At 63.2% G+C, this 56255-nt stretch carries 51 protein-coding genes, 1 tRNA gene and 4 pseudogenes (1 of these 56 running past the window's edge); 35 read left to right on the top strand and 21 right to left on the bottom strand.

Annotated features, from left to right (window positions below; translation table 11 throughout):
* Positions 1-462: pseudogene (locus I6F38_RS24320) on the top strand (cobalamin-dependent protein); it begins 668 nt to the left of the window's first position.
* 492 nt (positions 463-954) lie between these two features.
* Here the strand turns inward: I6F38_RS24320 and I6F38_RS24315 are convergent.
* Positions 955-1359: pseudogene (locus tag I6F38_RS24315) on the bottom strand (magnesium-protoporphyrin IX monomethyl ester cyclase); the annotation flags it as partial.
* Between the two features lie 23 nt (positions 1360-1382).
* Here I6F38_RS24315 and I6F38_RS24310 point away from each other — a divergent pair.
* Positions 1383-1538: a response regulator gene (locus tag I6F38_RS24310; protein WP_225162097.1), complete on the top strand. Its 156-nt coding sequence runs from the start codon at positions 1383-1385 to the stop codon at positions 1536-1538.
* Positions 1539-1856: 318 nt separating this feature from the next.
* Positions 1857-3080 (top strand): threonine ammonia-lyase, encoded by a 1224-nt coding sequence (locus I6F38_RS24305; protein ID WP_225162096.1) that lies wholly within the window; start codon positions 1857-1859, stop codon positions 3078-3080.
* A 162-nt stretch (positions 3081-3242) separates the two neighbouring features.
* Here I6F38_RS24305 and I6F38_RS24300 read toward each other — a convergent pair whose 3' ends face one another.
* The 3 genes from I6F38_RS24300 to I6F38_RS24290 all read right to left on the bottom strand — a co-directional run bounded on the left by I6F38_RS24300 (position 3243) and on the right by I6F38_RS24290 (position 5339).
* Positions 3243-3764, bottom strand: coding sequence for a DUF1697 domain-containing protein (locus I6F38_RS24300; RefSeq protein WP_225162095.1), 522 nt, complete (start codon positions 3762-3764; stop codon positions 3243-3245).
* Positions 3765-3767: 3 nt separating this feature from the next.
* Positions 3768-4073 (bottom strand): hypothetical protein, encoded by a 306-nt coding sequence (locus I6F38_RS24295; protein WP_225162094.1) that lies wholly within the window; start codon positions 4071-4073, stop codon positions 3768-3770.
* A gap of 153 nt (positions 4074-4226) precedes the next feature.
* On the bottom strand, positions 4227-5339 hold the full coding sequence (locus I6F38_RS24290; protein WP_225162093.1) for a helix-turn-helix transcriptional regulator: 1113 nt from the start codon (positions 5337-5339) through the stop codon (positions 4227-4229).
* A 668-nt stretch (positions 5340-6007) separates the two neighbouring features.
* On the opposite strand from I6F38_RS24290, the gene I6F38_RS24285 reads away from it, so the two are divergent.
* From I6F38_RS24285 to greA, 4 genes are all read left to right on the top strand, one after another.
* A complete protein-coding gene (locus I6F38_RS24285; protein ID WP_225162092.1) occupies positions 6008-7144 on the top strand; it encodes a hypothetical protein in 1137 nt (378 codons plus the stop codon).
* 329 nt (positions 7145-7473) lie between these two features.
* The gene (locus tag I6F38_RS24280; RefSeq protein WP_225162091.1) at positions 7474-8691 is read left to right on the top strand and encodes an efflux RND transporter periplasmic adaptor subunit; all 1218 of its coding nucleotides are present in this window, start codon (positions 7474-7476) and stop codon (positions 8689-8691) included.
* Positions 8688-11834, top strand: coding sequence for a multidrug efflux RND transporter permease subunit (locus I6F38_RS24275; protein ID WP_225162090.1), 3147 nt, complete (start codon positions 8688-8690; stop codon positions 11832-11834). Before I6F38_RS24280 ends, I6F38_RS24275 begins: the two co-directional genes overlap by 4 nt.
* Before the next feature lie 79 nt (positions 11835-11913).
* Complete coding sequence (greA, locus tag I6F38_RS24270; RefSeq protein WP_225162089.1) at positions 11914-12396, top strand: transcription elongation factor GreA; 483 nt, start codon at positions 11914-11916, stop codon at positions 12394-12396.
* Between the two features lie 213 nt (positions 12397-12609).
* Here the strand turns inward: greA and I6F38_RS24265 are convergent, their stop codons facing one another.
* Positions 12610-13248 carry a GntR family transcriptional regulator gene (locus I6F38_RS24265; protein WP_225162088.1) on the bottom strand — a complete coding sequence of 213 codons (639 nt, stop codon included), beginning with the start codon at positions 13246-13248 and terminating at the stop codon, positions 12610-12612.
* Positions 13249-13372: 124 nt separating this feature from the next.
* Between I6F38_RS24265 and bioB the strand changes: the two genes are divergently transcribed.
* From bioB to I6F38_RS24245, 4 genes are all read left to right on the top strand, one after another.
* Positions 13373-14368, top strand: a complete 996-nt coding sequence (gene bioB, locus I6F38_RS24260; RefSeq protein ID WP_225162087.1) for a biotin synthase BioB — start codon at positions 13373-13375, stop codon at positions 14366-14368.
* A gap of 65 nt (positions 14369-14433) precedes the next feature.
* Positions 14434-15588: an 8-amino-7-oxononanoate synthase gene (locus I6F38_RS24255; protein WP_225162086.1), complete on the top strand. Its 1155-nt coding sequence runs from the start codon at positions 14434-14436 to the stop codon at positions 15586-15588.
* Positions 15585-16211, top strand: a complete 627-nt coding sequence (gene bioD, locus I6F38_RS24250; protein ID WP_225162085.1) for a dethiobiotin synthase — start codon at positions 15585-15587, stop codon at positions 16209-16211. The genes I6F38_RS24255 and bioD overlap by 4 nt, the downstream gene beginning before the upstream one ends.
* Positions 16208-17470 carry an adenosylmethionine--8-amino-7-oxononanoate transaminase gene (locus I6F38_RS24245; protein ID WP_225162084.1) on the top strand — a complete coding sequence of 421 codons (1263 nt, stop codon included), beginning with the start codon at positions 16208-16210 and terminating at the stop codon, positions 17468-17470. The genes bioD and I6F38_RS24245 overlap by 4 nt, the downstream gene beginning before the upstream one ends.
* A 115-nt stretch (positions 17471-17585) precedes the next feature.
* On the opposite strand, the gene I6F38_RS24240 is transcribed toward I6F38_RS24245, so the two are convergent.
* A complete protein-coding gene (locus I6F38_RS24240) occupies positions 17586-18755 on the bottom strand; it encodes a hypothetical protein (protein WP_225162083.1) in 1170 nt (389 codons plus the stop codon).
* A gap of 298 nt (positions 18756-19053) precedes the next feature.
* Between I6F38_RS24240 and I6F38_RS24235 the strand changes: the two genes are divergently transcribed.
* Entirely contained in the window at positions 19054-20463 is a 1410-nt protein-coding gene (locus tag I6F38_RS24235) for an MFS transporter (protein ID WP_225162082.1), read from the top strand.
* On the opposite strand, the gene I6F38_RS24230 is transcribed toward I6F38_RS24235, so the two are convergent.
* Positions 20460-21362: a LysR family transcriptional regulator gene (locus I6F38_RS24230; protein WP_225162081.1), complete on the bottom strand. Its 903-nt coding sequence runs from the start codon at positions 21360-21362 to the stop codon at positions 20460-20462. The genes I6F38_RS24235 and I6F38_RS24230 overlap by 4 nt on opposite strands.
* A gap of 94 nt (positions 21363-21456) precedes the next feature.
* Here I6F38_RS24230 and I6F38_RS24225 point away from each other — a divergent pair, with 94 nt between their 5' ends.
* The 7 genes from I6F38_RS24225 (at position 21457) to I6F38_RS24195 (ending at position 28501) form a co-directional block, all read left to right on the top strand.
* Positions 21457-22158: a haloacid dehalogenase type II gene (locus I6F38_RS24225; protein WP_225162080.1), complete on the top strand. Its 702-nt coding sequence runs from the start codon at positions 21457-21459 to the stop codon at positions 22156-22158.
* Positions 22145-23383: a CoA transferase gene (locus I6F38_RS24220; protein ID WP_225162079.1), complete on the top strand. Its 1239-nt coding sequence runs from the start codon at positions 22145-22147 to the stop codon at positions 23381-23383. Before I6F38_RS24225 ends, I6F38_RS24220 begins: the two co-directional genes overlap by 14 nt.
* A gap of 171 nt (positions 23384-23554) precedes the next feature.
* A complete protein-coding gene (locus I6F38_RS24215) occupies positions 23555-25390 on the top strand; it encodes a DUF1963 domain-containing protein (protein WP_225162078.1) in 1836 nt (611 codons plus the stop codon).
* A gap of 189 nt (positions 25391-25579) precedes the next feature.
* Positions 25580-26137, top strand: coding sequence for a hypothetical protein (locus I6F38_RS24210; protein WP_225162077.1), 558 nt, complete (start codon positions 25580-25582; stop codon positions 26135-26137).
* Between the two features lie 289 nt (positions 26138-26426).
* Positions 26427-27239, top strand: a complete 813-nt coding sequence (locus I6F38_RS24205; RefSeq protein ID WP_225162076.1) for a pentapeptide repeat-containing protein — start codon at positions 26427-26429, stop codon at positions 27237-27239.
* A 120-nt stretch (positions 27240-27359) separates the two neighbouring features.
* Positions 27360-27830 carry a YbaK/EbsC family protein gene (locus I6F38_RS24200; RefSeq protein ID WP_176937234.1) on the top strand — a complete coding sequence of 157 codons (471 nt, stop codon included), beginning with the start codon at positions 27360-27362 and terminating at the stop codon, positions 27828-27830.
* A 251-nt stretch (positions 27831-28081) separates the two neighbouring features.
* Positions 28082-28501: a CBS domain-containing protein gene (locus I6F38_RS24195; protein WP_225162075.1), complete on the top strand. Its 420-nt coding sequence runs from the start codon at positions 28082-28084 to the stop codon at positions 28499-28501.
* 191 nt (positions 28502-28692) lie between these two features.
* Here the strand turns inward: I6F38_RS24195 and I6F38_RS24190 are convergent, their stop codons facing one another.
* The gene (locus tag I6F38_RS24190) at positions 28693-30501 is read right to left on the bottom strand and encodes an NAD(P)/FAD-dependent oxidoreductase (RefSeq protein ID WP_225162074.1); all 1809 of its coding nucleotides are present in this window, start codon (positions 30499-30501) and stop codon (positions 28693-28695) included.
* A gap of 284 nt (positions 30502-30785) precedes the next feature.
* Here I6F38_RS24190 and I6F38_RS24185 point away from each other — a divergent pair, with 284 nt between their 5' ends.
* The 3 genes from I6F38_RS24185 to I6F38_RS24175 all read left to right on the top strand — a co-directional run bounded on the left by I6F38_RS24185 (position 30786) and on the right by I6F38_RS24175 (position 38272).
* Complete coding sequence (locus I6F38_RS24185; protein ID WP_225162073.1) at positions 30786-32729, top strand: sigma-54-dependent Fis family transcriptional regulator; 1944 nt, start codon at positions 30786-30788, stop codon at positions 32727-32729.
* 327 nt (positions 32730-33056) lie between these two features.
* On the top strand, positions 33057-37880 hold the full coding sequence (locus I6F38_RS24180) for an NAD-glutamate dehydrogenase (RefSeq protein ID WP_225162072.1): 4824 nt from the start codon (positions 33057-33059) through the stop codon (positions 37878-37880).
* A 71-nt stretch (positions 37881-37951) separates the two neighbouring features.
* Positions 37952-38272, top strand: a complete 321-nt coding sequence (locus I6F38_RS24175) for a hypothetical protein (protein ID WP_016843580.1) — start codon at positions 37952-37954, stop codon at positions 38270-38272.
* A 452-nt stretch (positions 38273-38724) separates the two neighbouring features.
* Here I6F38_RS24175 and I6F38_RS44055 read toward each other — a convergent pair whose 3' ends face one another.
* From I6F38_RS44055 to I6F38_RS24160, 4 genes are all read right to left on the bottom strand, one after another.
* On the bottom strand, positions 38725-38859 hold the full coding sequence (locus tag I6F38_RS44055) for a hypothetical protein (RefSeq protein ID WP_276573509.1): 135 nt from the start codon (positions 38857-38859) through the stop codon (positions 38725-38727).
* 940 nt (positions 38860-39799) lie between these two features.
* Positions 39800-40024: a hypothetical protein gene (locus I6F38_RS24170; RefSeq protein WP_225162071.1), complete on the bottom strand. Its 225-nt coding sequence runs from the start codon at positions 40022-40024 to the stop codon at positions 39800-39802.
* A gap of 57 nt (positions 40025-40081) precedes the next feature.
* Positions 40082-40321 carry a transcriptional regulator gene (locus I6F38_RS24165; protein ID WP_225162070.1) on the bottom strand — a complete coding sequence of 80 codons (240 nt, stop codon included), beginning with the start codon at positions 40319-40321 and terminating at the stop codon, positions 40082-40084.
* A 96-nt stretch (positions 40322-40417) separates the two neighbouring features.
* Entirely contained in the window at positions 40418-40627 is a 210-nt protein-coding gene (locus tag I6F38_RS24160) for a cold-shock protein (protein WP_225162069.1), read from the bottom strand.
* Positions 40628-41047: 420 nt separating this feature from the next.
* Between I6F38_RS24160 and rpsU the strand changes: the two genes are divergently transcribed.
* Positions 41048-41338, top strand: a complete 291-nt coding sequence (gene rpsU, locus I6F38_RS24155; protein WP_069275991.1) for a 30S ribosomal protein S21 — start codon at positions 41048-41050, stop codon at positions 41336-41338.
* Between the two features lie 467 nt (positions 41339-41805).
* On the top strand, positions 41806-42042 hold the full coding sequence (locus I6F38_RS24150) for a hypothetical protein (protein ID WP_225162068.1): 237 nt from the start codon (positions 41806-41808) through the stop codon (positions 42040-42042).
* Positions 42043-42097: 55 nt separating this feature from the next.
* Here the strand turns inward: I6F38_RS24150 and I6F38_RS24145 are convergent, their stop codons facing one another.
* From I6F38_RS24145 to I6F38_RS24125, 5 genes are all read right to left on the bottom strand, one after another.
* Entirely contained in the window at positions 42098-42325 is a 228-nt protein-coding gene (locus I6F38_RS24145) for a hypothetical protein (protein ID WP_225162067.1), read from the bottom strand.
* A gap of 374 nt (positions 42326-42699) precedes the next feature.
* The gene (locus I6F38_RS24140; RefSeq protein WP_069275856.1) at positions 42700-42900 is read right to left on the bottom strand and encodes a hypothetical protein; all 201 of its coding nucleotides are present in this window, start codon (positions 42898-42900) and stop codon (positions 42700-42702) included.
* A 43-nt stretch (positions 42901-42943) separates the two neighbouring features.
* Positions 42944-43225, bottom strand: coding sequence for a DUF1488 family protein (locus tag I6F38_RS24135; RefSeq protein WP_225162116.1), 282 nt, complete (start codon positions 43223-43225; stop codon positions 42944-42946).
* Positions 43226-43265: 40 nt separating this feature from the next.
* Positions 43266-43541: a hypothetical protein gene (locus I6F38_RS24130; RefSeq protein ID WP_225162115.1), complete on the bottom strand. Its 276-nt coding sequence runs from the start codon at positions 43539-43541 to the stop codon at positions 43266-43268.
* Between the two features lie 13 nt (positions 43542-43554).
* Positions 43555-43821 carry a hypothetical protein gene (locus I6F38_RS24125; protein ID WP_018273180.1) on the bottom strand — a complete coding sequence of 89 codons (267 nt, stop codon included), beginning with the start codon at positions 43819-43821 and terminating at the stop codon, positions 43555-43557.
* Between the two features lie 711 nt (positions 43822-44532).
* Between I6F38_RS24125 and I6F38_RS24120 the strand changes: the two genes are divergently transcribed.
* The 3 genes from I6F38_RS24120 to I6F38_RS24110 all read left to right on the top strand — a co-directional run bounded on the left by I6F38_RS24120 (position 44533) and on the right by I6F38_RS24110 (position 46273).
* Positions 44533-44727: a hypothetical protein gene (locus tag I6F38_RS24120; protein ID WP_225162066.1), complete on the top strand. Its 195-nt coding sequence runs from the start codon at positions 44533-44535 to the stop codon at positions 44725-44727.
* 830 nt (positions 44728-45557) lie between these two features.
* Positions 45558-45929 carry a hypothetical protein gene (locus tag I6F38_RS24115; protein WP_225162065.1) on the top strand — a complete coding sequence of 124 codons (372 nt, stop codon included), beginning with the start codon at positions 45558-45560 and terminating at the stop codon, positions 45927-45929.
* 89 nt (positions 45930-46018) lie between these two features.
* The gene (locus tag I6F38_RS24110; RefSeq protein ID WP_225162064.1) at positions 46019-46273 is read left to right on the top strand and encodes a hypothetical protein; all 255 of its coding nucleotides are present in this window, start codon (positions 46019-46021) and stop codon (positions 46271-46273) included.
* A 696-nt stretch (positions 46274-46969) separates the two neighbouring features.
* Here I6F38_RS24110 and I6F38_RS24105 read toward each other — a convergent pair.
* A pseudogene (locus I6F38_RS24105) lies at positions 46970-47281 on the bottom strand (aquaporin family protein); the annotation flags it as partial.
* 12 nt (positions 47282-47293) lie between these two features.
* Positions 47294-47515 (bottom strand): annotated as a pseudogene (locus I6F38_RS24100) (metalloregulator ArsR/SmtB family transcription factor); the annotation flags it as partial.
* Positions 47516-47630: 115 nt separating this feature from the next.
* On the opposite strand from I6F38_RS24100, the gene I6F38_RS24095 reads away from it, so the two are divergent.
* Genes I6F38_RS24095 through I6F38_RS24080 form a run of 4 tightly spaced genes read left to right on the top strand, consistent with a single transcriptional unit; the run spans position 47631 to position 51741 of the window.
* Positions 47631-47948, top strand: coding sequence for a metalloregulator ArsR/SmtB family transcription factor (locus I6F38_RS24095; RefSeq protein ID WP_028341441.1), 318 nt, complete (start codon positions 47631-47633; stop codon positions 47946-47948).
* A gap of 50 nt (positions 47949-47998) precedes the next feature.
* Positions 47999-49360 carry an NAD(P)-binding domain-containing protein gene (locus I6F38_RS24090; RefSeq protein WP_225162063.1) on the top strand — a complete coding sequence of 454 codons (1362 nt, stop codon included), beginning with the start codon at positions 47999-48001 and terminating at the stop codon, positions 49358-49360.
* A 51-nt stretch (positions 49361-49411) separates the two neighbouring features.
* Entirely contained in the window at positions 49412-50581 is a 1170-nt protein-coding gene (locus tag I6F38_RS24085) for an MFS transporter (RefSeq protein ID WP_225162114.1), read from the top strand.
* Positions 50578-51741 (top strand): MFS transporter, encoded by a 1164-nt coding sequence (locus I6F38_RS24080; protein ID WP_225162062.1) that lies wholly within the window; start codon positions 50578-50580, stop codon positions 51739-51741. Before I6F38_RS24085 ends, I6F38_RS24080 begins: the two co-directional genes overlap by 4 nt.
* A 164-nt stretch (positions 51742-51905) precedes the next feature.
* Here the strand turns inward: I6F38_RS24080 and I6F38_RS24075 are convergent.
* A tRNA-Arg gene (locus tag I6F38_RS24075) sits at positions 51906-51982 on the bottom strand.
* A gap of 130 nt (positions 51983-52112) precedes the next feature.
* Here I6F38_RS24075 and I6F38_RS24070 point away from each other — a divergent pair.
* From I6F38_RS24070 to I6F38_RS24060, 3 genes are all read left to right on the top strand, one after another.
* Positions 52113-53192, top strand: coding sequence for an LLM class flavin-dependent oxidoreductase (locus I6F38_RS24070; RefSeq protein ID WP_225162061.1), 1080 nt, complete (start codon positions 52113-52115; stop codon positions 53190-53192).
* Positions 53193-53287: 95 nt separating this feature from the next.
* Positions 53288-54328, top strand: a complete 1041-nt coding sequence (locus I6F38_RS24065) for an alpha/beta hydrolase (RefSeq protein WP_225162060.1) — start codon at positions 53288-53290, stop codon at positions 54326-54328.
* Positions 54329-54437: 109 nt separating this feature from the next.
* Entirely contained in the window at positions 54438-54695 is a 258-nt protein-coding gene (locus I6F38_RS24060) for a hypothetical protein (RefSeq protein ID WP_156436045.1), read from the top strand.
* Positions 54696-54877: 182 nt separating this feature from the next.
* Here the strand turns inward: I6F38_RS24060 and I6F38_RS24055 are convergent, their stop codons facing one another.
* The gene (locus I6F38_RS24055) at positions 54878-55282 is read right to left on the bottom strand and encodes a YccF domain-containing protein (protein WP_225162059.1); all 405 of its coding nucleotides are present in this window, start codon (positions 55280-55282) and stop codon (positions 54878-54880) included.
* A 258-nt stretch (positions 55283-55540) separates the two neighbouring features.
* Here I6F38_RS24055 and I6F38_RS24050 point away from each other — a divergent pair, with 258 nt between their 5' ends.
* Positions 55541-56131: a carboxymuconolactone decarboxylase gene (locus tag I6F38_RS24050; protein WP_225162113.1), complete on the top strand. Its 591-nt coding sequence runs from the start codon at positions 55541-55543 to the stop codon at positions 56129-56131.
* Positions 56132-56255 lie beyond the last annotated feature (124 nt).

Here is a 56255-nt window from a genome sequence, read left to right as displayed (position 1 = left end):
CGTGCGGTTTGCGAAGGAGTTGGCGCGGCTCCATCGTGAGCACGGCGTCAAAGTGATCAATTTCGCCGACGAGAATCCGACCGTCTCGAAGAAGGCGTGGCGGGCCTTTCTCGAGGCCTTGATCGCGGAGGATGTCGATCTGATCCTGGTCGGCTCGACCCGCGCCGACGACATCGTGCGCGACGCCGATATCCTGCATCTCTACAAGAAAGCGGGGTGGCAGCGCTTCCTGCTCGGCACGTGCTGCTTCACCGCGACGCCGGGCTTCGTCACGCGATGCGCTGGTACACGCAGATGGGCCGCCGGGTCTGGCCGCACGAAATCCTCGGCTTCCTGCGCGACAAGAGGTTGAAGAACGGGCCCACCGTGCAGGAATTTTGGGGCGCGCCGCTGGATATGGAGGAGGAATCGATGTCGTCGCACCGGCCCGAGCGCCGCGTCGGCGCATCACGCGCGGCGTAAGTCGATACCGTCTTGTCGGATTCTGGATAACTGGCGCTGATGACTGGACGCCTGAGTCATCAGCGCGATAATTTCCAGGTCGGCTGCGCAGAACAAAAAGAACCGTGGCGGTCGAGGCGTCGAGTTGAGCATACAGGTTGCGATCTTAAAAATATTGGCCAGTCATTTCGGCGGCAGAGCCACCCTCGATTCACTCAAGCACGACATAGCAATCCTCTCATCGAGCGGCGACGATTGGCATGCGCGGATCAAACGTCTGGCGTCGCGGGTCCCCGAACTCGACATCTTTAGCCATGGCTATGTGCTCCGTGACGTCGAAGGCTGGGAGATCACATCGGCCGGTCGCGAGTTCCTGTGTGCACTGGAAGCGGTCACGCAAGACAATCTGCCGTCCGCGCCATCGGCCGATACCGTAATCCGCGCCGAGGGCAGGCTGATCGTGGTCGGTCACCGCTTCAAGAATCGGGTGCGGGCACCGAGTGATCCCGAACAGAGCACGCGAAGCAGCGCCTTCGGGCGGCATTGCAGCACCATCTCGGTGAACTTGAACCAGAGCAGCACGCGCCATGGCGGCATGTGCCTGGTCGCCAGCACCTGATGCTTGTAGTCCCAGAGCCTGCGATCGGTCTGGATGACGCGCCGCTCCGCCGCGAGACGGAAATACGGCGTCCAGCGATGCGGCGTGACGTACAGCATCTGGATCTGGTCGGGATCATAGGACAACAGCTGCCTGAGACCGCGCCAATGATCGCGATCGGTCTCCTCCTCGAAGCCGACCACCCAGGTCGCCATCGACAGGATGCCGTGCTGGCGCATCAAACGGATGGCCTCGCGATCGATCGTGGTGGTCGCGCCCTTGCGGATCAGCTCCAGCGTCTTCTCGTCGGTGTTCTCCATGGACGTGGCTCCGGAGGTCGCAAATGACTGCTTTGGCTCAATCGATCGCACGCGCGTTTCCGGCCAATTCGCTTCGGAGCAGCATCGCCCGGCATGTCCTGCTGCTTGCCTCCGCGGTCCTGTTCGTTGCGGCGCTCAGGGCAAGCTACGGCCTCGATCTCAGCGCTGGTCTCTTTTAGCCGCGCGACAAATTATCCGGCCTCAAGTCATATTGGGTTAACCGGACTGAGGTAGCCGGGCGCACGCTTTCCTTGCATCTCTAACCCGGGCCGGTCTTCCATGGATAAGCCGATGCGCTGCCGGTGCGGCAGGACGCGAACCATTGTGCTCGACAAGCATTTCCGCACCGCGCTGGTATGCCCGAAATGTGATGAGGTTCAACTGACCGGGCCGGCGAGGCCGGAGGAACGGGTGTTGACCGCACGCTAAAGCGCGGTCGTGTTCGGCGCCGAAACCCGCTAGGTTCCGTCTGACGAAACGGACCAAAGCGAAACCCGATGCCACAGCCTGCCCATACCGCCGCCATCACCCTTGCCGACATACGCCGTGCCGCGGATGTGATCCGGGATGCGGTCATGGTCACGGCCTGCAACGAGAGCCGGACGCTGGGCGAGATCTGCGGCTGCCGCCTGTTCCTCAAATTCGAGAACCTGCAGTTCACTGCGACGTTCAAGGAGCGCGGCGCGCTGAATCGCCTGCAGGCGCTGTCGCCCGGGGAGCGCAAGCGCGGCGTGATCGCGATGTCTGCCGGCAATCACGCCCAGGGCGTGGCCTATCACGCCAAGCGGCTCGGCATCCCCGCCACCATCGTGATGCCGATCGGCACGCCCATGGTGAAGATCGAGAACACCAGGCGGCACGGCGCCGAGGTGATCATCACCGGGCAGACGCTGGAAGAATGCTTCGCGTTCGTTGGCTCGCATGCTGTGCAGAAGGGCCTGATCCTGATCCATCCCTATGACGACCCGCTGATCATTGCAGGGCAAGGCACGATCGGACTTGAAATGCTCGCGACGGTGCCGGAGCTCGATATCCTGGTGGTACCGATCGGCGGCGGCGGGCTGATCTCGGGCATCGCCACGGCCGCAAAGGCGCTGAAGCCGTCGATCCAGGTCGTCGGCGTGCAGGCCCAGCTCTATCCGTCAATGTACAATGCGGTCAAAGGCGAGCAGCTGCCGATGCGTGGCGACACCCTCGCCGAGGGCATTGCGGTCAAGGCGCCCGGGCAGATCACCACGAAAATCGTCCGCGAGCTCGTCGACGACATCATCCTGGTCAGCGAGGACCAGATCGAGCGCGCGGTCGCGACCCTGATCTCGATCGAGAAGACGGTGGTCGAAGGCGCCGGCGCCGCCGGCCTCGCCGCCGTGCTCGCGGCACCGGCGCGCTTTGCCGGCCGCAATGTCGGCCTGGTGCTGACTGGCGGCAATATCGACACCAGGCTGATCGCTTCGGTCCTGACCCGCGAGCTCGCGCGCGAGGGACGGCTGACGCAGCTGGCGCTCGACATCGTCGACCGGCCCGGACAGCTCGCGGCGGTGTCGATCCTGCTTGCCGACGCCGGCGCCAACATCATCGAGGTCTCGCATCAGCGCACCTTCTCCGATCTTCCGGCGAAGGCGACGCTGCTCGAGCTCGTGATCGAAACCCGCGACCGCGCCCATCTGGAAGAGGTGCTGGCAAGGCTCGGCGCCGAAGGATTCGCGGTGCGGGAGACCTAGCAACTTTGCGCTATCTGCCGCGAACTGAAGTCCTGACCCGTCATCCTGAGGAGGCCGCAACGCGGCCGTCTCGAAGGATGAATCGGCCACCGGCCGGGCCGCGCATCCTTCGAGACGCGCGCAAGTGCGCGCTCCTCAGGATGACGGATTTCAATAGGCGAACTAACCCTCGTTGTCCCCCGCCGCGAGCTCGGCGAGCTTCGCGATGGTGTTGATGTTGCGCGCGGTGCCCTTGGCGGCGGCGGGGATCTTCAGCTTCGAGCGGCCCATGCCGCTGCCATAGGCGACATAGATCTCGCGCTTGCCGAGCCGCACCTCTTCGTCCTGCTGGCCCTTGATGTCCTTCAAGGCGTCCTTCGGCGGCGGCTCGTCGAGGAAGATCGCGACAGTATAGTTCGGCGGTGCTTTCGGAAACGGATTGGCCTTCAGCACCGCGGCGATCTCGTCCGCGTTGCGGACGACGACGCCGACCGGCTTGCCGGCATAGGCCCGCAGCCGCCGCTCCAGCGCAGCCTTGACCTTGGCCGCGCCGAGCTTCGAGGAGAACACGACATTGCCGCTGGCGATATAGGTCTGCGCGTCGGCAAATCCCTCGTCGACGCACATCGCCTTCAACTCGGTCATAGGCAGCTTGCCGGTGCCGCCGACATTGACCGCGCGCAGCAGGGCGACGTAACGCGGCATCGACTAGCCGTCGGCCTTCTTCTTCGCAGGCTTCTTGGCCGGCGGCGGCTCTTCCATCGCCTTCTTCATGGCGCGCGCATAGGCGTCGGCGGCGTTCTCGGCCGAATTCTGCAACCGCTTGGCGGTCGCGGTTGCGTTCATCATCGTGCTCTTGGCCAGGAAGCGGAAGCGCGCCTTGGTCTCCTTGTCCTTGGCCTTGGCCGCGCGCGCGACCCAGACGGCCTGGCGCTTCTTGGCAGCCGCCATCACGGCCTTGGTCTGCGCTTTTGCGGTTTGCCGGATGACGGCGTCGAGGTCGGCTTCGGCCATTCAGATGCACTCATTGACTGGACATGCGCCGGGAGGGCGCACGGAGGGACGGGAGCTACCCCTAGCGTAACCGGTGCCGTTTGAACATGCGATCGTTTTGCGAATTCCCGGAGGATCGCATCGACCCCTGTACCGAGGCTTGCGCGGCGTGCGCTAGTCTCCTGACGACCCCGGCGGCACCTTCGCGCCGGCGAGCAGTCTGGCCAGCTCGACCTGCCGGCCCAGTCCGGTCTTGGCCAACACCGCCTTGAGCTGGTTGCGAACCGTTTCGCGGGAAATGCCGAATGCGCCGGCGATTGCCTCGACGGTGCGTCCTTCGCCAATGCCGCGCGCGACGCGCGCCTCCGCCGGCGTCAGGTCGAACAGGCCCTGCAGCACCTCCGCGGTCGGCACCTCGGCCGGCACCACCGGCGTCACGATCACGATCGCCGCCGCGCGATCGAACAGGTCACGCGCTGCGCCGTGGATCGGGACCAGATGCACGATCAGCGGCGGCCGATCCTCCTGTGCCGCGATCGGCACCGAGCGTACCTCCACGCCGATCAGTCCCTGATCAAGTGCGGCCAGCGCCTGGGCGAACAGCGCGTCGGCAGTGGTCGCCGCCAGCGTCAGGCGCTCGCCGCGATCCTGCATCACGTCGGGCACCAGGCGGTCGAACAGCGCGTTGGCCGCCATCAGGCGGCCGCCGCGCCGCAGCACTGCCGCGGGCAGGCCGAGCATCGCCAGCGATTCGGTTGCCGCCCTGGCGCGCTCCATCCCGAGCCGTGCCGACAGCAGCGCGGCACGCGCCAGATGCGGCCGCAGCGCGTCGAGCTGCTCGATTGCTTCCCGCTCGATCGGTCCGTGCTGGTATTCGCGCTCGACGCTGTAGATCAGCACGTCGCCGCTCGGCACCGGGATCGCAGTACCGGCGCCCCATCCGAGCCCGCGCGGGCGGAAGAATTCGCGGATCTGGAAATCCTGCTGCACCTCCTCGGGCGTATCGAACACGTCGATGTCGCGCAGGAAGCCGGCATGGTTGGCCGCGAGCAGGCGCGGCAATCGCCCGTTGCGCTCGTGCCAGCCGCCTTCGACATAGGCCACCGTGTCGTCGTGCATGTCGGGGGACGCGACCCAGCGGACGTCGTGCGGGGCCGCCGTCAGCAGCACAATACCGCGCGCACGCGCGATTGCACCGACCTGATGCAGGACATTCGGCCACAATTCGGGGACGACCGCGGCCTCATAGGCCAGTTCAATCAGATGCTCGTGCAGGTCGTTCGCCATCGGTCATCCCAAAAACCGTTGTTGCCCAATAGATAAACCCGGCGACCCCGGAAATATTGCGTAAAGCAATTCAGCCCGAGCCACGAGTCCGGGTTATTCCGGTGCGCGTTCACGCGCATCAGGGGGAATTCCGACGTTTTCGCCGCTCTTCTTCGCGATTTTCGCGCGGGCGCGTGGAGCCTCGCTCGCTCGGCTGCGACCCGGCGCGCGGCCGCCGGCGCCCGGACGACGAATTCCAAGGCCGATGCCAGGTCGGCGGGGGCAGGCCCAAGACTTGATAGAGACTCGATAGAGATTTGATGAAGACCCGATAATCAAGGCCTGACGATCATCGCCGCGTGTGGTGAAATCGAAGCTGCGTGACAGGCAGAAATATTCCGAAGCATCTCGAAACCTGATTGGCGTGACTGGCGCTGCGCCAGCCCCGCCGGCGTCACACATTTACAACGCTGCACGCGATCGTTCGAGCATGAACATCCTTTAATTTGTATCCGGGCAATCCGTGGCGCCAGCTAGGGCATGATCCGGAAAAGTGCGAAGCGTTTTTCCGAAAAGGATCATGCCTAAGGGGCGACCTACGCGCGATGACGATTCAAACCGGGTCTCATCGCGCTTTGAGCGGCCACCTCTGACATTCATGCGAGCCATCGTCGGCTCGGGGAAAGTCGATGATCAGTCGCAGGGCTCTTTCCGGATTGTTGATGACGCTGGTCGGCCCCTCGTCGCGGACCGGCAACGACAGGCTGGCGCTGGGCCATTGCCAGGGATCATGCGCGAATGTCGACTTGCCGACCCTTGGCTACGATCAGTTCTGCCGGTCGTTGTTCGATATCGCGGCAAGCGGCAGGCTGCATGCGGTCGCAACCGGTTCGGAGATTCGCGGAGAGATGCGATCCCTGTTCCGGGCGCGGCGGCTTTATCGGCCGTCGCACGACGAGATCCGGGTTCACTGGCGCGCGCTCGCGGATGGCTTCTCGGTCGTGAAGGTCGAGTTCGATCTGGAATGCGGTGTGCCGGTGCGCGGATGTCTTGGAATTCCCGACGGAGAATTCAAGGGGTTGATCCTGCTCGGCCACGGCATGGCGAGCACGCCGGAGCGCTGCTTCGACGATGCCGACAAGGACTACATGAACGCGCTCGGCAAACAGCTATGTCGGGACGGCTACGTCGTCTGGTGTCCTTACATCATCCAAATCGGAAATCAGGAGAGCCAGAACAACATCGCCGCGATGCTGGCATCGCACGGTGTCTCCGCCCACAACGTGTCATGCGCATCGCTCGACGCCGGCGAAATCGTTTGCAGGAAGCTCACCGGCGCGTCGGGTTTGAATGTCGGCGTCTACGGGGTGTCCTGGGGCGCCTTTCTCGCGCTGCATCTGGAAGCCGCGACGGGGCAGATGCGGCCGACTGTCGTGTCCGGATATATGCGCGACGAGAAGAAGTTCCTGATGTCATCCGTGATCACCAGGAATCTCGGCGTCGAACTTGCGGCCTACATCCATTTCAGCAACGGCCGCGCCAAGTACGCCGGCGCGGAGCTGGCGTACTTGCTCTGCCCGTGTCCGCTGTTCGTCGAGATCGGGAGCCGTGACGGTGCAAACGCGCTGGAACTTGGGCGGGATGAAAAGTTTTCTCAAATGCAGTCGATCTACGCATCGTCAGGCCATCCGCATTTGATCGACATTGACATCTTCGACGGTGTGCACGAGGTCAGCGGCAAGCGCGCGCGGCCGTGGCTATCCGAACGTCTGGCGTCGCCGGCCTATCAAGACACCTCTCGCTTGAAGAACGCCATCGCGTTGTGAGCGCAGCCTGACCTCGAGGGTACCGAGGCTGCGCTCGTGTGGATCACATTGACGGGAGCTTTCGGCGCCGGCGGCATGCACTGAGCCGGTCCGCGCGGCCGCAATGGCTGTGTCATGGTGGCATTGCAGCGCTCTTGAAAGCTGGCTGTCGTCGGGATCGGCGCAACGATCGCGGCCGAGTTACAGCATTGTCGGATTGGCCGCGTTATGATCTGCTGCAACGCACCTGCCCATCCTGACCTTCGGGTCTGAGGGAACTCGACGTCATATCCGTCTCGTAGCGTCTGTTGGTAGCCGAAGGGTTGGACTGCATGAGTGGTACGGAACGCATGCGCGGTCGTTTGGCAGGGCTTCTCGTATCGGCGGGATTGGTGGCGGCGGGAGTATCAGCGGCCCATGCCCAGGCGGGGCCGCCCGGGCCTCCTGCCGTGGGCGTGTTCGAGGCGGTGAAGCGGCCGATCACCGAAACCAATGAATTTCTCGGACGCATCGAGGCGCCCAACCGCGTCAACGTGGTGGCGCGCGTCACGGCGTTCTTGGACAAGCGGAACTTCGTCGAAGGCTCCGAGGTCAAGGCCGGCGACCTGCTGTACCAACTCGAGCGCGGCCCGTTCGAGGCCGATCTTGCATCGAAGAAAGCGCAGGTCGCCCAATTGCAGGCGACGCTGGTCAACGCCAAGCTGACCACCGATCGCGCCAAGGCCCTGATGGGCGGGCCGGCCGGCCAGCAGTCGAACGTCGACGCCGCAGTCGCCAACCAGCAGAGCCTCGAGGCGCAGGTGCAGGCCGCGCAGGCGCAGGTCGACCTCTCCCAGATCAATCTCGACTACACCATGATCCACTCGCCGATCGACGGCAGGATCGGACGCACCGCGGTCACCGAGGGCAACGTCGTGACGCCGAGCTCGGGAACCCTGACGACAATCGTCAGCCAGGACCCGATGTACGTCACCTTTCCCGTGCCGGTGCGCGAGGCGCTCGATCTGCGCGACCGTTATGCGACGCGCGGCGGCTTCAAGGCCGTCGTCATCCGCCTGCGGTTGCCGGACGGCCGGCTCTTCGACAAGACCGGCGAGCTGAATTTCGTCAACAACACGATCGCGCAGAACACCGATACCATCTCCCTGCGCGGCACCATCCCCAATCCGCCGACATATACTTCCGTCGCGGCTGGCGGCTCGCTCCGCGAACTCACCGACAATGAGTTCGTGACCGTTCTCCTCGAAGGCGTGCAGCCGGTCGAGGTGCTGGCTATCCCGCGTTCGGCAGTGCTGTCGGACCAGCAGGGCGAATATGTCTATGTCGTCGGCGCGGACAACAAGGCCGAGCAAAGGCGGATCCAGCTTGGGCAATCGACCGCAACGATTGCGGCGGTAACGAGCGGCATCTCGCTCGGCGACAAGGTCGTCGTCGAGGGGTTGCAGAAGGTCAAGCCGGGCGAGGTGGTGGCGCCGGGGCCCGTCAGCGCGCTGATCCAGTCGAGCATGAAGGTTTCGGCGGATGGCGGCGCGAGCAGCGCGCCGAAATCGACGGGCAATAACCCATGATTTCTGCCGTCTTCGTCGATCGTCCGCGGCTTGCGATCGTCATCGCGTTCGTGATCACGATCGCGGGCGCGCTGGCGCTGATGCAGATTCCGGTCGCGCAGTTTCCGGACATCGTGCCGCCGCAGGTCACGGTCTCCGCCGTATTCCCCGGCGCATCGGCCGAAGTGGTGGAATCGAGCGTCGCCCAGCCGCTGGAAGCGCAGGTCGTGGGCGTCGACAAGATGCTCTACATGAAGTCGACCAGCGGCAATGACGGCAGCTACACGCTGACGGTCTCCTTCGCGCTCGGCACCGATCCCGATATCAACACCGTCAACGTCAACAACCGCGTGCAGAGCGCGCTCGCGCAATTGCCGACCGAGGTGCAGGCGCAGGGCCTGACCGTGCAGAAGAAATCCTCGGCGGTACTGCAATTCATCGTGCTGTACAGCAAGAGCGGCGATCAGGATCCGCTGTTCATCACCAACTACGCCATCATCAACGTGCTGGACGCGATCTCGCGCACGCCTGGTGTCGGACAGGCCTCGCTGTTCGCGAAGCTGAACTATTCGATGCGGATCTGGTTCGACACCCAGCGCCTGACCAGCCTCAATCTGGCGCCGTCCGACGTGATCGCCGCGATCCGGGCGCAAAGCGTGCAGGCGCCGGTCGGCCGCATCGGCGCGCGTCCGATCAGCAATGACCAGCAGTTCCAGTTCAATGTGCAGACGCAAGGCCGCCTGACGACATCCAAGCAGTTCGGCGACATCGTGCTGCGGGCCAATCCGGATGGATCGGTGCTGCGGATCAGGGACGTTGCTCGCGTCGAGATCGGCGCGCAGAACATGGATTCGGAGTCGCGGATCGACGGCAATCCCGGCGTGCCGATGGGCATCTATCTCGCGCCCGGCGCCAATGCGGTGACCACGGCCAAGGCGGTGCAGGCCACGCTTGCGCGGCTGTCGGAGCGGTTTCCGCCGGGGTTGACCTATCTCGTGCAGTACGACTCCACCACCTTCGTGTCCGATACGATCAAGGAGGTGATGAAGACGCTCGGCGAAGCCTTCGTGCTCGTCGTGATCGTGGTGTTCCTGTTCCTCGGCAATCTGCGCGCCACGGTGATCCCCGCGGTCGCGGTTCCGGTCAGCCTGATCGGCGCCTTCGCGGTGCTGCTAGCGCTCGGCTATTCCGCCAATACGGTCTCGCTGCTGGCGATGGTGCTGGCGATCGGCATCGTGGTCGACGACGCCATCGTCGTGGTCGAGAACGTCGAGCGCGTCATGGAGGAGGAGCCGGAACTGTCGCCGGCCGACGCCACCAAGAAGGCGATGGCGCAGATCACGGCGCCGATCATCGCGATCTCGCTGGTGCTGCTCTCGGTGTTCGTGCCGATCGCGTTCATCCCGGGCATTTCCGGCACGCTGTTCCGCCAGTTCGCGGTGACGATCAGCGCCGCGATGGTGATCTCGGCGCTGAATGCGCTGACCTTGTCGCCGGCACTGTGCGCTGTTTTCCTGCGTCATGGCGGGCCGCGCCGCGGCATCATGGGACGGGTGCTCGGCAGCATCGACTGGGTGCGCGACCGCTACGCCGGCGTGGTGCAACGGCTGGTTCGTGTGGCGGTGCTGTCGCTGGTTGCGGTGCTGGTGTTTGCAGGCGCGGTGTTCGGCGTGTCGAAGATCACGCCGACCGGCTTCCTGCCCGAGGAGGATCAGGGCGCCTTCTTCATCGCGGTGCAATTGCCCGACGGCGCGTCGGTGGCACGCACCAGTGAGGTCACCAAGCAGGTCGAGGCGCTCTTGAAGAAGAATCCGGCGATCGACCATGTGCTGTCGATCATCGGCTTCTCGCTGCTCGACGGTGCTAGCGAGCCGAATTCGGCCTTCATGGTGGCGCGCATGAAGGCGTTCGCCGACCGCAAGGCCGTCACCGACTCGGTGCAGGCGGCGATCGGGCAGACCTTCGTTGGGGGATCGCAGATTCGCCAGGCTTCGGTGCTGCCGTTCAACCTGCCGCCGATCATCGGGCTATCGACCTCCGGCGGCTTCGAATATCAGCTTGAGGCGCTCGAAGGGCAGGATCCGGCCTCGCTCAGCAGCGTGATGGGCGGGCTGATCGGCGCGGCGAACCGCAATCCGAATCTGGCCCGCGTGTTCTCGACCTTCACCGCGACCAACCCGTCGGTCTATCTCGACATCGATCGCGCCAAGGCGCAGGCGCTCGGCCTCAACATGGCCGACGTCTTCACCGCGCTGCAGGCCACGCTCGGCGGCATCTACGTCAACAACTTCAACCTGTTCGGCCGCACCTGGCAGGTCAATGTGCAGGGCGATGCCGCCGATCGCCGCGACATTCCCGATATCTGGCAGATCTATGTGCGCAACAGCGGCGGCGAGATGGTGCCGATCCGCTCGATCGCAAGCCTGCGCATCGTGACCGGACCGCAGGTGATCACGCGCTACAACAATTATCGTTCGGTCACCGTGAACGGCAGCCCGGCGGCGGGCGTGTCCTCGGGCACCGCGATCGCGACGATGGCCGAGCTCTCCAAGTCGACGCTGCCTTCCGGCTATTCCTACGAGTGGACCGGCACGGCCTATCAGGAGCAGGCGGCCTCCGGCCAGACCGGCATCATTCTCGGCCTCGCGGTGCTGTTTGCCTATCTGTTCCTGGTCGCGCTGTATGAGAGCTGGACGATCCCGATTCCCGTGCTGCTATCGGTCACGGTCGGCGTGTTCGGTTCCTATCTTGCGATCAAGCTCGCGGGCCTCAACCTCGATCTCTACGGTCAGATCGGCCTCGTGGTGCTGATCGCGCTCGCCGCCAAGAACGGCATCCTGATCGTCGAGTTCGCCAAGGAGCAGCGCGAGGCCGGCAAGCCGATCGCGGAGGCCGCGACGATGGGCGCGCAAATGCGCTTCCGCGCCGTCATGATGACATCAATTGCCTTCATCCTCGGCCTGGTGCCGCTGGTGGTCGCGACCGGTGCCGCGGAAATCAGCCGCCGTGCGGTCGGCACCGCGGTGTTCGGCGGTATGCTCGCCGCAAGCTCGGTTGGCATCTTCCTGGTGCCGATGCTGTTCGTCACCTTCCAGGGCTGGCGCGAGGGTGTAAAGAACCGCTTCGGCAGACGGAGCAAGGCCGAACAGCCTGCCTCGCATTAGATCCTGCCTAATCCCTTCGCGCATTAGGGAGGCGCGTGGGGCGGGTCTATGCTGCTGGCCTCATCGATGGAGTTCTGGATTGAGCGTTGCCTTCACCAAGGAAGAAAGTGCCGAGACCGCGTCCGAAACGCTGTTGCCGGACCGCCCCATTTCGCCGCATCCCAACCTGGTGACCGAAGCAGGACGCAAGGCGCTGGAGCGTGAGCTCCGGGCGGCACGCGAGGCCCTTGAGGCCGCCCAACAGCTGGACGACGTCAACGAACGGCGGCGGCAGTCGGCGGTTCCGTTGCGCGACGCGCGCTATCTCACGGAGCGGCTCCGCACCGCGCAGGTCGTGCCTGACCCTGCTTCCACCGAAACTGTTGCCTTCGGCAGCACGGTGACTTTCAGCCGCGCCGACGGGCGGGTGCAGACCTATCGCATTGTCGGCGAGGACGAAGCCGATCCAAAGGCAGGCTCGATTTCCTTTGTCTCGCCGGTGGCGAGGTCGCTGATGGGCAAAGCCCTGGGCGACGTCGCAGGCGCCGGCGATCAGGAGCTGGAGATCGTCGCGATCGCTTAGAGAGTGATGGGATTAGATATCGGCCGCAAAGACGGCCTGCTCCCTCTCCCGCTTGCGGGGGAGGGCTGGGGTGGGGGCTCTCTCCGCGAGTCGTATCGTGGAGAGAGCCCCCACCCGCATCGCATTTTCAATGCGATGCGATCTCCCCCGCAAGCGGGAGAGGTGCAGCAAATCCTCCTCTGGACCGATTCCGCTGAAGCCAATCGCGCTTGATCACGCTGCCGGCAGGGTAAGCCGCTCGATAGTCTGAATATGCCGCGCCAGCAGGCTGCAGGCCTGTTCGATGTTGCGGGCGCGCAGCGCCTGCAGGATCACGCGATGATCCGGGCTCGGCCGCGGCCGCCAGCCGGCGTTGCGCGCCATCGCGAACACCAGTCGCGAATTCGCAAGCTGCAGGCCGTCGAGGCTGGCAAGCAGCCGCGGCATCGCGCACGGCGCCACCAGCGCGTGATGAAAGGCGCGATTGGCCATCTCGAAATCCTGCACCGTCTCGGCATTGTCGCCTTCGATCATGGCGAGCTCGATCCGTGCCAGATGCGCCGATGTGAGCCTGGGAGCGGCGTTGCGCAACGCGACCACTTCGAGCGCGGCGCGCATCTCGGCGATTTCCTTCACCGACCTGGTGTCGAGCGGCGCGACCCGCACCCCGCGTCGCGGCACCGCAACAACGAGATGCTGCGCCTCCAATTGCCTGAACGCCTCGCGCACCGGCACGTGGCTCGAATGGAATTCGCGCGCGACATGATCCTGCCGCAGCGGCGCGTCCGGCAGCAATTCGCCGTTGATGATGCGCCCGCCGATCGCTTCGGCGATGCGCCCCGCGGTGGTCGTGTTCTCGCCTTCGCTCGTCATAGATTATCTATCGTAAAAACGGGTGCGTGCGCGTACTGGCTCGGCTAGCATCGTTCTAAGTCCACAGATCATAGATAATATACCAGATTATCTATGATCCACAGCAAACGAGAAAGCAAGCCATATGGTTGATGTCGTGGAAATCGAACGGACCGACAGCGGCACCAGTGCAGCGCCCCGCAAGACCTGGGACCGTGCCGAGGCTGAAGCACTCTACAATTTGCCGTTCGCGGATTTGATGTTTCAGGCGCAAGGCGTGCATCGCGCCAACTTCAATCCGAACCATGTCGAAACCGCGAGCCTGCTCAGCATCAAGACCGGCGGCTGCCCGGAAGACTGCGGCTACTGCTCGCAAAGCGCGCATTACGACACCGGCCTGAAGGCCACTCGCCTGATGCCGCGGGACGAAGTGGTCGCGGTCGCGCAGCGCGCCAAGGACGCCGGCGCAACCCGCTTCTGCATGGCCGCGGCCTGGCGCAGCCCGAAGGACCGCGATCTCGATCAGGTCTGCGACATGGTCAGCGCGGTGAAGGGCCTCGGCATGGAAACCTGCGTCACGCTCGGCATGCTGACGCCAAAGCAGGCCGAGCGTCTCTCCGACGCCGGGCTCGATTTCTACAACCACAACGTCGACACCTCGCCCGAGTTCTACGACAAGATCATCACCACCCGCACCCTGCAGGATCGCATCGATACGCTCGCGCATGTGCGCGACGCCGGCATCAAGGTCTGCTGCGGCGGCATTATCGGCATGGGTGAACAGGTCGATGACCGGCTCGGTATGCTGATGCTGCTTGCCAATCTCCCCAACCATCCGGAGAGCGTTCCGATCAATCTGTGGAACGAGGTCAAGGGCGTGCCGGTCAACGACACCGCGGAACGGCCCGATCCGATCGCGCTGGTGCGTCTGGTCGCTACCGCGCGGATCATGATGCCGAAGAGCGTGGTGCGGCTGTCGGCCGGACGGCAATACATGACCGACGAGCTGCAGGCGATGTGCTTCCTCGCCGGCGCGAACTCGATCTTCATCGGCGATGTGCTGCTGACCACCAGGAACCCGCAGCGCGATCGCGACGCCAATCTGCTGGACCGGCTCGGCATCAACTCCGCCCTCGCCTGAGCGCAGCTCCGGTACGCGCGCAGCGGGATTCGCCGCGCGACCAACGACAAATCTGAGAGAGAAGCATGAGCGCAATCCATGCGGCCAAGGTCGCTGATTACGCCGCGGCCTTGCACGCCCTGAGCAAGGACGATCGGCTGCGCGGTCTCAAGCCGCGCGCGGGCATCGATTTCGTCTCGAACGACTATCTGGCGCTCGCGAGCGCGCCGCGCATCAAGCAGGCGGTCGCGGCCGCGCTCGAGGCCGGCACGCCGATCGGCGCCGGTGGGTCGCGGCTTTTGCGCGGCAATTGCGAGGAGCACGAACGCCTCGAAGCCGAGGCCGCCGCGTTCTTTAGAGCCGAGACGGCGCTGTTCTTCGGTGGCGGCTACGTCGCCAATTTCGCCGTGCTGACGACGCTGCCGCAACGCGGCGACCTCCTGGTGCTCGATTCTCTCGTGCACGCCAGCATCCATGAAGGCGCGCGGGCCGGCCGGGCCGAATTCCGGATCAGCGCGCACAATGATCCCGGGTCGGTCGAAGCCACCATTCGCGGCTGGCGCGCCGAGGGTGGCACGGGCCGGGTCTGGATCGTGGTCGAAAGCGTCTACAGCATGGACGGCGACGTCGCACCGCTCGACGACCTCGTCGCCATCGCGGACCGGCACGACGCGTTCCTGATGGTGGACGAGGCGCACGGCACCGGCGTCTATGGCGAGCAGGGGCGCGGGCTGACGGCGACCTATGAGGGGCGCGAGAACCTCGTGATCGTTCATACCTGCGGCAAGGCGCTGGGCGCCGCCGGTGCGCTGGTCACGGCCTCGACCGAGCTACGCGACTTCATGGTCAATCGCAGCCGCCCGTTCATCTTCGCCACCGCGCCATCGCCGCTTGTGGCCGTTGCCGTGCGTGAGGCGCTGCTGATCCTGCAGCAGGAGCCCGAGCATCAGCAGCGCCTGGCAAAACTGGTCGCGTTCACGCATCGCGAGCTCGACCTGCGCGGCTGGCGCAGCCCGTCGCGCTCGCAGATCGTGCCCTATATCGTCGGCGACAATGCGCGCGCGATGCGGCTGGCGTCTGCGCTGCAGGCGCGCGGCTTCGATATCAGAGGCATCAGGCCGCCGACCGTGCCGGCGGGCACCGCGCGGCTGCGGATTGCGCTGACGCTCAATGTCGGAGAGGACGACGTGCGCGCGCTGCTCGATGCGCTGGTCGAGGAGACGAAGGGCTGGTCGCGATGACGAGCCGGATCGTGGTGACCGGCACCGATACCGGGATCGGGAAGACGGTTTTCTCCGCAGGCCTCGCCGGTTTCCTCGGCGCGCGCTACTGGAAGCCGGTTCAGGCCGGCATCGAGGAGGAAACCGATGCCCAACTGGTCGCACGGCTTGGCGGGCTCCCGGCGGATCGCATCGTGCCGGAGCGTTACCGGCTTCGAACGCCGGCTTCGCCGCATCAGTCCGCCGCACTCGACGGCGTGCGCATCGACGCTGCCGCGCTCGGCGTGCCCGATGTCGGGGACGTGGTGATCGAGGGCGCCGGCGGGCTGATGGTGCCGCTCGACGGCAACACGCTCTATATCGATATCTTCGCGCGATGGCGCCTTCCGGTCGTGCTGTGCGCCCGCACCGCGCTCGGCACCATCAATCACTCGCTGTTGTCGGTCGAGGCGCTGCGCACGCGCGGGATCGACATTCTCGGGATCGCATTCATCGGCGAGAGCAATCCCGAGAGCGAGCGCGCGATCTGCGAGATCGGGCAGGTGCGCCGGCTAGGCCGGTTGCCCTGGCTTGCTCCGCTTGCGGCAGACACGCTGCAGGCAGCGTTCAAGGCGTCGTTCCGGCGGGAAGATTTCAATCCATGACATCCGCTCGGAAGTCGCCGATCTGGCACCCGTTCACCCAGCACGCGCTGCACGGCGAGATGACGAGGATCGTGCGTGGGGAGGGCGCCTATCTCTACACCGCGGATGATCGCCGCATCGTCGATGCGATCGCCTCCTGGTGGGTCGTGACCCACGGCCATTGCCATCCGCACATCGTGCGCGCGATCCAGGACCAGGCGGAGCAGCTCAACCAGATCATCTTCGCGGGCCACACCCACGATCCGGCCGAGCAGGTCGCCGCGCAGCTGTTGAAGCTGGCGCCCGATGGGCTCGATTACGTGTTCTTCTCCGACTCTGGCTCGACCAGCGTCGAGGTGGCGCTGAAGATGGCGCTCGGCTACTGGCACAATATCGGCGCGACGCGCACGCAGATCATCGTGATGGAAAATTCCTACCATGGCGACACGGTCGGGACGATGTCGGTCGGCGCGCGCGGCGTCTTCAACAAGGCTTACGAGCCGCTGCTGTTCGACGTCGCGTCGATCCCGTTTCCGGCGCCCGGCCGTGAACAGGCGACGCTCGACGCGCTCGAGGCCGCGTGCAACGCGGAAACCGCGGCCGCGTTCATTGTCGAGCCGCTGATCCTGGGCGCCGGCGGCATGCTGATGTATCCTCCCTGGGTGCTGAAGGAAATGAAACGCATCTGCGCAGCCTCAAACGTGCTCTTCATCGCCGACGAGGTGATGACCGGCTGGGGCCGCACCGGCACATTGTTCGCGTGCGAGCAGGCCGACATCGCGCCGGATATCGCTTGCTATTCGAAGGGCCTCACCGGCGGTTCGCTGCCGCTCGCGGTGACGCTCTGCCGGGCCGAGATCTACGACGCACATTATTCCAGCGATCGTTCGCGCACCTTCTTCCATTCCAGCTCCTACACGGCAAACCCGGTCGCCTGCGCTGCTGCAAAAGCAAACCTCGAGCTCTGGCAACACGGTGCAGGCGCGCGCGTCTCCGCGGTGGCTGCGATGCAGGAGCGCCTGCTCGCCGCGTTCCGTGCCGACGCGCGCTTCGAGAACGTCCGCCGCACCGGGACCATCACCGCACTTGATCTGAAGGCAAGCGATGCAGGCTATCTCGCCGGCATCGGCCCAAAGCTTCAGGCCTTGTTCGAACGCCGCAACCTGCTGCTGCGGCCGCTCGGCAATACGATCTACGTCATGCCGCCCTACTGCGTCACGGAGGCGGATCTCGAGGAGATCTACGACGGGATCAGGTGCGCGGCCGACGCGCTGGTTTGACGACACGCTTCGTGTCCAAAAGTCAGGGATTGATGATTGCATCGCGGGCCGTGGTGCCCGCGATGGGGTCTCATACGAGATCGGCGTGCCCTTGCAGGCACGCCGATGAGCCCGATCATGAGTGTTGGCGTGGCGCCGGACGCGGCCTCGCAGCAGGATGCGGCCGTGGCGCCGGTCGTGACACATGCGGGGGCGCGGGCCGATGCACAACAGCTTGCGCGACGCGCGGCGCCGGTGGATGCGCGACCGCGTGTGGCTGCGGCGGTGCATGCTGCACGAGCTGCGGTCTTGACGCCGGCGGAGCGACGTGCGGCGCGGGTGCGGGATGTGTGCCGGCGCCGGGGAGAGCATGCGCAGTCGGCAAGGCGTGTCCCGGCGGTAAGGTGTGTGCCGGCGGCAAAGCGTTCCCCGTCGGCAGAGCGTGTCCGGCCGGCGAAGCATTTGCTGTCGGCAGGGCATGTCCTGGCGGCAGGGCATTCCCCGTCGGGAGAGCATGTCCCGTTGGCAAGGCGTGCGCGGCCGCGGGTTGCGCGTGTCGGGGTGGCGGCGCCGCGATCGGCTTGCCCGGGCGCGCGGCGATCACGCCGGCGCCGCTGAACCGTGCTGCGTGCGCGGTCGCGGCGACCGCCGGATGACCATGGTTGTTGGCGAGCGTCAGCGCCGGATTCTTCATCGCCGCTTCCGCGTGTCGCGTCTGCTCGCCGGTCGCGGCCACATGGTGCGCGCTCTGGGCCGCGAGCTGCTGCGGCGTCGGCTTCACCGTGGTGCCGCCGGTGCCGCCGTTGTAGCTGACGTTGGTCGTGTTGTTGACGACGGTCTTGTTGTAGACGTTGGTGACCGAGACGTTCGAGATGTTGTTGACGGAGCTGTTGTAGAAGAAGCTGCCGCCGCGCCAGTAGCCGCCCTCATAGCCGACGCCGGTGTAGCCGAAGCCATAAGAGATGCCGCCGTAGAAGCCGACGGTCGCGCCCCAATATCCGGCGTGGAAGGCGTAGGCGCCGTCGCTCCAGCCCCAATAGCCCGGTGTCCACAGCAATTCAGGCGCCGGCGGAAGCACCCATGTGCCGGGCACCCAGTAGTAACCGGTGTCGTCGCTCCATGCCCAATAGCCCGGAGTCCAGATGTAGCCGGGCGCCGGGATCGGCGGCTGGACATAGACCGGCAATGGCGGCGGCGCCGCATTGACGGTGATGCCGATGGCAAGCTGCGCGCGCGCAGCGTGTGGTGGGGAAAGACAGCAGAGGCTGAGAGCCAGGGCGAAAGGCAGTCCGGCGATGCGGCGCATGGCACATACTCCAATCTTCTTCCCCCAGCGTTGGAGTCGAATAGTGGCGGCGACATGAACCCGTTGTGAATGTTTGTGCTGACACCGTGATTTCGAGATCGCGCGACGGCGGGATCGTTAACGACGACGAATGCAAGTCAGCTCGGTGTCAGGATGGAACGCAATCATGCGGTCTCGTCAGCTTCATCACTGCGCCAAATAGTCGAATTTTCGATTTGAATTGGACGACGCCCCCCTGCGCATCATCAATCGGTGCCCGGAGCATCCGGCTGCCAAAGGCCGGGCAGGGAGGTTTGGCATGGCGCGATCCGCCGACATCGACATCAACGCGGGCGCGCGCCTCGACAGGCTGCCGATCTGCGGATTCCACTGGCGTATCCTGGCCCTGATCGGCGCCGGCATGTTCCTCGACGCGTTCGATATCTATCTGGCCGGCGGCGTGCTCGGCGCCGTGCTCAAGGAAGGCTGGTCGACGCTCGAGCTCAACGCCGCATTCGTCTCCGCGACCTTCGTCGGGATGACGATCGGCGCGTGGTGCTCCGGCATCCTCGGCGATCGGTTCGGCCGCCGCTTCTCCTACCAGATGAACCTCGCGATCTTTGGTCTCGCCTCGATCGCCGCGGCCTTCGCGCCGAACATGATCGTCCTGATCGGCTTGCGTTTCATCATCGGCATTGGCCTCGGCGCGGAGATCGTGGTCGGCTATGCGACCTTGACGGAATTCGTGCCGGCTTCCTCGCGTGGGCGCTGGATCGGGCTGCTGGCCGTGATCACCAATTTCTCGCTGTTCGTATCCTCCATGGTCGGCCTGTGGGTGATCCCGACGCTTGGATGGCGCTACATGTTCGGCCTTGTCGGTTGTCTTGCGATGATCGTCTGGATTCTGCGCAAGTCGATGCCGGAATCGCCACGCTGGCTCGCCGCCAACGGACGCGCCGATGAAGCCGAGAAGATCCTGTCGGCGATCGAAGCCGAGGCCGCGCGCAAGGCGAAACTGCCTGCCATCGCTGCCCGCGCGCCGGCGCAGGAGTCTCCCGGCGCGGTCTGGCGTCTGTTCCAGCCGCCTTATCTCGCGCGCACGCTGCTCGGCAGCCTGTTGCACATCGTCGTCGGCTTCAGCCTCTATGGGTTCATCGGCTGGCTGCCGACCTTCATGGTCAAGGGCGGCCACAGCGTGGTTTCCTCGCTGGGCTATACCACGGTGATGGCGCTGGGCGGCCCGATCGGATCGCTGATCGGGCTCGTGCTGGCGGACCGGCTCGGACGCAGGCTGTCGATCGTCTGTTCGTCGATTGCGGCAGCGGCGCTCGGTATCGCCTATCCATACATGCCGGACGGCGTTGCGCTCGCGGGCGTGGGCTTCCTGCTGATCACCGCAATCTACGTCATGCTGGCGACCGGGTTCGCGATGCACGTCCCCGAACTGTTTCCGACGCGGTATCGGCTTCGCGGCACGGCGATCTGCGCCACGTCCGGACGCATCGCGACCGCGCTGGTCCAGTATGTCGTGGTTGCGATCTTCGCCTGGCAGGGACTCACCGGCGTGCTGACGACCCTGGCCGGCATCCTCGTCTTCCAGGCCGTGGTCTTCCTCGTGTTCGGTTTCGAGACCAAGGGACGATCTCTGGAGGACGCGTCGGCGGTCACGGACGCCGAGGCGGGAGGGCGGTCGTCGATGGCGCGGAGGCCGGCGGACCTCGGCGTCTAGTCCAGTTCGGAGCAGGCCGCCCTGATCCGGTCGCGGAGCCAGCCGTTCGCATTGCTCTGATCGTATCTGCGGTGCCAGTATAACATCCAGTCGAACGGCGCGGATTCGAACGGCAGTTCCTCCATCCTCAGATCATCGTCCATCAGCACGGTCGCGAGGTGCCTCGGCATCACCGCGAGCAGATCGGTCTTCTTCAAGACGTGAGGCACGACCAGCCAATGCGGCACGTTCAGGGCGATGCGTCTTCGGTGGCCGCGTTCGGCGAGCACGTCGTCGACGAAGCGAAGATCGGTCGGGCTCATCGAGACCTTCATGTGCTCCTGCGCGATGAAGCGCTCAAAAGTCAGCCGTGCGCGCTTGATCTGGTGTTCGCGTCGCATCAGGCAGACCATGCGGTCGCGGAGCAGCGTCTCGGAACGGATCGATGCGGAATGCTCGAGCCCCATGCTCACCGCGACGTCGATCTCGTCCCGCTCGAGCGCATCGATCGTCAGGGCGGGCGGCAGATGGATCGTGTTGTAGGAGATCCGCCCCTCCGGCGGCCGTGCTGCGGCGAGCCGCGGCAGCAGCAGGCACGCGAGAATGTCCGACATCCTGATCGTGAAGGTGCGTTCCGTCCTGTCTGGATCGAAGCCGGCGTCGCTCGCCATCACGCGCTCGACTTGGCGCAGAACCTGGCGCAGCGGCTCCGCCAGTTCGGTGGCGCGGGGCGTGGGTTTCATCCCGGTCGTGGTCCGCACCAGGAGCTCGTCCTTGAACATCGCGCGCAACCGGTTGAGCGCATTGCTCATCGCCGGTTGGCTGAGGCCGACGCGGTCTGCCGCCTTGGTGACGTGACGCTCGGTCAGCAATGCGTCCAGCGCGACAAGCAGATTGAGGTCGATGGATCGAAGGTTCATCCTTCATTCATATCGTGAATGACGAAAGATCACAAATCCATTTCATCCATGATGGCGCGGCGCGTATCAATCGATCAGGACCAAGGAGGCATCAATGAGCTTTGAGATGATCAAGCGCGACGTGAAGATCTGCATGTTCGATCAGTACGGCACGGTCGTCGACATGCAGGGCGGCCTGACCAGGATCGCGGCGCCGTTCCTTGCGAAGAAGAGCTGGAAGGGCGATCCGAATTCCTTCGTCACGTGGTGGCGTCGCACGCATTTCGAGAACTCGATGATCGATGCGCTGCTGCATCGCGAGCACACGCCCTATCGCGAGATCGGGCACCGCGCGGTTGCTCACGTCATGGACCGCGCGAAGATCGACTATACGATGGACGATGTGCGCTACCTCGTGGGCGAGATCGAGAAGCTGGTGCCGTTTCCGGAGGTGCCGGACGCGCTCGCGCGGCTGCAACGCAAGTACAAGCTCGTCGTGCTCTCGAACGGCGATCCGGACATGCTCGAGACCGCGAAGCAGTACCACAAGGTCCCGTTCGATCGGGTGATCTCGGTGGCCGAAGCGAATTCGTTCAAGCCGCATGTCGCGACCTATACCAAAGCGGCCGAGATCATGGGCGTGAAGCCCGCGCAGGTGCTGTTCGTGGCCAATCACGCCTTCGACTGCATCGGCGCCAAGTCCGCCGGCATGCGGACGGCCTTCATCGATCGGCGCAGCCGCCCGTTCGGCATCACGCCGCACCAGCCCGACATCCTGGTGCCGTCGATGAAGGACCTCGCCGATGCGATCGTCTGATCGCGAGCCGCTGTCGGGCATCAGGGTCCTCGACCTCTGCCGGGTGGTCTCCGGCCCGTTTGCCACGATGCAGCTCGGCGATCTCGGCGCCGACATCGTCAAGATCGAGGATCCGCGGCAGGGCGACGAGAGTCGCCGTTACGGGCCGCCGTTCATCGGCGGCGAGAGTGCGTATTTCCTGTCGGTGAACCGCAACAAGCGAAGTTGCGCCATCGATCTGAAGTCGTCGGCCGGGCGCGACGCGGTGCTCGATCTTGCATCCGTCGCAGACGTCGTCATCGAGAACTTCCGCCCTGGTACCCTGGACAAATGGGGGCTCGGCTTCGACGCGTTGCGCGCCCGCAAGGCCGACATCATCCTGTGCAGCATCTCGGGATTCGGTCGCACCGGCGCCGACGCCGCGCGCCCCGGCTACGATCTGATCCTACAGGGCGAATCCGGCGTCATGGACATCACCGGCGATCCGGACGGACCGCCGACCAAGGTCGGCACGTCGATCGCCGACCTCGTCACGGGCCTCTATGCGTCGCATTCGGTGCTGGCCGCCCTGATGCGGAAGAACCGCACCGGCGAGGGCGGCCGGGTCGACGTCTCCATGCTCGACGCCATGGCATCGCTGCTGACGTTCAACGCCGGCATGTACTTCGCCTCGGGACAAAGCCCGAAGCGCCGCGGCAATGTCCATCCGACCATCAGCCCGTATGAACCGTTCGAGGCGAGTGACGGCTGGATCAATGTCGGGGTCGCGAACGACAAGTTCTGGGCGGCCTTTTGCGGCGTCGTCGGCCGTCGGGAGCTGCGCGAAGACATCCGCTTCGCAACCGCTCCGAACCGCGCGGCGAGCCGAAACGAGCTCGTCGCGATCCTTTCGCCGATCTTCGCGCGGAGGAGTCGTGCCGACTGGCTGCAGGCGCTCGGCGCGGCGGGCATTCCGTGCGGCGCGATCAAGTCGGTCGGCGAGGTCTGCGAAACGCCTCAACTCACGCAGCGCGGAATGGTCCAGACCATCAGCCATCCGGCCGCGGGAGATGTGAAGTTCATCGCGAGGCCGACGCGGTTCGGCGACGAACCGCCGGCGCCGTCCACGCCGCCGCCGATGCTCGGCGAACACACAAGCGAGGTGTTTGCGGAATGGCTCGGTTGGAGCGACGATCAGCTCGGGAGATTCGCCGCCGAGGGCGCGTTCGGCGACTTTGGACGGACGCTCGTGCGATCGTCGATGTGAGCGGCGCCGCCTAACGTGCGGCGAAATGGCGCGTAGCACAGTCCTGGCCTTTACCTGATCAAGCGCGCCCGTCCGCGGGAATTAAGAACTCGCTTTCCAAGATACAGAATTTGGATGGCGCAATCCTGAATCGACGCCGATAGTCTGGCCCAGGTTGAGGAGCGGCGCGCGATGAAGGACTTTATTGCCAAGTTCCTAACGTACAATCTGGAAATGCTTGCCAAGGCCTCGGACGAGGACCCGGCCGCGCATGACCAGAATGCAGTCTGGCTGCGCGCTGCGATTCCGGCTTGTCCGGCGGCAGCCGAGATCGGCTGGATCGGCGGCAATCCAAAGCTTCCCGATCCCTTCCAATGGCCCAGCAGGGACGGCCAGCCGTATCAGTTTCTTTGCCAGATCAATTGCGCATCCTTGCCGCCCAGCCTGTGGGGCGGCGTCGGTCCGAGGACGGGGTGGCTGGCATTTTTCGCAGCCGTGTCCGGTCGCATCGACGTGAAGGTGATCCATCAACCGACGCTCGGACCGCAGCGTCGCAACGAGCACGCCTGGCAGAAGAGCGCCACGGGTCTGTATTGGGTCGATGACAAGTATGACGGGCTGCTGGCACCGCCGCCCAGATGGCCGCTCGACTTCGTGCATCCCGTCGACGGCGAAAGCTGCGTTCCAAGCCGGCTGCGGCGCAAGCCTTCTGCCGATGCAGTTCTCGCCATCGCATCCTGGGAGCTTCAGCCGATCGATTGGAGAACGCTTGAGCTGCTCGTGCAGGAGGCGCTTGCCCAATCGCGGGCGTGGGCGGCGCGTCTGGCCGACGCGGCGCGGCAGCAGGAAGCGCGGCTCAAGCCGCCGCGCAAGGAGCTGGTGACTGCGTTCGAGCAACTCGCTGAAACAGCGGAACGGCTGCGCGAGGCGATGGCGCGTTCCGAAGCGGAGCAGCCATTCTCGTTGCAGAGTTGGCTGTCCCACGCCGAACTGGTCTTGCGCATCAGGAAGCTGCACGACGAGATCACCTTGCAGCGTGGCAGCAGCTTCGTCGCGACGCTCGACAAGTCGGAAATTGAGCTCGCCAATGGCGAGGGTTTTCTGGCGCCGATCTGGGTGAAATCGAAAGCGCCTCTGTTTCCGCCCGACACCGAGCAAGGGCGCAGATATGCCGGGTTGGTTCGGCTCATTCAGGACCTTGAACGGGATCTTCAGGCCGACGTACGGATGTCGTCGCCCGACAGGGGCGTTTCAGCCGATCTCGCCGGCTGGCTGGAATACAGGGAGAAGTTTCCGCAGGACTGGGAAGCCTATGCGGCGCGGGTTCGCGGGATTCGCAAACTGTACTACGCGTTCTGGATCGACAACGCCGCGGCGCTCGAGACGACGATGGCGCATGGTCGCGGGCTGCCGCCGCCCGAAAGCTGGGCAGACGCCCGCGGGCGCGCGGAGAGCGAGCGCGACTGGGCGCATGAGCAATTGCGCAGGTTCGGAACGGCCGAGGCAAGCGAGGGCCAGAGGCCCGCCATCGCACGGAGCAGGCAGCAGAAGGCCGAGGCGCTCGTCGCAGAGCTGGAAGCGGTCATGCGCAGGATCCGCGATCGCCAGAGCGAGGCCGCGTTCGTGCCCGACGAGTGGACCGCGCTCTATCGGCTGCTCGATGAGCGTGCGGCCGATCAGGCGCTGCCGGAGTTCTGGTCGACGGGGTACAGGGTGTTGCGCTCCGAAATCGCCAAGCAGCTTTACGCCGACGATCCCGATGCAGTGATCCCGGCCGCCCGGCATCCCCTTGAGACCGACTGGGTGTTCGACGCCGAGCAAGCCACGCTCCAGATCGGCGGCGCGCCGCGAGGCTGGTGCGCGGACTTTATCGAAAACAAGCCGAACTCGGTCATGCTGCTGCAATTTCCGAGCAACAATCTCACGCATTTCAGATGCGGCGACGTCAGCGACCTCGTCGTCTCGATCTCCCGCCCCGATCTTGAGCGGCACGACTTCAGACATGTGCGGGTGGATGTATCGAATTGACAGATCCGCCGCAAAGGCGGTTGCCGGTGGCAGCCGAATGATCAGCGAAGCGAAGCAAGAGCAACGTGCCATTGATGGCTGCGCAAAGGTGTCTCTTTGAAACGGCCTGTCATTCTTGCCGTCATGGCCATTGCATTGGCGTGGTTGTTGGTCCGATGTAGTACGCCGCAGGCAGCTCTGCGCTACCGGATGACCATCGAGGTCGAAACCCCCGGCGGAATGAGGTCCGGCTCTTCAGTCATGGAGTTGCGCCTTGAGCGGGAATTCCTGATCCCGATGCCGGGCGCTGGTGGTTCCGACTGGGGTGGTGGCTTCACCGTGCACGGCGAAGCCCCATTTGTGGATCTTGGCGACGGAAAGGTTCTGTTCGCGACGAACTACGATCGAAATTACAGCTATCTGAGCAGCATGACGCATATCGTCGTCCAGGTTCTCGGTTATCGCGAGCTGGCGCCGCCACTTCCGTCCGGCGACAACGCGAGAACCATGAGCGCGGCTGTCAGAGCCAAGCCATCCGGCGTCCTGCGTCCGAAGGATTATCCGACGCTGGTGATGTTCACCGACACGAACAAGCCTAAATCCGTTGTCGTGGTCTCGCCCGACAATCTCGCCGCCGCCTTCGGGGCGGGCTACCGGCTCGGCAGAATGACGTTTCAAGTGGTCGAGCGGGACGCGCCGCTCACCGCCACTCTCGCGGCCCGTTTTCCGGCGCTTGTTGACGAGCGCGGCCGGCTGACCCTGCGTTGACCGGCTCGGTGGCGCGTCGCGAGGTGTTGGCGGCGTCCCGTCAATCGGGATCTGCCTCGGGTTGAGCCGGCACCATTCCTCCGGCGGCATGAAGGTGCCCGACCATATTCCGCGCCTGGCTTGCTCCGCCTCGTGCTGCTCCGGCTGAGACGGGTCACTGGCATTGCCAGGATCGATATCCGGTTTCATACTCTGGCATAGGCCGGAGCCGGCCAGCTAACCTGACGGCGCGGCCAACCCGGAGAATACAAGAGACGATACCGGGTTACTGAGCGGCGGAGAGACGGCGATGTCGTTTCGTCTCGCATTTACCTTTGTGTCGATAGCGGCGCTGCTGGTTGATCCGACTGACGCTGTGTCGCAGGACATGCTGCGGAGTGTCGACCTCAACAGTCCGGAAATGACGGCGTCGGAGATGACGCGCGCCGAGGTCGACGCGCTCCTCAAGTCGGTCCCTCACGGGGACGGACGCACTGCAGATTTGGATGGAAAGCGACTGTCGCGCCTCGATCTCTCGGGCCTCGACTTCTCCGGCGGCAACCTTCATCTCGTAAAGCTCAACCGGACCAATCTGAAAGGCGCCCGCTTCGATCGGGCTATCTTGAACCAGGCCTGGCTGATCGACGCAGACTTGACGGGGGCGTCCCTCGTCAAGGCATCGCTGCTCGGCACGCAGATGCAGCGCGCCAAGCTTGGCGGCGCCGACTTGAGCGGCGCTCGGATAACCGCCGATCTTTCCGGTGCCAGCCTGATCGGGGCCAGGCTTGCGGGCGCCGATCTGAGCGCTGATATGCGCAACCAATCGATGGGCCTGATGCGTGGCGTGCTCAAATCCGCCGATCTGCGGAATGCGGATCTAAGCGGCGCCAATCTTTCGCGCGCCGATCTCGAATTTGCGCAACTGCAGAATGCCAATTTGGCGAACTGCAGCCTCCATAGAGCTGACCTTGCGGGAGCCGACCTATCCGACGCCAATGTCGCCGGCGCAGATTTCACCGAGGCCGACCTTGCGTCGGCCCTCTTGCCGAGCGCGGCGGCGCTGGCCGAGGCCCGCAATCTGGACAAGGCCCGGAACTTGAACTTGGCGCGGCGCCCCCGTTAGGGATCGAATTGCAGTGTCCTGCGACAAGACCTATGTTCTGTCTTGAGAACCACGCAGCCGCTCATCGTGCGGCGGGCAGGACCACGGTGGATGGTTGCATGTCGCACCGGAGGTGAGGCCATGACCATTTCTCCCAAACTGCACAATTATCTCGCTGCAGAAAACATCGAGTACGACGAAATCCCGCACGTCCTGACGATGTCGTCAGCCCTTACCGCCCAGGCTTGTCACGTCTCGGGCGATCGCTTGGCCAAGGCCATTGTGCTGCGCCGCAACGACGGGTACCTGCTCGCCGTGTTGCCGGCATCGCATCACCTCAGGCTGGCGGATCTCAGGGCGAGATTCGGTGACGATATCGCCATGGCCGCTGAAGGCGAGATCGATCGGCTGTTCACGGACTGTGCGCACGGGGCGGTTCCCGCCGCCGGTAGCTGCTACGGGCTCGACGTTATCGTTGATGACAGCATCCGGATGCAGCCCGAGATCTATATCGAAGCCGGCGATCATGAGACGTTGCTTCATCTCGGTCGTGCGCAATTCGCACGCCTGACCGCCGGTTCCCTGCATGGCAGCTTCAGTGCGCACGACTGAGGCGGCGTGACAGCGGGACCATCTATCTGTGCGCCCCGACTGGAGCATGATCCGGAAGGGTGCGAAGCGGCTCTCCCCCGAGACAAGGGAGGAACGCGCTTGCGCAGAGATCATGCTCAAGCAAGGGGCTCGAGCGCGATGACGCTTCGACCCGGTTTCATCGTGCCTTAAGGCGCAGCACGCATGCAGTCGCGCCAGCTCTGTTGTATAATTGCGAGCGAGGGGGTGCTGCCTTGGACGGGAGGTCCTCCATGAAAGTCAAGGACGTGATGCACAAGGGCGTCGATTGGGTAAGCCCCGACACGCCAATCACCGAAATCGCGAAATTGATGCAAGGGCACGACATCGGCTGCATTCCGATCGGACAAGACGATCGTCTGATCGGGATGGTGACGGATCGCGACCTCGTCTGCAAAGGTCTTGCGAGCAAGGACTTCAACTCTGCGCGCACCACAGCGCGGGATGTGATGACTGAAGGCATCCACTGCTGCCGGGAAGACGACGATCTGACGAAAGCTATACATCACATGGAAACGCTGAAGATCCGCAGACTGCCTGTGATCAACAAGAGCAAGCGGATGGTTGGCATGATCAGCCTGGGCGATGTGGGCCACTTTGCCGGTGCCGATCTCGTGTCCCAATGCATGAAGAGCGTGTCGGCTCATCATTGAGGCGAGGCCGGTCTGCGGGAATCCGGCAGACCGGCCAGTGTCATGATCAACCGGGAAGGCAACCGGTGCCGGCTGTCTCACAGGCATCGTCCCGAAGCTGGACGGCGATCGGCACCGTTCGATCTCCATCCGATCTGTCGAGGGGCGGATCGCACCACGGTCCGCCCGCCGTCGCGATATCGCCTGGTCAATCAGCCCAGGTGATGAACCTTCTGCAAGCCGTAGACCGGGGTCGGGATGCCCTCCATCCGCGCCTTTAGTTGCAGCGCCAGATATTGGGAGTAATGCCGCGACTGGTGCAGGTTGCCGCCGTGGAACCAAAGCGCTTGCTGCTGGGTCGGCTTCCACATGTTGCGCTGCTCGCCCTCCCATGGGCCGGGGTCCTTTGTGGTCTCGGATCCAAGACCCCAGACCTTGCCGACCTTGTCGGCGACGTCCTTCGAGATCAGATCGGCGGCCCAGCCGTTCATCGAGCCATAGCCGGTGGCATAGACGACGAGATCGGCGGGGAGTTCGCTCCCGTCCACGAACCTGACGCCGTTTTCGGTCAGTTCCTGCACCGCTGCGCCCTTGCCGCTCTTGAGCTTGATCGAACCGTCGATCACGAGATCGCAGGCGCCGACGTCGATGTAATAGCCCGAGCCGCGGCGCAGGTACTTCATGAACAGGCCGGAGCCGTCGTCGCCCCAATCATGCATGAAGCCGATTTTCTCCAGCGCGGCGTAGAAATCCTTGTCGCGCTCGCGCATCTGCTCGTAGAGCGGGATCTGGAATTCATGCATGATCTTGTAGGGTAGCGAGGCGAAGATCAGGTCGGCCTTGCGCGTGGTCACGCCGCTCGCCACCGCCTGCTCCGAATAGAGCGCGCCGAGTCCGATATCCATCAGCGTGTCGGACTTCACGATATGCGTGGATGAGCGCTGCACCATGGTGACGTCGGCACCGCCTTCCCATAGCGCCGCGCAAATGTCGTGGGCGGAGTTGTTGGAGCCGATCACCACCACCTTCTTGCCGCGATATTTCTCCGGCCCCGGGTGGGTCGAGGAATGCTGCTGCTCACCCTTGAAGATGTCCTGCCCCTTGTAGGTGGGCCAGTTCGCCTTGCCCGACATGCCGGTCGCCAGCACGAGCTGCTTCGGCTTGAGCGTGATCTCCTTGCCGTCGCGCTCGACCACGACGGTCCATTCCCCGGCCTTCTCGTCATACTTGGCCGACTTCGCCGTGGTCGAGCTCCAGTAGTTGAGCTCCATCACCTTCGTGTACATCTCCAGCCAGTCGCCGATCTTGTCCTTCGGCGCGAACACCGGCCAGTTCTTCGGGAAGTCGATATAAGGCAGATGGTCGTACCAGACCGGATCGTGCAGGCAGAGCGACTTGTATCGCTTGCGCCAGGAATCGCCGGCGCGTTCGTTTTTCTCGATGATGATGGTCGGCACGTTCAGTTGCCGCAGCCGCGCGCCAAGCGCGATTCCGCCCTGCCCACCGCCGATGATCAGCGCATAGGGTTGTTTTGCATGACCCAGCTCGGTGATTTCCTGGTCGCGTTCCTCGCGCCAGCTCTTACGGTCCTTGCCATGACCGTGCTTGGCGCCGAGCGGACGGGTGAAGCCGGACTTCTCCTCATGTCCCTTGAGCTCGGCCATGGTGGTGAGCAAGGTCCAGATGCGTCCGTCCTTCATGCGCAGGTGACCATAGCCGCGCGCGACATCGGTCTCGAACTCGATCCAGCTCTCGATGATGCCGCCGGCCTCGCTCGCAACTTCGCCATCGGCAATGCGCCATCCCGACGGTTTGCTGTCCGCAAGCCGCGCTCTCAGCATGTCGCGGATCTGATCCTTGCCTTCCATGGTCTTGATGTTCCAGGTGAAGGTGACCAGATCGCGCCAGTAGCAATTGGTCTGGAACAGCGCGATCGCGCGTTCGATGTCACCCGACGACAATGCGACGTTGAACTCGTCGAGCAGCGCGGTGATCTTTCCGTCCGGGGCCTTCGTGAGCATGGTTTCATTCTCCCATATGCCGGCGTCGATCGCCTTTGCGTCGTGGGTCCGGCGCGTTTGTTAGCGAGGTCGAATCTTGCCTCGACCACCGTGTCAGCAAGCCTCATGCCATTGCGGCGCATCTCGAAAAACGCTCGGCATTTCCTCGCGTTAACTGTCGGCGCCAGGCCGCCTCACTTGTTGCGTCATGCAACAGGTGTTGCACGCAACAAACTTGATCGGCGGCACAATCCGAGTGACACTCGACGCAACAACGTGCGGGGAAACATCCAGGAGCATCAGCCGTGACGACGGAGCGGGCTGCGCACATCGATGAGCTGGTTCGCGTTGCGGACGGCCAGAGCAGCGCGCGTGACGCAATCATCCATCAGTCGTGGGTGCGATGCGTCTCCGAACACAAGCTCGATCCGTTGGTGCTGCGCGACGCTCATATCGTAACGTCCGGGCGGCTGCGCGAGCATCGCGACGCCATGGACGAGTTCCTGCACACGGCGCGCTTCGGCGTCGAGATGCTGTATCGTCAGATCGCCGGACTCGGCTACGTGCTGCTGCTCACCGATGCCAGGGGCATCACGGTGGATTTCATCGGCGACCCGACATTCAACAACACGCTTCGCAGGGCCGGCCTCTATCTCGGCGCCGACTGGAACGAGCCGCATGCCGGCACTTGCGCGGTCGGCACCTGCATCGCGACCGAAGAAGCCCTGACGGTGCATCAATCCGACCATTTCGACGCCACCCATATTCCGCTGACCTGCACGGCCGCGCCGGTCTTCGATCCCAGCGGCAAGCTCGCTGCTGTGCTGGATATCTCCGCGCTGCGCTCGCCGGAACCGAAGGCCAGCCAGTTCCTTGCGCTGCAACTGGTCAAGTCGTTCGCCCACAAGATCGAGAATGCGAACCTGCTGAACCGTTTCCGGCAGGAATGGATCATCAAGCTGTCCGGCTCCGCTGAATTCGCCGACGTCGATCCGGATTATGTGATGGCCGTCGATAGCAGCGGCCACATCATCGGTTTCAACAATCGCGCAAGGCAGCTGCTCGCCCGCGAACTGGCCAAGCGTCCGGACCTTCGCCTGCGGGCCGACGGCTTCGGCGTGTCCGACATCTTCGAATGCACCATCGACGATCTGCCGCGCTTCGCCCATTCGCGCCCCACCGGCCAACGCACGCTGCGGCTTGCCAACAGCGGCGCGACGCTGTTCGCGCAGACCTTGCCGCCCCCGAACAAGCTGGCGGCGCCGGCGTCCTCCCGCAGCGAGTCGGCGCTTCCGGCGCCGCTACGCAACCTGTTCCGCGGCGATCCCGCCATGCATCACGTGGTGACGCGCGCCGCCAAGCTCATCAATACCCAGATGGGCCTGCTCATCACCGGCGAAACCGGCACCGGCAAGGAGCACCTGACGAAGGCGCTGCATTCGGTCAGTGCGCGGGCAGGCAGGCCCTTCGTCGCCGTCAACTGCGCCGCGCTGCCGGAAAGCCTGATCGAGAGCGAGCTGTTCGGCCACGAGGCGGGCGCCTTCACCGGAGCGGCGGCCAAGGGCAAGAAGGGTCTCGTGCTCGAGGCCGATGGCGGCACCCTGTTCCTCGACGAGATCGGCGACATGCCGATCTCGTCGCAGACGCGCCTGTTGCGCGTGCTCGCCGAGCGCGAGGTGACGCCGGTCGGCCGCACCCGGCCGGTCCCGCTCAATGTCCGCGTCATCGCTGCCACCCATCGCGACCTCGTCGCGCTGGTGAAGGCGGGGCAGTTCCGCGAGGATCTCTATTTCCGCCTCAACGGCGCGGTGCTTGCGCTGCCTCCGCTGCGTCAGCGCACCGATATCGAGTGGCTGATCGATCAATCCCTGCATCGGCTTTCGATGGAGCACAAGGCCAACTATGCGTTGACGGCAAGCGCGCGCAGCGCGTTGCTCAAGTACCAATGGCCCGGCAACATCCGCGAGTTGATCAACGCGCTCGATCATGGCTGCGCGCTGTCGAACGACGGCACGATCGATCTTGCCGATCTGCCGGACCGGATCGCTCATCCCCTGGGTCAGGACAGCTCCGGAAAGCCGGCACGTGGCAGAGCGGCGACGTCGCGGCAAGCCGATGCGCTACTTACGGCGTTGCGCAACAATCGCTGGAATGTCTCGCAGGTGGCGCGCGAACGCGGCGTCGATCGCTCGACCATCCATCGCCAGATTGTCCGCTTCGGCATCACGATGCCGAAAGACCTGACCTGAGTGCGGTCGTTGCCCGCCATCGCTGACCGCCACCGTCAGATACGACATCCCTGCCGAACAGCGGCACGAACCCATACATAATTGAAATTGCATGTGATTTTTCCTACCCCAGGCGTTCGGCCGCCGTCGGCCGACTTCGGCCCACCCGCTTTCGCAAGCGAAATTCAGCACGCCTCACGACAGCGTGCGCCGTTCGCTGCGGGATCGTAGTATTGTCGTCGGCAGCCGTCGAAGCTAGGATTTCGCGTAGCATTCGATCGCGACGCACGAAGAGATGCACTCCAGAATCAAGCGGATGGTCGCGGCTGCGATCGGACGGCACGGCAAATGGAGGACATTATGGCGTGGCGTGACGACAAGGCCCGGGCAGCCCTGATCCGCGATGCAGCGGGCAGCGTGCCAGCGGGCAAGAGCCCCCGGGCCTTTGCCGAGCCCTTGTTCGGCTACACCAATATCGAGGATCTCGCCAATTACGATGCCGCCTCGCTTGCCCAACTGGCGGAGCAAGCCTGGGAGCACGTGCAGCGTCGCACGGCCGGCAGCGCCGATATCCGCGTCGTCAATCCGACGTTGCCGAATGGGCGCGAGATTTCCGTGCTCGAAATTCTCAACGACAACATGCCTTTCCTGTTCGATTCCACCATGGCGGAGCTCGCCGAGCAGGGCCTCGAGGTCACCCTGGTCGCTCACCCGATCATCGCCGTGGAGCGCGATGAAGGGGGCAAGCTGCTGCGATTCTACGGGGAAGCACTGCCGGAGGGAGCAAAGGGCGCGCGCGAAAGCCTGATTCATCTCCACATCACCCGCCTGGACGCGGATTCCGATCGCCAGAAGCTGATCGACGGCCTGACCAGGACGTTGAACAATGTCCGCGCCTGCGTTGCCGACTGGCGCGTCATGCGTGACAGTGTCGAGGAAGCGATCAAGACGTTCTCTTCCAATCCGCCGCCGCTGCCGATCGACGAACTCGCCGAAGCCAATCAGTTCCTGCAATGGCTCTGCGCGGACAATTTCACCTTCCTCGGCGTGCGCAAATATCGCTTCTCGCCCGACAGCGACACGTCGGACGACATTACAACCGGCGAAGGCCTCGGCATCCTGCGCGATCCGGACGTGAAGGTCCTGCGCCGCGGCAGCGAAATGGTGGTGATGACGCCGGAAATCCGCGAGTTCATGCACGAGCCGACCCTGCTGATCGTCATCAAGGCCAATGTCTCCAGCCGCGTCCATCGCCGCACCCGGATGGATTATGTGGGCATCAAACTCTACTCGCCCGACGGCCGGCTCGAAGGCGAGTTGCGCGTCGTCGGCCTTTTCACCTCGGGCGCCTATACTCGCTCGGTACGGCAGATCCCTTATGTCCGCCACAAGGTTTCGCGGGTGCTGCAGCGCGCGGGCTTCGACCCGAACGGCCATTCCGGCAAGGCGCTGATGCATATTCTCGAAGATTATCCGCGCGACGAGCTGTTCCAGATCGACGTCGACACGCTCTACAACTTCGTCATCGAGATCCTGATCCTCTACGAGCGTCCGCGCGTCCGGGCGCTGCCGCGGGTCGACAAGTTCGATCGCTTTGTCTCCATCCTCACCTTCATTCCGCGCGACAAATACGACACCGACGTCCGCACGCGCGTCGGAGCCTTTTTGGCGCAGGCCTACAAAGGGAAGCTGTCCGCCTCCTACGTGTCATTCCCGGAAGGGGCGCTTGCGCGCGTCCACTTCATCATCGGGCGCTATGAAGGCAAAACGCCCGTCGTCGACCGCGCCTTGCTCGAAGCCGGGATCAGCGCCATTGCCGCGACCTGGGCCGACAAGCTGAAGGCCGCGCTCACCGCGTCGACCGATGGCATGCGGGCGCGCATGCTCACCAACCGATATGCCCAGGCCTTCAGCGGCGGCTATACCGAGGTGTTCGGCGCGGAACAGGCGATCGCCGACATCACGACCGTCGAAAAGCTGACGCCGGCCCGCCCGGTCACGATTTCGGTTTACCGCATCGAAGCCGACGATCCGAGGCGCTTCGGCCTGAAGGTGTTTTCGGACGCCGTACCGCTGTCGTTGTCCTACCGCGTGCCGGTGATCGAAAATCACGGCCTGCGCGTGGTCAACGAACGCACCTATCAGGTCGTGCCCGGTACCAGGCCTGCGCCGGTATGGCTGCACGACATGACGATCGAGACCAGTGACGGCCAGCCCATCGAGATCAACCCGGAATTCAGCCATCGCCTGGAAGCCTCGATCATGGCGGTGGTGACCGATCGCGCCGAATCCGACGGATATAACGGCCTGATCCTGCGCACCGCCCTAAGTTGGCGGGAAGTCTCGACCATTCGGGCGCTGTCGCGTTATTTGCACCAGATCCGCGCTCCGTTCACTCAGGATTACATGTGGGAGACCTTGCGCAAGAACGCCGCGATCACGGCCAGCCTGGTCGCGATGTTCCAGACCCGCCTCGATCCGCGCCTCGCCTTGACGGACGCCGAGCGCGCGGCGCGCGAGACGGCTTTGCTTGCCGAGGTCGAGGAACAGCTCAAATCCGTCGCTTCGCTCGATGAAGACCGCATCCTGCGCCGCTTCACCAATCTGGTGCAGGCTACCGTTCGCACCAATCTGTGGCAGATCGGCGAGGATGGACACCCGCGTCCGGTGATCTCCTTCAAGTTCGAGGCGCGCCGGATCGACGACTTGCCCGCTCCACGACCGCTCTACGAGATCTTCGTCTATTCCCCTCGTGTCGAAGGTATCCACTTGCGCTTCGGCAAGGTTGCGCGCGGTGGCTTGCGCTGGTCCGACCGGCCGCAGGATTTCCGCACCGAGATCCTCGGCCTGGTGAAAGCGCAGCAGGTCAAGAACGCCGTGATCGTGCCGGTCGGTGCCAAGGGCGGCTTCGTGCCCAAGCGCCTGCCGCCGCCTTCCAAGCGCGACGCCTGGCTCGCGGAGGGCACCGAAAGCTATCGCATCTTCGTTCGCTCGCTGCTCGAACTCACCGATAATCTCGACGGCGACATCGTCGTGCCGCCTGAATCGACCGTGCGCCACGACGGCGACGACCCCTACCTCGTCGTTGCCGCCGACAAGGGCACCGCCACCTTCTCCGACGTCGCCAACGCGATCTCGGCCGAGAAGAACCATTGGCTCGGCGATGCCTTCGCATCCGGCGGCAGCCAGGGTTACGACCACAAGAAGATGGGGATCACGGCGCGCGGCGCCTGGACGGCGGTCAAGCGCCACTTCCGCGAGCTTGGCACCGACATTCAGACCATGCCGTTCACCGCGGTCGGCGTCGGCGACATGTCGGGCGACGTTTTCGGCAATGGCATGCTGCTCTCGCCGGCGACAAGGCTTGTGGCGGCCTTCGATCATCGCGACATCTTCATCGATCCTTCGCCCGATCCATCGACCAGCTTCGCCGAGCGCAAGCGCCTGTTCGATCTGCCGCGATCGAGCTGGCAGGACTACAACAAGTCGCTGATCTCGCAGGGCGGCGGCGTGTTCTCGCGCTCGCTCAAGGCGATCCCGCTTGCGCCGGAAGTGCGCACGCTGCTCGATCTCGACAAGCCGCAAGCCACGCCTTTCGAGGTGATGACGGCGATCCTGAAGGCTCGCGCGGACCTGTTGTGGTTTGGCGGCATCGGCACCTATGTCCGCTCCTCCGGGGAAAGCGACGATCAGGTCGGGGACCGCGCCAACGATCCGATCCGCATCGCGGGTGGCGACGTGCGCGCCCGGGTGATCGGCGAAGGCGCCAACCTCGGCGTTACCCAGCGCGGCCGCATCGAAGCGGCGCAGAAGGGCGTCAAGCTCAACACCGACGCCATCGACAATTCGGCCGGCGTGAACACGTCCGACGTCGAGGTCAACATCAAGATCGCGCTGGCGCGCCCCGAACGCGAGGGACGCCTCAGTCCCACTGACCGCAACAGCCTGCTTGCCGCGATGACCGACGAGGTCGGCGCGCTGGTGCTGCGCAACAACTATCTGCAGACGCTGGCGCTGTCGCTGGCCGAGCGCAAGGGTGTGGCCGAGACCGGCTTCCTCACCCGCCTGATGCAGTCGCTCGAACAGCGCGGCTTGCTCAGCCGCGCTGTGGAGTTCTTGCCCGACGATGCCGCGCTCACCGAGCGCACACGGCGCGGCCAGTCCCTCGCGCGGCCCGAGCTTGCCGTGTTGCTCGCCTACGCCAAGCTGACCCTCTACGATGACCTGCTCGTCACCAGCGTGCCCGATGACCCCTATCTTGCCCGCGAACTATCCCAGTATTTTCCGCGCGAGGTTCAGGACAAATTCCCGACCGCGGCCGGATTGCATCGCCTGCGGCGGGAGATCATCGCGACCAGTCTCGCCAATGCGGTGATCAATCGCGGCGGGCCGGCCTGCGTCGTGCGCCTGATCGACGAGACCGACGCCGATATCCCGACCATCGTCATGGCCTATGTGGCGGTCGATGAATGCTTCGGCCTGAAGTGGCTCAATGACGCGATCGACGCGCTCGACGCCTGCATCGACGGGCAGCTGCAGCTGTCCCTCTACGCTTCGGTGCAGGACCTCCTGCTCTCCCGCATGGTCTGGTACGTGCGCAATGTCGATTTCAAGGACGGGCTGGAGGCCGTCGTCGCGCGCTTCGGCCCGGCGATCCGCCAGATCGTTGCCGGGCTCGACACTGCCTTGCCGCCGGACTTGCAAGCCGCGCGCGTCAAGCGGCGGCAGGAACTCGCCGACGCTGGTGTCCCGGCCGGCCTCGCCGGAGAGCTCGCCGATCTTGATGCTTTGGTCTCGGCTCCCGACATCGTGACGGTTGCCGAGCGCACCACGCGCCCCATCGGCGATGCCGCCGCGACCTTCTACGCCGCCGAGGCGAATTTCCGTCTCGACCGCATCATCGCCGCCGCACGCAGTGTGCCGGCCAATGATTATTTCGAACGCATGGCCATCGATCGCGCCGTCGAGCAGATCGCCGGCGCCGAAAGGAGACTGGCCGCCGATATGCTGGCAACCGGCCGATCTGGCCAGCAGGCCGTCGAGACCTGGCTCGCGGCTCACCCCGAGGCGACGCGTATCCGCCGCTCGGTCGAGGAGATCGCTGCCAGCGGCCTGACCCTCGCCAAGCTGACGGTGGCGGCGAACCTGCTGGGGGACCTGGTCAAGGCCTGAGGGCGTGCGAGGCAGCGATGTGAGAAGCGCAATGCTGGCGCAGGTAGTTAGCCGGCAAACGGAGGCATCCAATGATTCACGCCACCTGTCATACCGCCGACAATGTTCGCTGCATCGAGTTCGATGCCACACCTTGGTTCAGCGAGGCTGACGCTCCGAGCATTATCGATTTGGCCCAACGAGGATGGACCAGCACTGCGATTGCAGATTCCCTCGAGCACAGACAAGGATACGAACGCCTGCACGACCTCGTTGAGTACGCGGCGAAGCGACTGCAACTGGAATCTCTGGAGGACCCAACCTGGGAAACCTTCGAGTGTGTCGTCGATGGACCCGAGGCCGTCGCCTGGCTCGAGAAAAACCGGCCTAACGTTGTGGCAAGAATCCCTTAAAGCCGCGGGGAGTGCAGCAAAGGCTACAATTGAACGGCGGCACGGCCTCTTCGGCAGTCAAAGCCGGCTTCATCCCTGATCCGGATGTATTGCTTTCTTGTCCGCGCAGTACTTTGCAATAAGAAAGCGGATTCCCTCTTGCGCGGCTTGGTCGGTTACGCAGCTTGAGAGCTTTTGGTAATGCTCAATTCTCCTGTCGAGTTCGATGCACTTCTCGCACATGGAGAGTCTCCAGCTAGGAGGCGGGAGCGCCTGTCGCCTCAGTACCCGCCGTCGATATGCATCAAGGAGAAGCTCAGTGTCGTCAGCGATCGCTTCAACGCTTGACGGCGTTGTGCCGCTTGTGATGACGAAAATGGCTTTCCAGGACCGATAGAGGGAATTGACGAACTACCTCCAGCGTCATTCGCTCGGGATATTGGAAGCCGTCGAGCTAAAGCTTCAACCTCTGCCTACTTCTTCTTTGCAGGACCAAAGTCCGGCTGCCAGCTGGCCTCTTTGCGGCTCGGCGCCGCTGCAATCACCTTTGCTTTTTCCTTCTTCGGTTTCTTGGCTTCGCGATTGCCGCGTTGCTGTCCCTTGGCCATGATGTTTATCTCCAGTTGGGGTCTGAGTTCTTCCAACCCATTCGGCTGCAATATGCGTGGAGGGCGACGTAACGATGCGGACGCCCATGTTGCCCTCGCGCCGGGTTCGCGCAAGGCGCATCATAACGGTCTTTCCGCGCCGCACCGAAAGTGGCGTCTGCGTGATAAGTTCTCCCTGTGCCCGAGCAGGCCGCCAAGAGAGCCGTGCTAGCCGTTGAGAATGGCCGCAGCACATACGAGCAGCAGAAGAAACAGCGGCACGATTACCGGTGGGACGATCCACTCCGAGGCACGAAAACGCGACATCGAACGCTCCTGCTGGTTCATTGGCGGGAGCGCACGTGACCCTCAGTCACCGGTCGATGCCGTTGATGATACGGTGATACCAGCCACCCTACGCCTGTGGCTGGTCAATAGCGAGCACTAAAACGCCGTGTGCCGGTAGCGAAGCTAAAGTCGGTGCGCGGCGAAGACTTGGAGGCCAAGTTCTCGCTCTAGCCGAACCGTCAGAGCGCAGCTCTGCAATTCGCGTCCGCGTCAGTAACTGGCAGATAAAGCGTCCGCGGGAATTGGCATTTCCCCAACAGCCGTTGCGCCGGACCTTTTTGTTTCACCGTGTTTCTACGGAATCTGCTTTGCAGCTGGAGGGGTATAGGGTCCGATACCGGGTTATTTCATCAAGATCATTTTTTGATTATCCGGCGGGGGCCGCTAGAACGCGGTCCCTATTTCATTTTGGATGGCTGCCGCTGGAACGGAGCGGCAGTCGAGTCGGGTGCATTGAAGGCCGCTTTGGATGAGGATCGAATAGTCGTCTTCGGCCGTGATTGGGAGGAGATGCCAAGCGTCTGCTGAGTCGCTTGAAGCTTGTGCGGCGTTTGGCACGCGAGGTCGCTTGAAGATGCTTCAAATAGCGTGGCGTCGCGGCTCCGGCCAAAAACTAGAGCATCGAGAGCACGACGATCCCGTCTTCAAGCTGCCCCGAGGCAAGGCGCGCCCGCGCCATCCGCTCCAGCTCCGTCCGGTACTTATGAAGATAACTAAGGGCTTGCTTGTCCGTCTGAAATGTCGTTGTGAGCCGGCACATCTGTCGATCTGCGCCGAGCGCAAGAGAGAACGTTATCGTTCCGTCGCCGTGTGACTTGGCTCTACGCACGATCTGCATGCTCCGGCTTGGTGAGGCTTGGTCTTCGGCAAAATCATCGACCGCTGCCGAAGTTGACTATCGCGGCAACTTCCTGGTGCGCTTCTTTGGCGTAGGCGCCGGCAACGGTGCCAGACGCGTCGCTGCGGCTTCCCTGGTCTCACGGAGCTCTCGAAGTCGCGCCATGTTCCTGCGAACCTCGATGGCCTGCCTTCCGACCTCCGCCATCGCGCTCGCTCCTTCTTCAGCGGCCAATCGCTTTCGGTTGGCACGCGCCATGCTTTCGGGTGATGATTCTGCCGGCTTCCTGACGCTCATCCTCACCCACTCTCCAACAGGCAAAACCCGCTCAATCCTGAGATCGAGCGGGCAGCATGGCCGTTTCAGTACATCCGTGAAACGACACGACGAAACTCACGCCAGCGAGAGGCTCTCAGCGCTGACTTTGCCCCGCATCCTGTCGGTCTTGACCTCGTAGTGGACCTTTTGGCCCTCCGCGAAACTCGAAAGACCGGCTCGTTCGACCGCACTGATGTGAACGAACACATCGCTGCTGCCGTCTTCCGGCTGGATAAAACCGAAGCCCTTTTGGCTATTGAACCACTTAACAGTACCTGTCGTCATCTTGCTCTCCAAAGCGCACGAGCGCGCACCGCGTGACAGTCACGCGATGATTTCAACTTCGTCGATGTCTTTGGAAAAGGAGCCCGCGGGCGCGTTCAACAAGGCACAGCGGCTAATCGAATACAGCCCACATGTACGCTATGTGCGGCCCATACACAAGGGATGGGGCTGATTTGTTTCAGTTGGGCGCCTCCGCCGCCGATCGAGAGCCTCGAACGGGCCCGCCGAGGGAAGCCTAATCGATTGACACGGCCGTGTGGTAGTGATCCGGTATTCTACCAACCGCGGCATGGCGAGCAGACCGGCTTGTTCGAAGCCGGCGAAGAATTCGCCGTTACTCTCATCCTCACAATTGTAAACGTCCCCTGCGCGAAGGCTGCGTGCAGGACTATTCCAGTTCGCAGCCACCGAGGAGTTTTGATGCAGGTCCTTGTTCGCGACAACAATATCGACCAGGCACTTCGAGTCCTGAAGAAAAAGATGCAGCGCGAAGGCGTCTTCCGGGAGATGAAGCAACGCCGCGCCTATGAGAAGCCTTCGGAAAGAAAGACGCGAGAAAGGTCGGAGGCCATTCGTCGAGCCCGCAAGCTCGCTCGGAAGCAGGCGATCCGCGAAGGATTGCTGCCGGCGCCCCCGAAGAAAAAACTTCCAGAGCGCAAGCCGCCTTTGCCGCAGGTCACCGTCACCCAGCAAGGATATCGGCCGGGTTGACTCCGCTGAGGTAAAACGACGGGTCCGAATGTCGCGTGAAACTTATCGAAGCCGGATGGTCTCAGCGAGAGGCAGAGCTTTCAATTTGCTCAGTTGGATTGTGGCAGCTGGATATGCCTAGGAATTGGATGGGTTAGGGCGCATATGAAAACCTATTTCACACCTCGCTTGCTAGAGGTCACCGTGACGCCTCAAGAGCCCACGCGCTGGAAATGGCACGTTTCCGAAGCAAACGTTGAGCTGGCCTACGGGTATGCGACCAGCCGAGAAACGGCGCAGATTGAGGGTGATGACGCTCTATTCGCTATGCTCTCTGTGGGGCTCCTCAAATAACTCCTAAGCGTCCGGGACCCCAACCATTGCGCAAGATCCATTGAAAAGGCATCGCGAGGGAGCAGAAGTCTGACCGTGTCAATAACGAGGAACGAAATCCGCATACCATCTGTTGCCGCCGAAAGGAGATGCGGATGATCCGCTACTACTTCGACATCAGGGACGACAACGGAATTTATCCCGATGAGGAAGGGATGGAGTTTGCAACGCAGCGTGAAGCTGAAGTCGAGGCAGCAGAATCGCTGGCAGGCCTGGCGCGTGATCTTGCCACTCTGGACGATCGACCGGACCTCTCGGTTGAGGTGAGAACCGTCGTTGGACGCGTATTCCAAGCCGCTCTCATTTTCGACAGAAACGAGACGAGGCGGTAAGGCGCTGCAGCTGGCGGCCTTTCTCGCGTTCGGCTCTCAGCCTGGTCACAATTGCCTAGCTTGAGATCCGCTGCTCCGCCATGAGCCATTGATGGACGATCTGCCATTTGTCCTCCGCGCCTGACCGAAAATCCAGTAATGTTGGCTCGCGTCTGGCTTTGATCTCGAGGAAAAATCGCCGCGCGTCGCGTGCGCAGGCTTTTCCATCAAGCGGCTGCGTCTTGATCCAGTGATCCCATTCGCGAACGATCGCCTGCCTCGCTTCGCGATGAAGCGACGTCATCTAGCGGGCCTTATTGGCGGGATGCTTGGATTCTCGCGCCAATCGCTCGGCTTTGAGACGCTCGCGGTTGGCTTGGAACGCTTTGTCGGCTTTGGCATGCTCGCTCGGCGCGGCCTCCACTTTTCGGAACATCTTGTTGGCTTCTCGCGCCGCGGCGATTGAATCCTGGCGGCCAAAGGCTCGACTTTGATCATCCCTGGCACTCCACACCCCCAAGTTATGAGACGGGTCTCGGGAGGCGCGACTTCGGCTTAGGCCTCGGTGCGTTCGTCCGTCAGCGGCGACGGCCTTACGATTCGTGACCTCGCGCCGCCTTCGTCAAACGTCCTGGTGTCATCCCGGTTCCTAGCGACAACGCTTCCGTGCTGAAGCTGCTAGAACAAGCTGTCCGTCGCCTTGTCGAGCCGTCTTAAGGCGCCTCCGGTTTCGTTGAGGTGACCCACCAGTTCACCGGAGAGCCGATAAATCCTGCTTCCCTTCAGATCGTAAAGCTTCCGGCCCTTAAGGTCGAAAATAGCGGAATCGATCACCACGGCGACATGTACGCCATCACTGTTGACTATGTCGCCCTTCAAGCGTGACCTCCCTTGTTTTCGCGACCTCGGTGGCCTGCGACCCTCACTGCTTCCTGAAGTCGATGCTTCTCAGGATAATCCCGGCGGGCACACCTTCGAACTCGTCCGCCATGTATTTGACGGTGGCGCGGGCTTCAATGCGCTCTCGCAGTCGCATGAACTGCGCTTCGCGCTCGCTCGACGGTGCGCGTCCCGCACCCTCCAGCTCATCCATCGCGGAGGTCGAGATCGCGCAGGGAATGACCTTCGCGCCGTCACGCATCGAGAACTGGACGATCATGCGGTCGTACTCGAAACTGGTGAAACAAGCTTGTTCAAGTGCCATGCGACTAAACCCGTTGCGGTTGGCCGAAGCCGGCGCAGCTTCAGCTCTGTCCATCGAGTCGGGCAAAATCCGCCAGAATCGCCGCGACGAGATCGCGATGCCTCGTGTCGTCAGGCGAAAGGCTCGCAGCGTAGATATTCAGCACGTACCGTGCCTTGGCGGCGGCTTCCGGCCAGGAGGTCGCGGCGAGCGACATCAGTCCGCTTTCCAGCCCGCTTTGCCGTTCGCGCAGCTCCCGCGCACGGCTCTCGACATCCGTTGTTGCGCGGCGGATTTCCGTCGCTTTCTGCGCTGCAATCCCGCGATGTTTATCCAGATCGAGCGGTTAGTCACTCATCTGGCATGCTCGCGTCGATCCGTTGTGCATCCGCCAGGTCGACCGGACCGATGGAAAACATCTCCATCCTGGCGCCGTGCGAGGCGGCCGGCACGATCATCATCGTCGCAACGCGGCGATAAGACGCGAAGGAAAGCCCTTCGATCATCTCCTCGTCTGTGATGACCTCGTAGCGTCCGGCAGGCAGAGGGTGATCGATGCCCCTGATCTGGAACGAATGCTTGAAGGTGACGACTTCCCGTCGCGAGCGAGTTTTCATGTACGCCCGCCTTTTGCCAATGCTCGGGCGCCGATGTCGGCTCGCCCATAAGCCACCATGCGCTCTTTCGACGGCATTAGCTAACGCTTTCTCGCGGTCCGATGTCGCGGCCGGTACGCCTCAAAGCGCTCGCTATTCCAGCGGCGGACGCGTCATGATGCCCCATAACAGCCCATTGGTCGGCATCCATCGGTCACTGAGAGTTAATTGTGCTCCCGCCAAAGACGAGGAGCGTCCGGTGGTCGACCTCTTGCGCCGAGCGGGAGGCGGATATGGGGCCTCACTGGAACCGTCTAATCTCGAAGGTGAACGTCGCCCGTAAGACCGGCCCATCTTCGTCACGAACGTTGATTGCGAGACGGCGTGCAGGAGCATCGATCGTGCAGCGTCGAACTTCATCCTTGGCCAAGTGTGCCAGCGCCAAGGTTGCTTCGTGATGCATAGCCTCCAGCGAAACGAGATCTATCCCTGTTCGTCGGAGATCATCTCGTCACCTTCGCGATGATCAAAAAAGTACCTACGCATGCAATTGCTCCCGAATAAGGCGGGAGCGCTGCAGCGTCTCTCTGTCACCGGAAATGCCCAGATCGGATCGGTGATGGTGCCAAGCTAGCCGAGTTCCAAGCATTCCTCAATCTTCGACGATGGGTCAGTACGATTGTGGTGAGGTTCGGGCTGGTATGTTGACCGGCCACGGCGCATATTCGATGAATGAAAAGCCGCATCGGTTGGACGACTTGCCCCTCGATTGGCGGCAAATACGCAGTGGCCGAACTCCTCGAGGGCGGTGTAGTCGGCAATGGACTCATCACCTTCGCCACTGAGACGCAGGCCCAGGAATTCATTGATTCTGGCAAGGCCGATGAGCTCGGGTCGCGTGGTTCTGCCCCGAAAAGCCGCGAATGACCGAGCGCGAGACCCTGCGCGACAAATGGACTGTAGATCTTGAGTGTCCTCGTTGTGGGAGGCTGGACGTGGCACGGCTCTCACAGGCGGATGGCTACGCCTATGTGAGGGGAGACGCCGCTACCCGCGCCGATCACGTGCCGGTCGGATTTGTCTGCATTGATCCGGACACCAGCAGCTTTCAGTGCTCGAAATGTCAGGTGCTAATACCGTGACGTTGCTCCCGCGAATGAGCGACAAGCAGGCCATCACTATTCATCGTGAATTGCCACTGCGGAGGAGGGTTTCGTCGGGATGGCCGTCGCGCTGACCGGCGATGACGGGGCATGCCACAACGTGCTTCGCAAATCGGGGCCAATCGTCGAGGACTTTATCCGATAGGCAGTGGAAGTAGCCAACCGTCGCAATCCCTCTCCGGCAGTTCGTCCCAGAATTATGTGATGTTCGGCTAACGCTTGCGCAGTTTCAAGTCACACCGGTCTGCAACAGAGGCGCGGCGTAAAGGACCACCCGCAAGGAAACCATTGCGCGCCGTTCGTCCGCAGAAGGTCACCAGTAGCGTTCACGACACGAATGACAATTTGCGCGCGCAGTCCGCCGCAGAACAGAACGTCCTTTACACCATCAAGCCGGCCATATAGCGTCCGTGTACAGGTTAGCAAAATGCTCACCTCGAAGCTGCCCATGAAGCAGCGACTTCCGAAGTCGCCGCCAGTCGTCGTAGCAGCAGCTCACGTGCCATCGGAAGGCGCAATCATAACATTGAGTTTATCACGGCGACGTCAGCGTCGCAGTTGCGTCTCTGCGCGCGCTCAAGAAAGGCGACCTTCATGAAACTTCCTGCAATCTTGCAAGGCGAGGCACGGACCCGCTTCCTTCAAGGGATCGCGTTCGGCGCGGTGGCAACCATGGCGATTGGATTTATCTGGGGCGGTTGGGTCACGGGGGAAAGCGCCAGAATCATGCGCACCACGGCGGAGACCAGCGGCCGGATGTCCGTTCTGGTACCGCTTTGCGTCGCTCAGTTCACAGCCGCGGACGGCGCTCTCGCCAAATTCAAGGCGGCAAGCGCTTATTCCAAAGAGAACGTCGTCAGCGAATTCGTGAAGAATGTGGCATCCACGAGCATGGATTACTCGTTCGCCAAGGCTTGTGCCACCGGGATCGAAAACGAGCTCGCAAACGCAGCGACAAAGAGTTGACGAGCGTACCAGCAAGCCGGACCGAGACTGTGCGTTAGGAAATGCATAGCTGTTCGGTAGAAAATGGACGACGGTCCTGAAGCGCGGTCATGATGTCGCGTCAGACGCACTTTCTCGTTCAATCCTTTGACCCTGCGAAAGGCGATCAGTTAAAGGCTGGTGCGCCAATTGCGTGCCGGAGCGAGGAAAGTGCGCGTCGAACTGCGGAAAGGCTTGCCATGAGCAAGGCAGGCGTCGTTGCCTTTTCGACAAGTTCGGATACCGAGACGGGCGACTACGACGACCAGCCGACTGTGTTCTTTCGAGCAGGTCGGGTGCCTGCTGAGTTCGATTCGATGCCTTGATATCAGCAATGAAGTCTGGCGGCGCGCTGCCCGAGTCGACAAAGATCAGGACAATCGCGGCGGCGGCCGAGCCGAAGATCGGAGCATGGCAGCTAAGTCCCGATTCCAGCGGGATGGTGGCGCAACGATCAATGCAGGAGCCTACAGCAGTACAAGTGACTTTATGCCCGTTGGCTCTTCAAGGTGTCGGATGGAAGTGGCCTCCCTGGAAGTAGATTTTGGTTTCGTAACCATGCGGCAAGCGACCACATGCGCAAAGGAAATTCGATGCGAAGTATTATCGCAGTACTGGTTTTGTCTACATGCGTGCAAAGCGCCATCGCCAAGGGGCCGGACTGTCGCGCCATCGGAGGCACGACCGCACGCTTGGCCTGCTACGACGCGGCCTATCCTCCGAAATTGGAAAAGCCCGCAATCGTTGAAAGCGACGCAGGGCGGCCTCCATACAAAGACCCGTTTGCAGCAGATGAAGCTCGGACAGCTGCCAAGCTGAAAACTATCTGCCGCGGTTGCTGAAATATCTCAGAACAACGCTTCTCGTTCGCCCGCATCACGGACCGTGCGACGGCTGGGTCACGATGACGCGGCTCTTGCGGCTCGTTGCCAGCCCGCCTCCGGCATCCGGATTGCTACAACCGCTGCGGCAACGTCGCCAGCGTGTTCCGCGAGGTGAAGCAATCTTGGTAGTCGTAATGGTCACGCCCACAACTTGGTCTCGGGATTCAGCGATGTCGCGTCGGGGCTCGACCGCAGTAACCAGGTCGTTGCCAGCAAGCCGATGACAGCGCCGCAGAGTTCAGCGACGATGAAACCCGGAAGGTCGATGGGGCGAATGCCCGAGAATGTGTTGGTAAACGAGCGCGCAATTGCAACAGCTGGATTGGCGAAAGACGTTGAGGCGGTGAACCAGTACGCGGCCGTGATATAAAGGCCGACGAGCCAGGGAACCGCGCTCCGTTGAAAGCGAATGCCAGCAAGAATGGTTACTACCAGCCCAAAAGCTGCGACCTCGAGTTCGGCGCGGTATACGATCGAGCGGCCGAAACGCTTAGCCGCCATCAATCCAGCGCGCGACAGGATCGCCAGATGCGATGATATGGTGTTTTGCGGGACCGACAGGGCCTTGGCGATATCGCCAGCCGCCAGTCCTTCCGGTTCGTTCTTCACCAGCAGGCGAAAAGCATCGAGCCGGGTCGGCTGAGCCAATGCGGCGAGTGCCAAGATGGCTTGCTCTGGTTCCATATACCGAGAATTATTGATAAATCAGAAAACCGTTTAGGCGATCATTCGTCGTCTTTATTTCGATAATACTAGAAATACAGTTGACATTCTGAAGCTGTTGCGACAGGTTATGAACATGAAACTGGATGACGCAGCCATGCACCTTGAAGCTTTGGGCAATCCGACCCGGCTCAAGATCTATCGTGCCCTTGTTCGCGCTGGGCAGGCTGGTCTGGCCGTCGGCCGACTGCAGGATAAACTAAAAATCGCGCCATCAACCCTGTCGCACCACGTCAAGACGCTCGTGACCGCCGGCCTCATCACCCAGGTGCGGGAGGCAACGACTCTGACGTGTCACGCCAACTATGACGTGATGCAGGGGCTGGTCGACTTTCTAGTTGCTGAATGCTGCGCCGATGCGACCGAATGTAAGGATACAAGCACTGCGGCCTGATCTTTTCAGGTCGAAAATTTCGATATTTCTAGTTTGATAGGAGAAGCAAAATGGAACCGTCGAAGTCGGTTGCGATCATTGGCGCAGGTCCTGTCGGACTTGCCGCCGCTGCTCATGTTCTTGAACGCGGAATGACGCCAGCCGTTTTGGAAGCAGGTCCGGAAATTGGTCATGCGATGCGGCAGTGGAGCCACGTGCAGTTGTTCTCGCCGTGGGAATACAACGTCGACAAAGCGGCTGAGCGCTTGCTGGCGCCAACCGGTTGGAATTCGCCGGATCCAAAGCAATATCCGACCGGCGGTGAGTTGCTGTCGCAGTATCTCGAACCGCTGGCTCACCGCACGGTGCTCAAGGATCACATTCATACATCAAGCCGCGTGATCGACATCAGTCGCGTTGGTTTCGACAAGCTCAAGACCAAAGGCCGCGGCGACGCGCCTTTCGAGCTTCGCTACCAAAACGGGCAGGGCCCGAAAAGCATTCGCGCCGATGCGGTGATCGATACGTCAGGTACTTGGTTCTCGCCGAACCCTGGTGGCGCAAACGGTCTTCCGGCCCTCGGCGAGCGGGAGAACGCTACCAAGATCGCGTACGGGATGCCCGACGTGCTCGGCAAGGATCGCGCCCGGTATGCTGGAAAGGTCATCGCCGTGCTCGGGGCTGGGCATTCTGCGGTTGGCACGCTAATCGAACTCACGAATCTGAAATCTCAGGCTGCAAGCACCGAAGTCATTTGGGTCTTGCGCGGTGACAATCCTGCCAAAGCTTTTGGCGGGGGCGTCAATGACAAACTCGTGGCGCGTGGCGAACTGGGAATGGCTCTGGCAGGGCTGGTAACCTCTGGGCAAATCCGAGTGGAAGCCAGCTTCCCTGTGACTCGCATCGACCGTGACGGCGAGCGCCTGAAGCTTGCCACTGCCGGATGCTGCGACCGGAGCATTGTGGCTGACGAACTAATCGTCGCGACGGGGTTCCGTTCCGACCTCGAATTCTTGCGTGAACTTCGGATTCAGCTCGATCCGGCCATCGAATGCCCGATCGCGCTGGCGCCGCTGATCGATCCCAATGAACATAGCTGCGGCACAGTACGCCCACATGGCGCGGCCGAACTCGCGCGGGACGAGCCGGGATTCTACTTCGCCGGCATGAAGTCATATGGGCGTGCGCCAACGTTCCTGATGCTCACCGGCTATGAGCAGGTGCGGTCAATTGCGGCCAAAATTGCCGGTGACAATGAAGCGGCAGCGCGGGTTGAACTCGTATTGCCCGAGACAGGCGTGTGCAGCCGCGGCGCGACACCGGGACAGGTCGAATGCTGTGGCGGGCCGGCCACCGAACGGGCGGACGCCTGTTGCGTCGATGATGCTAAGGCGAAGGGTGCAGGAAAAGCTGGCTGTGGCTGCGCAGCTTAGCGCGGAAAGGTGCGAATGCTGACGCTAGAGGGGCGATCCGTCATCGCGGCGATGTGTGTGGGGCAGCTCGGTAGCTTGCTCCCGCATGTCGTCGTGCCGTCGATACTTGCCGCATTCCTGATTCCGGAATGGCACCTGAGCGGTGCGCAGGCTGGCCTTCTCGCCGGCTCGGGCGCAGCTGGCTACATGTTGACGGTGCCGGTGTTGGCCACGCTGACTGACCGGATCGACGCGCGCAAGATCCTGATTGCGGGCTCGGCGGTCAGTGCACTCGGTACATTGCTGTTCGGCCTGTTTGCGACCGGCCTCTGGTCCGGAGCATTGTTCAACGCCATTGCGGGCATCGGCTTCGCGGGTGCTTATATGCCCGGTCTCAAGGCGCTGACTGACCGGCTGGCACCCGGCGATTCATCCCGCGCGGTCACGCTGTATACGTCGAGCTTTTCGTTCGGCGTCGGGCTGTCGTTCCTGGTCTCGCAGCTCGTTGCGGAAGCTTTGGGCTGGCGCTCAGCCTTCCTCGTGACAGCGCTGGGCCCGCTGATGATGCTTTCGGTCTGCTTCCTGCTGCGGCCGGTGGCGCCAAAACCCGCGCAGGGCCGCCTCTTGGACTTCGCGCCGGTGTTCCGCAACACCAACGCCATGGGCTTTGTTCTCGGCTATGGCGCCCACTGCTTTGAGCTTTACGGCATCCGCACCTGGCTGGTTGGATTCTGGACTTTCGTGGCGGTGAGGAACTCGGAAGGCTCACTCCTGACGCCCGTCGTCGTCAGCGTGCTTTTCTCCTTGCTCGCGATGCCGGCTAGCATCCTCGGCAACGAATGCGCGATCCGGTTCGGCCGACATCGCGCCATCACCGCCGTGATGTTGAGTTCTGCTTGTGTGGCGCTGCTGATCGGCGCGTTCGCCGACAAATCGCCATGGCTGTTGCTGCCACTGGTGTTGGTCTACGCCATCACGGTACCCGCCGATTCCGGTGCGTTGACCTCGGGAATGACGATGGCCGCCGATCCCAACTACCGCGGCGCAACGATGGCCGTGCATTCGACCGTTGGCTTTAGTCTGTCGGCTTTGGGCGCGTGGGCCCTTGGCGTCGCGCTGGATGCGGCGGGCGGACCATCGAGTGCCACGGCCTGGGCGGCAGCGTTTGCCGTACTCGCGGCAGGCATTCTGCTCGGCCCCGTCGCGCTCTATTGGTCGAGGGCGAGGGCGCCACAGGGATGAGTCAACGTCAGCTTCCAATCATACTGGCGCTTGGCACCAGCCAGACGCTGGCGTGGGCCTCCACCTATTATCTGCCGGCGATTCTTGCCAATCCGATCGCCCGCGACCTTGGGATCTCGTCGACTCTCGTTTTCGGCGCGCTTTCGGTCGGCCTGATCATGGCGGGCCTCCTGGGACCGCGTGTTGGGCATTTCATCGATACGTTCGGCGGCCGGGGGCTGCTTGCCGTTTCGAACGTCGTGTTTGCGGCGGGATTGGTCCTTCTTTCTTTCGCGTCCGGAAGCGTTGTGTTGATCACGTCGTGGCTCATCCTCGGCGTTGGCATGGGGATGGGGCTCTATGAGGCCGCCTTTGCGACACTGACGCGCATGTATGGATACGCCGCCCGCAGGCCGATCACCGGCATCACCCTGATTGCAGGCTTCGCAAGCACGATAGGTTGGCCGATCACCACGTATCTCGATGCGCACTTTGGCTGGCGGATTGCGTGCCAGGTTTGGGCGCTTATTCACATTGCGTTGGCGCTGCCGCTGAACCTGTCGCTGCCGCGCGCTAAACCATTCCAGGCGGCTTTGCCCGATGAGGCAAGCCCCGCAGAGTCGGCGCAGCAAAGCGAGACAGTCGCCATGATCCTCGTGGCTTATGTCTTTGCGGCGACCGGGTTTGTGAGTTCGGGACTTTCTGCCTTGATGCCTTCCCTGCTCTTGCAGTTCGGTGCAACACCGGCGGCAGCGCTGCTCGCGGGAACCCTGATCGGCCCGGCACAGGTGGCAGCGCGGATTATCGAAGCGGGCTGGCTTAGCCGCTACCATCCTCTTGCGTCGACTCGGCTTGCGACGGTCATGAATCCACTCGGCATAGTAGTTCTTGCGGCTGGAGGACCGGTGCTCGCCCCCGCCTTCGCCATCTTCTACGGTGCGGGCAATGGCATCTTGACCATAGCGCGCGGCACGCTACCGCTCGCACTATTTGGGCCGCACGGCTTTGGCCGTCGCGTTGGCGTGCTATCGCTTCCGGCCCGCGCGACCGGTGCCGTCGCGCCGCTCGCCGTTGGCCTGTTTGCTGAATATCTCGGTGCAGGAGCGTTATGGATCACGGCGCTAGCGTCGGTTTCCGCATTCATCGCGCTTTTTTTCCTGCGAGCGAGACAAGCGCCATAACGGAGTGGCAACACCTTAGGCGAGGCGAACTTCTGACCGACACTGTCAGTTAGCAACCTATCGGCTCTCGGCGACGATTTTATCCAGATTGCTTACTCGCTCGAATGAGACAGAACTGGAATTTCGGTTCGGACGCTCATATCGCGTTGTAAGCAAAGAAAAACTGGCGCACCCGACACGATTCGAACGTGTGACCTTTGCCTTCGGAGGGCAACGCTCTATCCAGCTGAGCTACGGGTGCGTGCAGGGGTTCATTTAGCTGATTGGCTCCGCGTCGGCAACGGCGTTGTCCAACGGCTTAAGGGCTGTAAACTGCCTCCCGACAATATGACAGGCCATCCAAAAAGGCCGTCTTTCGAGGGAGTTTGCCCATGCGTCCGCTGGAATTCGGCTGGTATCTGCCCTCGCATGGCGACACCACCGCCTATGGGCTGATGGAGGCCCAGATCGCCGGTTCGCCGGAACTCTGCGAGCGCGTGGTCGCGGCCGCCGAAGACGCCGGCTTCGAGTATCTGCTGATCCCGGTGGGCTCGGTGTGCTGGGAGGCATGGATCACGGGCGCCTTCATGGCGGCGCGCTCCAGCCGGATCAAGCCGCTGATTGCGGCGCGGCTTGGCTATATCAACCCGGTGCTGATGGCAAAGATGATCTCGACCTTCGACCAGATGTCGGGTGGGCGGATCTGCATCAATCTGATCGCCGGCCAGAACGAAAGCGAGGTCGAGGCCGAGGGCGTGCGTCAGCCCAAGGAAGAGCGCTACGCGCTGATGGAGGAGGAGGTCTCGATCCTCAAGGCGCTGTGGACGACGCGTGGCCCGGTGCATTTCCAGGGCAGGTTTCACACCATCTCCGGCGCGCATATCAGGCCGCGTCCGTTGCAGCAGCCGTTTCCGAAATTCTATCTCGGCGGTGGCTCGCGGCAGGCCTGGGAGGTGTCGGCGAAGCATTCCGACGTTCATCTGTTCTGGGGCGACCTGCCGGAGCGCATCGCGGAGAATATCGCCGAGATTCGGCGGATGGCGCGGGCGCATGACCGCGAGGATGCGATCGGCTTCGGCATGCGGCTGCAGGTGATCTGCCGCGAGAACGAGGCCGATGCCTGGGAGGCGGCCGACCAGCTGGTGCGCCACGCCACCGAGCGGCAGAAGCAGGAGATGAAAACGCTCTACAATCGCTCGGAGGCCAACCAGCGCGTGCAGCAGCTCGCACGCGACCACGGCGATCTTCTGATGCCGCATCTGTGGACCAGCATCACCAAGGTGCGGCCCGGCGCCGGCATCGCGGTGGTCGGCAATCCCGCGCAATGCGCCGCGACCTTGCAGCAGTTCATCGATGCCGGCTGCCACTCCTTCTGCCTGTCCGGCTATCTGCACGACGAGGAGGCCGAGCGGTTCGGTCGCCTGATCCGCCCGATCCTCGCGGCCAACAATCGCGGGCGGCTCGTCGCCTGAGGCGCGGGTGCGGAAGCTTTCCGAAAATTCACGGGTGAATCTGCGCATGACGCGCCATGATCCAGCCGAACTCGCGGCAGCAACGGAGTCGAACCATGCATCACCGGACCTGGCTTGCGGCCGCGGCATTGCTCGTCGTGGCGGCGGCGCACGTACCCACAGCGTCCGCGACGCAGGCACAGACCGAGCGCGACCTGAAGCCGGTTAAGGAGATCGCCAATGCGCGGATTGCCGTCGGCAAAGCGAGCTTTCCGCTCTACCTCTCGGCCGACTGGTCCAATCCGCTGCCGGACATTACGCGCGCCGTCCTCGTGCTGCACGGGGTGCTGCGCAATGCCGACGACTATTTTCGCGCGGCGCTGAGCGCGCAGGCCGCTGCCGGCGATGCCGGCGAGCATGCGCTGATGATCGCGCCGCAATTCCTGATCGAGTCCGACGTCGACGCCTTCAAGCTGCCGGCGGAGACGCTACGCTGGAGTCTCTATGGCTGGCAGGGCGGCGAGCCCGCGCTCGCGCCGAGCCCGGCGAGCTCGTTCGAGGCGCTCGACACCATCCTGGCGAAACTCGGCGACCGCAAGCTGTTTCCAAACCTGCAGCAGGTCGTCGTGTTCGGCCATTCCGGCGGCGGCCAGGTGGTGCAGCGCTATGCGATCGCGGTGAAGGGCGACCAGGTGCTGCTGCGCGAGGGCATCGGCGTGCGCTATGTGGTCGCCAATCCATCCTCCTACGCCTATTTCACCAAGGAGCGGCCGGAGCCCGCGATCGCAGCGAACTGCCATGGCTATAACAGCTGGAAATTCGGCATGGACAACCGCCCGCCCTATCTTGCCGAGCCTTCGCCGGCCGCGCTGGAGCAGGCCTATGTCGCGCGCCGCGTGATCTATTTGCTCGGAACGCTCGACACCAACCCCAATCATCCCGCGCTCGACAAATCCTGCATGGCGGAGGCCGAAGGGCCGTACCGTTACGCGCGCGGGCATTCCTATGCCGCCGCGATGCAGGCCCGCGACAACGGCGCGCCGAACCACAGCGTGTGGGATGTGCCCGGCGTCGGCCATGCGGGCGGCAAGATGCTCAATTCGCCCTGCGGCCTGACCGCCGTATTCGACATCCCCGGCTGCGAAGCAGCGCGCTGAGCCCCCGACGCCAGAATTGGTGCGCGGAATCGGTGGCAAGCGGCACAGAGATCGCCTACGCTTGTGCCGCGAATGGAGCAGCACGACCGACAGCTCGATGGAGAACATCATGAGAGCAGGTTTGATCACGCTTCTGACAGCCGGTGCGTTCCTCGGCTTGACCCCGGCCAACGCCGCAGAGGGATGCGGTGACGGTTGCCACAGGACCTCACGAGGTGCCTGCGTGATCGACGGCTGGGGCACCGCCGCGCGGGTCAGGAATGAGTGTCCCGCCACCTCGCGCCCGCGCCCGCCGTGTGGTGGCGCTGGCTTCGTCTGGCGGCGCGACTACCAGGCTTGCAGCCAGACCACGAAGGATTGGCTCTAGTGTGCTGAATGCGAAGTTCATGCGATTTCGCGGCAGCCACTTTCACGAACTTCGCATTCATAAAGCACACTAGAATCATAAGTTTGCTAGTGTCCTTGTCGAATCCGAAGTTCGCTCCGAAGGTGCGGCAAATGATGCGAACTTCGGATTCGGGACACTAGCCGTCGACGGCCTGGCCAGCGTCACGCCGGCACGATCACCTTGCCGATCGGCCACAGCGCGATGCCGGCAAGCTTGAGATGCGCCCAGGCGAACGGGATGCCGATGATGGTCACCGCCAGCAGGATCGCGGTGATCACATGGCCGATCGCGAGCCACCAGCCGGCCAGGATGAACCAGATCAGATTGCCGATCACGCCGAGCGGTCCGGTACCGATGTCGGATGCGCCGGTCACCTCATCGCGGCGCACCGCACGCGAGCCGAACGGGAGCAGCGTGTAGACGGCGATGTTGAAGGCGGCGCGCGCCCAGGGCAGCCCGATAATGGTCACCGCCATGATCACGGCGGCGATCAGCCAGCCGAACGCCATCCACGCGCCGCCGATCAGGATCCAGAGGATGTTCAGGAGGATAGACACAGGCTGCATGGCTGACACCTTCGCACCGCTTGGGACTGCTCTTTATATACGCCGCCGCCCGGCGCTGCGGTAGGTGTGGCCTAACCGCGCGCCTGCTGTGACGAGGCGCTTCACCGGCGGCCGGCGCTGAACGACAGCTCGCACCTCATTGCATCCGTCGCGACGGCCACTAATCTCGCGCGACCGGGCAGGGCGCAAAGACGCCTGCACCGAAAAGGGAGAACAACAATATTCGGAGCAGGGATTCTGGCGGCGCTGGCATTGTCGGTGTCGGCCGTGCGGGCCGAGGACGCCGTGCGCTTCGCGCCGCTGAAGGCGGAGGAGCTGTCGCCGGCGCAAAAGGCCTGGGCCGACATGATCAGCGCGCCGCCGCGCAATGCCAAATTCACCGCGCCGCCCTACCGTGCCTATATCCGCAATCCCGATCTGGCACCAAAGCTGTCGAACCTGTCGGAGTATCTGCGGTGGAATACCTCGCTGCCGGCGCGGCTCAGCGAAATGGCGATCCTGATCACGGCGCGGCACTGGACCGCGCAATATGAATGGTCCGCGCACTATCCGCTGGCGATCAAGGGCGGGCTCGATCCGAAAATCGCGGACGCGATCGCCAAGGGCACGCGGCCCGAGAGCATGAAGGACAACGAGGCTGCGCTGTACGATCTCGGCATCGCGCTCTATCGCGACAAGAAGGTCAGCGACGCCGTCTACAACGCCGCGCTGGAGAGATTCGGCGAGCGCGGCATCACGGATATCATCGCCATCATGGGCTATTACGACATGGTCTCGATGATGCTGATCACGATGCAGGCCGGCCCCGCGAACAACGGCGTGCAGCCGTTGGCGGTGCTGGAGAAGTAGGGCGTCTGCAGCGGTCTCGCGTTCTTACCTCTCCCGCCTGCGGGGGAGGTCGACGTGCGCGCAGCGCGCGGCGGTGGGGGCTCTCTCCTCAGTATGGCTCGTGGTGAAGCCCCCACCCCAACCC

It is taken from the genome of Bradyrhizobium sp. BRP56, assembly GCF_020194035.1.
Lineage (GTDB): Bacteria > Pseudomonadota > Alphaproteobacteria > Rhizobiales > Xanthobacteraceae > Bradyrhizobium > Bradyrhizobium australafricanum.
The sequence above is the reverse complement of the archived record's forward strand: the minus strand, read 5'-3'. Positions and strand labels throughout refer to the sequence as shown.

Bases quoted from the DNA above. Each gene is read 5' to 3' on its own strand.
- I6F38_RS24310 (WP_225162097.1), top strand. From the start codon at position 1,383: ATGACTGCTTTGGCTCAATCGATCGCACGCGCGTTTCCGGCCAATTCG.
- I6F38_RS24305 (WP_225162096.1), top strand. From the start codon at position 1,857: ATGCCACAGCCTGCCCATACCGCCGCCATCACCCTTGCCGACATACGC.
- I6F38_RS24300 (WP_225162095.1), bottom strand. From the start codon at position 3,764: ATGCCGCGTTACGTCGCCCTGCTGCGCGCGGTCAATGTCGGCGGCACC.
- I6F38_RS24295 (WP_225162094.1), bottom strand. From the start codon at position 4,073: ATGGCCGAAGCCGACCTCGACGCCGTCATCCGGCAAACCGCAAAAGCG.
- I6F38_RS24290 (WP_225162093.1), bottom strand. From the start codon at position 5,339: ATGGCGAACGACCTGCACGAGCATCTGATTGAACTGGCCTATGAGGCC.
- I6F38_RS24285 (WP_225162092.1), top strand. From the start codon at position 6,008: ATGATCAGTCGCAGGGCTCTTTCCGGATTGTTGATGACGCTGGTCGGC.
- I6F38_RS24280 (WP_225162091.1), top strand. From the start codon at position 7,474: ATGCGCGGTCGTTTGGCAGGGCTTCTCGTATCGGCGGGATTGGTGGCG.
- I6F38_RS24275 (WP_225162090.1), top strand. From the start codon at position 8,688: ATGATTTCTGCCGTCTTCGTCGATCGTCCGCGGCTTGCGATCGTCATC.
- I6F38_RS24265 (WP_225162088.1), bottom strand. From the start codon at position 13,248: ATGACGAGCGAAGGCGAGAACACGACCACCGCGGGGCGCATCGCCGAA.
- bioB (WP_225162087.1), top strand. From the start codon at position 13,373: ATGGTTGATGTCGTGGAAATCGAACGGACCGACAGCGGCACCAGTGCA.
- I6F38_RS24255 (WP_225162086.1), top strand. From the start codon at position 14,434: ATGAGCGCAATCCATGCGGCCAAGGTCGCTGATTACGCCGCGGCCTTG.
- bioD (WP_225162085.1), top strand. From the start codon at position 15,585: ATGACGAGCCGGATCGTGGTGACCGGCACCGATACCGGGATCGGGAAG.
- I6F38_RS24245 (WP_225162084.1), top strand. From the start codon at position 16,208: ATGACATCCGCTCGGAAGTCGCCGATCTGGCACCCGTTCACCCAGCAC.
- I6F38_RS24240 (WP_225162083.1), bottom strand. From the start codon at position 18,755: ATGCGCCGCATCGCCGGACTGCCTTTCGCCCTGGCTCTCAGCCTCTGC.
- I6F38_RS24235 (WP_225162082.1), top strand. From the start codon at position 19,054: ATGGCGCGATCCGCCGACATCGACATCAACGCGGGCGCGCGCCTCGAC.
- I6F38_RS24230 (WP_225162081.1), bottom strand. From the start codon at position 21,362: ATGAACCTTCGATCCATCGACCTCAATCTGCTTGTCGCGCTGGACGCA.
- I6F38_RS24225 (WP_225162080.1), top strand. From the start codon at position 21,457: ATGAGCTTTGAGATGATCAAGCGCGACGTGAAGATCTGCATGTTCGAT.
- I6F38_RS24220 (WP_225162079.1), top strand. From the start codon at position 22,145: ATGCGATCGTCTGATCGCGAGCCGCTGTCGGGCATCAGGGTCCTCGAC.
- I6F38_RS24215 (WP_225162078.1), top strand. From the start codon at position 23,555: ATGAAGGACTTTATTGCCAAGTTCCTAACGTACAATCTGGAAATGCTT.
- I6F38_RS24210 (WP_225162077.1), top strand. From the start codon at position 25,580: ATGACCATCGAGGTCGAAACCCCCGGCGGAATGAGGTCCGGCTCTTCA.
- I6F38_RS24205 (WP_225162076.1), top strand. From the start codon at position 26,427: ATGTCGTTTCGTCTCGCATTTACCTTTGTGTCGATAGCGGCGCTGCTG.
- I6F38_RS24200 (WP_176937234.1), top strand. From the start codon at position 27,360: ATGACCATTTCTCCCAAACTGCACAATTATCTCGCTGCAGAAAACATC.
- I6F38_RS24195 (WP_225162075.1), top strand. From the start codon at position 28,082: ATGAAAGTCAAGGACGTGATGCACAAGGGCGTCGATTGGGTAAGCCCC.
- I6F38_RS24190 (WP_225162074.1), bottom strand. From the start codon at position 30,501: ATGCTCACGAAGGCCCCGGACGGAAAGATCACCGCGCTGCTCGACGAG.
- I6F38_RS24180 (WP_225162072.1), top strand. From the start codon at position 33,057: ATGGAGGACATTATGGCGTGGCGTGACGACAAGGCCCGGGCAGCCCTG.
- I6F38_RS24175 (WP_016843580.1), top strand. From the start codon at position 37,952: ATGATTCACGCCACCTGTCATACCGCCGACAATGTTCGCTGCATCGAG.
- I6F38_RS44055 (WP_276573509.1), bottom strand. From the start codon at position 38,859: ATGGCCAAGGGACAGCAACGCGGCAATCGCGAAGCCAAGAAACCGAAG.
- I6F38_RS24170 (WP_225162071.1), bottom strand. From the start codon at position 40,024: ATGCAGATCGTGCGTAGAGCCAAGTCACACGGCGACGGAACGATAACG.
- I6F38_RS24165 (WP_225162070.1), bottom strand. From the start codon at position 40,321: ATGAGCGTCAGGAAGCCGGCAGAATCATCACCCGAAAGCATGGCGCGT.
- I6F38_RS24160 (WP_225162069.1), bottom strand. From the start codon at position 40,627: ATGACGACAGGTACTGTTAAGTGGTTCAATAGCCAAAAGGGCTTCGGT.
- rpsU (WP_069275991.1), top strand. From the start codon at position 41,048: ATGCAGGTCCTTGTTCGCGACAACAATATCGACCAGGCACTTCGAGTC.
- I6F38_RS24150 (WP_225162068.1), top strand. From the start codon at position 41,806: ATGATCCGCTACTACTTCGACATCAGGGACGACAACGGAATTTATCCC.
- I6F38_RS24145 (WP_225162067.1), bottom strand. From the start codon at position 42,325: ATGACGTCGCTTCATCGCGAAGCGAGGCAGGCGATCGTTCGCGAATGG.
- I6F38_RS24135 (WP_225162116.1), bottom strand. From the start codon at position 43,225: ATGGCACTTGAACAAGCTTGTTTCACCAGTTTCGAGTACGACCGCATG.
- I6F38_RS24125 (WP_018273180.1), bottom strand. From the start codon at position 43,821: ATGAAAACTCGCTCGCGACGGGAAGTCGTCACCTTCAAGCATTCGTTC.
- I6F38_RS24120 (WP_225162066.1), top strand. From the start codon at position 44,533: ATGAAAAGCCGCATCGGTTGGACGACTTGCCCCTCGATTGGCGGCAAA.
- I6F38_RS24115 (WP_225162065.1), top strand. From the start codon at position 45,558: ATGAAACTTCCTGCAATCTTGCAAGGCGAGGCACGGACCCGCTTCCTT.
- I6F38_RS24110 (WP_225162064.1), top strand. From the start codon at position 46,019: ATGATGTCGCGTCAGACGCACTTTCTCGTTCAATCCTTTGACCCTGCG.
- I6F38_RS24095 (WP_028341441.1), top strand. From the start codon at position 47,631: ATGAAACTGGATGACGCAGCCATGCACCTTGAAGCTTTGGGCAATCCG.
- I6F38_RS24090 (WP_225162063.1), top strand. From the start codon at position 47,999: ATGGAACCGTCGAAGTCGGTTGCGATCATTGGCGCAGGTCCTGTCGGA.
- I6F38_RS24085 (WP_225162114.1), top strand. From the start codon at position 49,412: ATGTGTGTGGGGCAGCTCGGTAGCTTGCTCCCGCATGTCGTCGTGCCG.
- I6F38_RS24080 (WP_225162062.1), top strand. From the start codon at position 50,578: ATGAGTCAACGTCAGCTTCCAATCATACTGGCGCTTGGCACCAGCCAG.
- I6F38_RS24070 (WP_225162061.1), top strand. From the start codon at position 52,113: ATGCGTCCGCTGGAATTCGGCTGGTATCTGCCCTCGCATGGCGACACC.
- I6F38_RS24065 (WP_225162060.1), top strand. From the start codon at position 53,288: ATGCATCACCGGACCTGGCTTGCGGCCGCGGCATTGCTCGTCGTGGCG.
- I6F38_RS24060 (WP_156436045.1), top strand. From the start codon at position 54,438: ATGAGAGCAGGTTTGATCACGCTTCTGACAGCCGGTGCGTTCCTCGGC.
- I6F38_RS24055 (WP_225162059.1), bottom strand. From the start codon at position 55,282: ATGCAGCCTGTGTCTATCCTCCTGAACATCCTCTGGATCCTGATCGGC.